The sequence below is a fragment of the Chitinophaga sp. RCC_12 genome (assembly GCF_041360695.1).
Classification (GTDB): Bacteria; Bacteroidota; Bacteroidia; order Chitinophagales; family Chitinophagaceae; genus Chitinophaga.
Window position 1 is genome coordinate 1 of the sequence record NZ_JBFUPS010000006.1, and the last position, 57671, is coordinate 57671.

At 46.0% G+C, this 57671-nt stretch carries 48 protein-coding genes and 1 tRNA gene (1 of these 49 running past the window's edge); 25 read left to right on the forward strand and 24 right to left on the reverse strand.

Annotated features, from left to right (window positions below):
- Positions 1–217: 217 nt before the first annotated feature.
- Positions 218–2356 (reverse strand): methionine--tRNA ligase, encoded by a 2139-nt coding sequence (gene metG, locus AB6805_RS18365; RefSeq protein ID WP_370910906.1) that lies wholly within the window; start codon positions 2354–2356, stop codon positions 218–220.
- A 156-nt stretch (positions 2357–2512) separates the two neighbouring features.
- Here metG and AB6805_RS18370 point away from each other — a divergent pair, with 156 nt between their 5' ends.
- The gene (locus AB6805_RS18370; RefSeq protein ID WP_370910907.1) at positions 2513–3397 is read left to right on the forward strand and encodes an LD-carboxypeptidase; all 885 of its coding nucleotides are present in this window, start codon (positions 2513–2515) and stop codon (positions 3395–3397) included.
- Positions 3398–3641: 244 nt separating this feature from the next.
- On the opposite strand, the gene AB6805_RS18375 is transcribed toward AB6805_RS18370, so the two are convergent.
- Positions 3642–4454, reverse strand: coding sequence for a ThiF family adenylyltransferase (locus tag AB6805_RS18375; protein WP_370910908.1), 813 nt, complete (start codon positions 4452–4454; stop codon positions 3642–3644).
- Between the two features lie 5 nt (positions 4455–4459).
- Positions 4460–5839: a sensor histidine kinase gene (locus tag AB6805_RS18380; RefSeq protein WP_370910909.1), complete on the reverse strand. Its 1380-nt coding sequence runs from the start codon at positions 5837–5839 to the stop codon at positions 4460–4462.
- Between the two features lie 441 nt (positions 5840–6280).
- On the opposite strand from AB6805_RS18380, the gene AB6805_RS18385 reads away from it, so the two are divergent.
- Positions 6281–6832, forward strand: coding sequence for a YqgE/AlgH family protein (locus AB6805_RS18385; RefSeq protein ID WP_370910910.1), 552 nt, complete (start codon positions 6281–6283; stop codon positions 6830–6832).
- A 491-nt stretch (positions 6833–7323) separates the two neighbouring features.
- Here AB6805_RS18385 and atpC read toward each other — a convergent pair whose 3' ends face one another.
- Both atpC and atpD read right to left on the reverse strand, forming a co-directional pair.
- The gene (gene atpC, locus AB6805_RS18390) at positions 7324–7581 is read right to left on the reverse strand and encodes an ATP synthase F1 subunit epsilon (protein WP_079469459.1); all 258 of its coding nucleotides are present in this window, start codon (positions 7579–7581) and stop codon (positions 7324–7326) included.
- A gap of 59 nt (positions 7582–7640) precedes the next feature.
- Positions 7641–9143, reverse strand: coding sequence for a F0F1 ATP synthase subunit beta (gene atpD / locus AB6805_RS18395; RefSeq protein ID WP_370910911.1), 1503 nt, complete (start codon positions 9141–9143; stop codon positions 7641–7643).
- A gap of 343 nt (positions 9144–9486) precedes the next feature.
- On the opposite strand from atpD, the gene AB6805_RS18400 reads away from it, so the two are divergent.
- Positions 9487–10713 carry a metallophosphoesterase gene (locus AB6805_RS18400; RefSeq protein WP_370910912.1) on the forward strand — a complete coding sequence of 409 codons (1227 nt, stop codon included), beginning with the start codon at positions 9487–9489 and terminating at the stop codon, positions 10711–10713.
- A gap of 37 nt (positions 10714–10750) precedes the next feature.
- Here AB6805_RS18400 and AB6805_RS18405 read toward each other — a convergent pair whose 3' ends face one another.
- Both AB6805_RS18405 and pnuC read right to left on the reverse strand, forming a co-directional pair.
- A complete protein-coding gene (locus AB6805_RS18405) occupies positions 10751–11626 on the reverse strand; it encodes a DUF4349 domain-containing protein (RefSeq protein WP_370910913.1) in 876 nt (291 codons plus the stop codon).
- Positions 11627–11630: 4 nt separating this feature from the next.
- Positions 11631–12278 (reverse strand): nicotinamide riboside transporter PnuC, encoded by a 648-nt coding sequence (pnuC, locus tag AB6805_RS18410; RefSeq protein WP_370910914.1) that lies wholly within the window; start codon positions 12276–12278, stop codon positions 11631–11633.
- 327 nt (positions 12279–12605) lie between these two features.
- On the opposite strand from pnuC, the gene AB6805_RS18415 reads away from it, so the two are divergent.
- Complete coding sequence (locus tag AB6805_RS18415) at positions 12606–14147, forward strand: DUF6600 domain-containing protein (protein WP_370910915.1); 1542 nt, start codon at positions 12606–12608, stop codon at positions 14145–14147.
- Positions 14148–14242: 95 nt separating this feature from the next.
- On the opposite strand, the gene AB6805_RS18420 is transcribed toward AB6805_RS18415, so the two are convergent.
- Both AB6805_RS18420 and AB6805_RS18425 read right to left on the reverse strand, forming a co-directional pair.
- Positions 14243–14755 carry a GNAT family N-acetyltransferase gene (locus AB6805_RS18420; RefSeq protein ID WP_370910916.1) on the reverse strand — a complete coding sequence of 171 codons (513 nt, stop codon included), beginning with the start codon at positions 14753–14755 and terminating at the stop codon, positions 14243–14245.
- A gap of 9 nt (positions 14756–14764) precedes the next feature.
- Positions 14765–15406: a hypothetical protein gene (locus tag AB6805_RS18425; protein ID WP_370910917.1), complete on the reverse strand. Its 642-nt coding sequence runs from the start codon at positions 15404–15406 to the stop codon at positions 14765–14767.
- A gap of 62 nt (positions 15407–15468) precedes the next feature.
- Here AB6805_RS18425 and AB6805_RS18430 point away from each other — a divergent pair, with 62 nt between their 5' ends.
- The 10 genes from AB6805_RS18430 (at position 15469) to AB6805_RS18475 (ending at position 26082) form a co-directional block, all read left to right on the forward strand.
- The gene (locus AB6805_RS18430; protein WP_370910918.1) at positions 15469–16635 is read left to right on the forward strand and encodes a hypothetical protein; all 1167 of its coding nucleotides are present in this window, start codon (positions 15469–15471) and stop codon (positions 16633–16635) included.
- 140 nt (positions 16636–16775) lie between these two features.
- On the forward strand, positions 16776–18902 hold the full coding sequence (locus AB6805_RS18435) for a M48 family metallopeptidase (protein WP_370910919.1): 2127 nt from the start codon (positions 16776–16778) through the stop codon (positions 18900–18902).
- Positions 18903–18979: 77 nt separating this feature from the next.
- Positions 18980–20914, forward strand: a complete 1935-nt coding sequence (locus tag AB6805_RS18440) for a DNA polymerase III subunit gamma/tau (protein WP_370910920.1) — start codon at positions 18980–18982, stop codon at positions 20912–20914.
- Positions 20915–21032: 118 nt separating this feature from the next.
- Complete coding sequence (locus AB6805_RS18445; protein WP_370910921.1) at positions 21033–22703, forward strand: pyruvate dehydrogenase complex dihydrolipoamide acetyltransferase; 1671 nt, start codon at positions 21033–21035, stop codon at positions 22701–22703.
- A gap of 178 nt (positions 22704–22881) precedes the next feature.
- Complete coding sequence (locus tag AB6805_RS18450; protein WP_079469472.1) at positions 22882–23388, forward strand: GbsR/MarR family transcriptional regulator; 507 nt, start codon at positions 22882–22884, stop codon at positions 23386–23388.
- Positions 23389–23447: 59 nt separating this feature from the next.
- On the forward strand, positions 23448–23873 hold the full coding sequence (locus AB6805_RS18455; RefSeq protein WP_370910922.1) for a hypothetical protein: 426 nt from the start codon (positions 23448–23450) through the stop codon (positions 23871–23873).
- A gap of 109 nt (positions 23874–23982) precedes the next feature.
- The gene (locus AB6805_RS18460; protein ID WP_370910923.1) at positions 23983–24360 is read left to right on the forward strand and encodes a CoA-binding protein; all 378 of its coding nucleotides are present in this window, start codon (positions 23983–23985) and stop codon (positions 24358–24360) included.
- A gap of 205 nt (positions 24361–24565) precedes the next feature.
- Positions 24566–25039, forward strand: coding sequence for a ribonuclease H-like YkuK family protein (locus AB6805_RS18465; protein ID WP_079470056.1), 474 nt, complete (start codon positions 24566–24568; stop codon positions 25037–25039).
- A gap of 153 nt (positions 25040–25192) precedes the next feature.
- On the forward strand, positions 25193–25666 hold the full coding sequence (locus tag AB6805_RS18470; RefSeq protein WP_370910924.1) for a hypothetical protein: 474 nt from the start codon (positions 25193–25195) through the stop codon (positions 25664–25666).
- A 41-nt stretch (positions 25667–25707) separates the two neighbouring features.
- The gene (locus tag AB6805_RS18475) at positions 25708–26082 is read left to right on the forward strand and encodes a hypothetical protein (RefSeq protein WP_370910925.1); all 375 of its coding nucleotides are present in this window, start codon (positions 25708–25710) and stop codon (positions 26080–26082) included.
- 63 nt (positions 26083–26145) lie between these two features.
- Here AB6805_RS18475 and AB6805_RS18480 read toward each other — a convergent pair whose 3' ends face one another.
- From AB6805_RS18480 to yihA, 5 genes are all read right to left on the reverse strand, one after another.
- On the reverse strand, positions 26146–27705 hold the full coding sequence (locus AB6805_RS18480; RefSeq protein WP_370910926.1) for a SusD/RagB family nutrient-binding outer membrane lipoprotein: 1560 nt from the start codon (positions 27703–27705) through the stop codon (positions 26146–26148).
- 26 nt (positions 27706–27731) lie between these two features.
- Complete coding sequence (locus AB6805_RS18485; RefSeq protein WP_370910927.1) at positions 27732–31082, reverse strand: SusC/RagA family TonB-linked outer membrane protein; 3351 nt, start codon at positions 31080–31082, stop codon at positions 27732–27734.
- 19 nt (positions 31083–31101) lie between these two features.
- Complete coding sequence (locus AB6805_RS18490; RefSeq protein WP_370910928.1) at positions 31102–32079, reverse strand: FecR family protein; 978 nt, start codon at positions 32077–32079, stop codon at positions 31102–31104.
- A 73-nt stretch (positions 32080–32152) separates the two neighbouring features.
- On the reverse strand, positions 32153–32740 hold the full coding sequence (locus AB6805_RS18495; RefSeq protein WP_370910929.1) for an RNA polymerase sigma-70 factor: 588 nt from the start codon (positions 32738–32740) through the stop codon (positions 32153–32155).
- Between the two features lie 117 nt (positions 32741–32857).
- The gene (gene yihA, locus AB6805_RS18500) at positions 32858–33466 is read right to left on the reverse strand and encodes a ribosome biogenesis GTP-binding protein YihA/YsxC (protein ID WP_370910930.1); all 609 of its coding nucleotides are present in this window, start codon (positions 33464–33466) and stop codon (positions 32858–32860) included.
- A gap of 86 nt (positions 33467–33552) precedes the next feature.
- On the opposite strand from yihA, the gene ubiE reads away from it, so the two are divergent.
- From ubiE to AB6805_RS18530, 6 genes are all read left to right on the forward strand, one after another.
- Positions 33553–34299, forward strand: coding sequence for a bifunctional demethylmenaquinone methyltransferase/2-methoxy-6-polyprenyl-1,4-benzoquinol methylase UbiE (gene ubiE, locus AB6805_RS18505; protein WP_370910931.1), 747 nt, complete (start codon positions 33553–33555; stop codon positions 34297–34299).
- Positions 34272–34970 carry a porin family protein gene (locus tag AB6805_RS18510; RefSeq protein ID WP_370910932.1) on the forward strand — a complete coding sequence of 233 codons (699 nt, stop codon included), beginning with the start codon at positions 34272–34274 and terminating at the stop codon, positions 34968–34970. The genes ubiE and AB6805_RS18510 overlap by 28 nt, the downstream gene beginning before the upstream one ends.
- A 163-nt stretch (positions 34971–35133) precedes the next feature.
- Complete coding sequence (locus tag AB6805_RS18515) at positions 35134–35595, forward strand: hypothetical protein (RefSeq protein ID WP_370910933.1); 462 nt, start codon at positions 35134–35136, stop codon at positions 35593–35595.
- A 64-nt stretch (positions 35596–35659) separates the two neighbouring features.
- Entirely contained in the window at positions 35660–37003 is a 1344-nt protein-coding gene (locus AB6805_RS18520; RefSeq protein WP_370910934.1) for a dihydroorotase, read from the forward strand.
- A 124-nt stretch (positions 37004–37127) separates the two neighbouring features.
- Positions 37128–38456 carry a DNA mismatch repair protein MutS gene (locus AB6805_RS18525; RefSeq protein ID WP_370910935.1) on the forward strand — a complete coding sequence of 443 codons (1329 nt, stop codon included), beginning with the start codon at positions 37128–37130 and terminating at the stop codon, positions 38454–38456.
- Between the two features lie 88 nt (positions 38457–38544).
- Entirely contained in the window at positions 38545–40083 is a 1539-nt protein-coding gene (locus AB6805_RS18530) for a YifB family Mg chelatase-like AAA ATPase (protein ID WP_370910936.1), read from the forward strand.
- A 55-nt stretch (positions 40084–40138) separates the two neighbouring features.
- Here AB6805_RS18530 and AB6805_RS18535 read toward each other — a convergent pair whose 3' ends face one another.
- Entirely contained in the window at positions 40139–42265 is a 2127-nt protein-coding gene (locus AB6805_RS18535) for an elongation factor G (protein ID WP_370910937.1), read from the reverse strand.
- Between the two features lie 150 nt (positions 42266–42415).
- Here AB6805_RS18535 and AB6805_RS18540 point away from each other — a divergent pair, with 150 nt between their 5' ends.
- From AB6805_RS18540 to AB6805_RS18550, 3 genes are all read left to right on the forward strand, one after another.
- Positions 42416–44191, forward strand: coding sequence for an ABC transporter ATP-binding protein (locus AB6805_RS18540; protein ID WP_370910938.1), 1776 nt, complete (start codon positions 42416–42418; stop codon positions 44189–44191).
- Positions 44192–44235: 44 nt separating this feature from the next.
- Positions 44236–44673, forward strand: coding sequence for a DUF983 domain-containing protein (locus tag AB6805_RS18545; RefSeq protein ID WP_370910939.1), 438 nt, complete (start codon positions 44236–44238; stop codon positions 44671–44673).
- Between the two features lie 435 nt (positions 44674–45108).
- On the forward strand, positions 45109–45588 hold the full coding sequence (locus AB6805_RS18550) for a hypothetical protein (protein WP_370910940.1): 480 nt from the start codon (positions 45109–45111) through the stop codon (positions 45586–45588).
- 14 nt (positions 45589–45602) lie between these two features.
- Here the strand turns inward: AB6805_RS18550 and AB6805_RS18555 are convergent, their stop codons facing one another.
- The 4 genes from AB6805_RS18555 to AB6805_RS18570 form a co-directional block, all read right to left on the reverse strand.
- Positions 45603–48059 (reverse strand): TonB-dependent receptor, encoded by a 2457-nt coding sequence (locus AB6805_RS18555; RefSeq protein ID WP_370910941.1) that lies wholly within the window; start codon positions 48057–48059, stop codon positions 45603–45605.
- Between the two features lie 72 nt (positions 48060–48131).
- A complete protein-coding gene (locus AB6805_RS18560; RefSeq protein ID WP_370910942.1) occupies positions 48132–48488 on the reverse strand; it encodes a hypothetical protein in 357 nt (118 codons plus the stop codon).
- A gap of 43 nt (positions 48489–48531) precedes the next feature.
- On the reverse strand, positions 48532–50115 hold the full coding sequence (locus tag AB6805_RS18565) for a DUF1501 domain-containing protein (RefSeq protein WP_370910943.1): 1584 nt from the start codon (positions 50113–50115) through the stop codon (positions 48532–48534).
- Between the two features lie 18 nt (positions 50116–50133).
- Positions 50134–51768 carry a DUF1800 family protein gene (locus AB6805_RS18570; protein ID WP_370910944.1) on the reverse strand — a complete coding sequence of 545 codons (1635 nt, stop codon included), beginning with the start codon at positions 51766–51768 and terminating at the stop codon, positions 50134–50136.
- A 708-nt stretch (positions 51769–52476) separates the two neighbouring features.
- Here AB6805_RS18570 and AB6805_RS18575 point away from each other — a divergent pair.
- Positions 52477–52695 carry a hypothetical protein gene (locus AB6805_RS18575; RefSeq protein ID WP_370910945.1) on the forward strand — a complete coding sequence of 73 codons (219 nt, stop codon included), beginning with the start codon at positions 52477–52479 and terminating at the stop codon, positions 52693–52695.
- 58 nt (positions 52696–52753) lie between these two features.
- Here the strand turns inward: AB6805_RS18575 and AB6805_RS18580 are convergent, their stop codons facing one another.
- The gene (locus AB6805_RS18580) at positions 52754–53932 is read right to left on the reverse strand and encodes an acetyl-CoA C-acyltransferase (protein WP_370910946.1); all 1179 of its coding nucleotides are present in this window, start codon (positions 53930–53932) and stop codon (positions 52754–52756) included.
- Between the two features lie 156 nt (positions 53933–54088).
- Between AB6805_RS18580 and AB6805_RS18585 the strand changes: the two genes are divergently transcribed.
- Positions 54089–54162 (forward strand) — tRNA-Lys (locus AB6805_RS18585).
- Positions 54163–54306: 144 nt separating this feature from the next.
- Here AB6805_RS18585 and AB6805_RS18590 read toward each other — a convergent pair.
- The 4 genes from AB6805_RS18590 to AB6805_RS18605 form a co-directional block, all read right to left on the reverse strand.
- The gene (locus AB6805_RS18590) at positions 54307–54519 is read right to left on the reverse strand and encodes a hypothetical protein (protein WP_370910947.1); all 213 of its coding nucleotides are present in this window, start codon (positions 54517–54519) and stop codon (positions 54307–54309) included.
- A 157-nt stretch (positions 54520–54676) separates the two neighbouring features.
- The gene (locus tag AB6805_RS18595) at positions 54677–55819 is read right to left on the reverse strand and encodes an aldo/keto reductase (protein WP_370910948.1); all 1143 of its coding nucleotides are present in this window, start codon (positions 55817–55819) and stop codon (positions 54677–54679) included.
- Between the two features lie 126 nt (positions 55820–55945).
- Positions 55946–56803 (reverse strand): helix-turn-helix domain-containing protein, encoded by an 858-nt coding sequence (locus tag AB6805_RS18600; RefSeq protein WP_370910949.1) that lies wholly within the window; start codon positions 56801–56803, stop codon positions 55946–55948.
- Between the two features lie 46 nt (positions 56804–56849).
- Positions 56850–57671 carry the 3' portion of an SDR family oxidoreductase gene (locus AB6805_RS18605; protein WP_370910950.1) on the reverse strand. It continues 18 nt past the right edge of the window, so the window shows 822 of its 840 coding nt (coding positions 19–840); its start codon lies off the right edge, out of view; its stop codon occupies positions 56850–56852.

Consider the following 57671-nt stretch of genomic DNA (forward strand, 5'->3'; position numbering starts at 1 on the left):
AAAAGTGATCAAATCAGCGTAATCAGTGTAATAAGTTTAATCCTGAGAAAGACAAACTACGCTCCAATCCGCAAATTATACCGGCTTTATGAAGGCTTCGCCATTACCTCGTATTCGCTTTGCACCTGCTTTGCACCCGGCGTATCCGTGCAGTGTACACGGAGGGGACGTGGAGGTGACGTGGACTTGATCTGGAAACAAGCTACCCTGCGGGGTTTCAGCTTACTCCGCTGCCCGGCTTTACACCTTCGGCGGGGTTTACGAAAATCAGCTTGCCATTGTCTTCCGCCATCAGGATCATGCCCTGGCTTTCAATTCCGCGCATTTTGCGGGGGGCCAGGTTGGCTACCAGGGTAACCTGTTTGCCTACAATGTCTTCCGGGTTGAAGTGCATAGCGATACCGGAAACGACGGTACGTTGTTCGGTACCTATGTCTACCAGCAATTTCAGTAATTTATCGGCTTTGGCTACTTTTTCCGCCTGCAAGATGGTTCCTACGCGCAAGTCCAGTTTAGCGAAATCGTCGTATTGAATTTCGGGCTTTGCCGGGGCGGGAGGCGCTTCTTCCACGGCGGGGGCAGCTGCTGCGGCGGCATCCATCGCCTGTTTTAAACCTGCATGGAGCTTTTCCACCTGAGCGGTTACCTGGTCGTTTTCCACCTGCTTGAATAACAGTTCCGGCGGACGCAGGGTATAGCCCACACTCAGCAGTTTGTCGCTGCCGGCGTTGTCCCATTCCAGCATACGGTCTACCACTTTCAGCATGTGGCAGATCTTTTTGGCGGTAAACGGCAGGAACGGATGCGAGAAGATCGCCAGGTTGGCCGTCATCTGCAATGCGATGTGCAGGCAAATGTCGATGCGACCCTGTAAAAATGCGATGTCCTTTTCCTCGTACTGCGGGTATTTGGCGTGTTGTTCTCCACTCTTCAGCTTTTCGAGTACGCTTGCCAGTATCCAGGGTTCATTTTTCTGGAGGTATTGATTGCCTTTCCGGGCAAATTCAATCACTTCAGACAGTGCTTCCCGGAAGCGGTATGTTTCGATGCTGGTTTCAATCTTCTCTTTTGCCAGGCCGAACTCTTTCAGCATTTCGGTATCTCCGTCGTTCATGAACTCAGGATGCAGTGAAGGTACTTTTCCACCGCACAACTTGTGCATCAGCACCATTGCGCGGTTGACGAAGTTGCCGAAAACGGCCACCAGTTCGCTGTTATTGCGATCCTGGAAATCCTTCCAGGTGAAGTCGTTGTCTTTTGTTTCCGGCGCGGTAGCGCAAAGTACATAACGGAGTACATCCTGCTGATCGGGGAAGTCCTCGATATAGTCGTTTACCCACACGGCCCAGTTACGGGAGGTGGATACTTTTTCCCCTTCAATATTCAGGAACTCGTTGGCGGGTACATTGTCCGGCAGTACAAATCCGCCGTGTGCCTTCAGCATGGCCGGGAAGATGATACAGTGGAAAACGATGTTATCCTTACCGATGAAGTGCACCAGTTTGGTATCGTCTTTACACCAGTAGTCCGCCCAGTTTTCGGTCAGCTCCTTTGTAGCGGAGATATAACCGATGGGTGCGTCGAACCATACGTACAATACTTTACCTTCCGCATCCGGCAGGGGTACTTTGATGCCCCAGTTGCTGTCGCGGGTCATGGCGCGGCTTTGCAGGCCACTATCCAGCCAGCTTTTACACTGACCGTATACGTTGTTCTTCCACTCTTTATGACCATCGATGATATATTCTTTCAGCCACGGTTCGTAGTTCTGTAGCGGCATGTACCAGTGTTTGGTTTTCTTTTTCACCAGTGGTGCATTGCTCAGGGCAGAATGTGGGTTGATCAGTTCATCCGGGCTCAGGGTTCTGCCACAGCGCTCGCATTGGTCGCCATAGGCTTTATCGTTACCACAATTAGGACAGGTTCCGATAATGTACCTGTCTGCCAGGAACATTTCTTTCTCCGGATCAAAAAACTGTTCGCTTTCTTTCTCTTCAAACAAGCCGTCGTTGTACATCTTCAGGAAAAAGTCCTGGGAAGTCTGGTGATGTATGGGAGCGCTGGTGCGGGCAAAAATATCGAAAGAGATACCCATAGCAGCAAAGCTGTCGCATATAATTTTATGGTATTTATCTACCACATCCTGCGGGCTCACGCCTTCCTTCATTGCTTTGATGGTGATGGGAACACCGTGTTCATCTGTGCCGCAAACAAATTTTACGTCTGCCTTTTTTGCACGTAAATAACGCACATAAATATCTGCAGGCAGGTAGCAACCGGCGAGGTGTCCGATGTGCACCGGGCCATTGGCATACGGTAATGCCGCAGTTATTAAATATCTATTAAATTTTGCCATATTCTCTTAAAGAATGCTTAAATAAACTTTAAATCAGTGATTGTTTTTGGAATCACCATAACAATTTATCACCTTAGTCAGCGAATAAAGAATGAATTTACGCTAACTAATCTGCAAAGGTAAACAAAAGGAACAATGGTAAAAATTCCGCCATATTTGAAAAAAGGTGATCTGATCGGAATTACCTGCCCCAGTAGCAAAATGGATCTGCAGGCAGCGGAGTATGCACGTGGCGTACTCATTTCCTGGGGTTACCGTGTACATCTCGGTATCACGGTAGGAACCAGCTTCCATAATTTCTCCGCGCCGGATGAACTGCGGCTGGAAGAGTTACAGGATATGCTGAACGATCCGGAAATAAAAGCGATTATATTTGGCCGTGGTGGCTACGGAATGGTGTGTATCATCGATAAACTGGATTTCACCCGTTTCCGGAAGCAGCCGAAATGGCTTTGCGGCTACAGCGATATTACCACGCTGCATGCGCATGTGCAGCGGCACTTTGGAATTGCCACGCTGCATTCCGTAATGTGCAGCGGTATTACCCCCGATACGTTTGATAATGAATATACAGAAAGCCTGGCAACAGCGCTGAGAGGGAAAGCTTACCGCTACTCTGCACCGGCGCATCCAATGAACAAGGAAGGCAAAACCACCGGGATACTGGTAGGCGGCAATTTATCTATCCTGGCCAACCTTTCCGGCACTTCGTCACAAATCAACACCAAAGGAAAAATCCTGCTGCTGGAAGATATCGGTGAATACCGGTATAACATCGACCGTATGATGTATAACCTTAAACGTGCCGGTTGGCTCGACAACCTCGCCGGACTGGTAGTGGGCGCCTTCACCGATGGCAAAGAAACGGATACGCCTTTCGGCCAGTCGGAGTATGAAATTATCAGCAATTTGGTTAAGGACTACGACTTCCCCGTTTGCTTTGGTTTCCCGAGCGGACACCAGACAGCCAACTACTCGCTCAAACTGGGTGTGAAGCACGAGTTGAAGATAGGCGCCAAAACCGTGCTTGCGGAGGTGTAGCGGATGGATCGGCGCGGATTTTGTCTTTCTCAGGATTACGCTGATTATACTGATTAGCTGGATTTTTACTTTTGGATTTTATAAAGGATTAAGGGAGATAAAAGCGAATATATCCGCTTCTATCTCCCTTAATTATTAATCTAAAAATCCAAAAAAATCCAAAAGTAAAAATCCAGCTAATCAGTATAATCAGCGTAATCCTGAGAAAGACAAAATCCGCGCCGAAGGCGGGGCAGCTTTCGCACTAGTCCTCCACGTCTGGAACGATCTCCAGGCCGTATTCTTCCGCGGAGAGCACGCCGGCGGCGCGGGTGCTTTCTATCAATGCCGTATCCGGTTGCAGGTCGTGAACCTGAGTTTGATTGTGGAGGTAGTCGATGCCATAGAATTTGCCGGCGATGCCCAGGGGAACACCAATCAGGTATTTCACTACTTCGCAAACGATTTGGGTGCCGAGGGCGCCGTGGGTAGCGCCAAGGGCGCCAGCATCGAAGTTGCGGTAGCCTTCCGTGAGCGGTAACGCACAACGGTAGGATGCTGAAGTGGTGCCATCCGGCATGGGCATATTAAACCCGGCGAACCAGGCCATCCAGTTATGTACTTCGCCGGTGATATAAGGTTTGTTGTGTACCAGGCAGGCATCGTTGATCACCAGGTGGGTGGGCAGATGCTGGGTACAATCTATCACGAGGTCGAATCCTACCAGCATCAGGTTGATGCTGTCGGGTTTTACCTGCATGAGGATGGGGTAATGTTTTGTATATGGGTTGACTGCCCAAAGGCGGCTGGCAGCCATTTTTGCTTTGTGTTTGCGGATGTCCTGCATCTGGTAGATGGGCTGGCGGTGCATGTCTTCATCATTGATCACGCCATAGTCGGCAATGCCGATTACGCCTACTCCGCTGGCGCTGAGGTATTGTACCACCGGGCTTCCGAGGCCGCCGGCGCCTACTACCAGTACGCGGGCTTCCTTGAGCTTTTCCTGCATGGTGATGCCCATGCCCGGCACGGCAATAGGATTTTTGAAATGTTGTATTTCTTTTTCGCTGAGTATCATATGCTTTATCCTTTATCCAGTTCCTGTGGAAATTCGAGGGTAAATTTGCTGCCTTTACCTACTACGCTTTCCACTTTAATTTTTCCTTTATGTGCGTCTACAATGGCCTTTACATACGTGAGTCCGAGTCCGAAGCCTTTTACGTTATGTACGTTGCCGGTATGTGCGCGGTAGAACTTTTCAAAGATACGTGAAATAGTATCGCGGCTCATACCGATACCGTTGTCTGCAATCACGATGAACAGGCTTTTGCGGGTATTGTAAGTTTGTATCCTTATCTCCAGCTGATCATTGGAATATTTGATGGCATTATCCATCAGGTTGAAGATGAGGTTGGAGAAGTGAACATCATCTGCCATAATGATGGGGTTGATGGCATCCAGCTGAAGATCTACCACGCCATTTTTGGTGGCCAGCTGCAACTGGAGGTTATCGGCGGTACTTTGAATAACGTTATGCACATCAGTCGGCTGGAGTTTCAGCGTTATTTCATCTTTCTCGAGGAGGGCGGATTGCAGGATGCTTTCCACCTGTTTGTTCATACGTTTATTTTCTTCTTTGATGATGCCGGAGAAATAGTGGATTTTTTCCGGTTTTGACATTACTTTCTCATTCCTGATCGCATCGATCGCCAGCGAAATAGTGGCCAGCGGTGTTTTCAGTTCATGGGTCATGTTATTGATGAAATCCGATTTTATTTCCGAGAGTTTTTTCTGATTGAGCAGGGTACGGATGGTGAGTGCAAATGCGGTGATGATGATCATGGTAAACAGGACACCTCCTGATATCATGATACCTAATTGTTTGGCCACCGAATCGTCGTTGGGCATGATGATATAAAGCTTTTCCGCCCGTGGATTAAAATCGTTGGATTCCGACAGGAGGATCACCTGTACGCGGTAGTCTTTCTTCTCTTTTATGCTGTCGGCTTCATTTTGCTGGAACATTTTTTCAAACCCGGCAGATTGCATCCGGATGGTACCGAATTCGGAGCCGGGAACAGTGCCGATGATGGCAAATTCGAAGCTGGAACTATCGAGGTGATTTTTCCTCATATTGTTCTGGATGCAACGTTTCACTTCCTGCACAGTAAAGAAGTCGCTCACGGAGGGAACGCTGTATTGGGGTACCCGGTTAATGTCGAGATTAAATCCCTTGGTAGCGGCTCCTTCTTTATTATCGAGCTTAAACATAATGGCAGCCTGGCGGCGGTACATCATATCATTATATACGTCCCTGGACATACTGACAGCGCGCTGAAAGAGCTGGTCCTGTTTGATATGCACGGCACTGATGATCCAGCTGACCTGGATATAAATGATTCCAAGCAGGGACAAAGTGATCAGGATAACGATGACGGGGAAAATCTTCTTCAGTGGTATCATGTAAGTTTTTGTCAGGCTTTAATTATCTCAAAGATAAGTGCGAAGAAATACTAAAATATGTTAAAAAAGATGTTTGCTATAGCAACTATGATACAAAATTCCAGACGGGATATTGCCTCTGTACTTATTCTCCGCAATACAACATCACTTTAACGTAATTTTAACTGGGTACTGCTGTTTTTATTAATGCTTCTTTCCTTACCTTTGCTTCAGAATCTTGGTACTAAATTTGATTAGTTCAGGATCATAACAAAGTAATTAAACTTTCTACATACATCGATGTGGATTCGTTCCATAAGCGATTTAGATTTTGGTTGATAAAATGGTAAGGAGGTTTTCTAGCCTCCTTTTTTTATTTTTCCTACTTTCCTCTCATTTTTCTTTTTACTTTACTATTCAATGATTTAGTTAAATTTGAACAGGCTATAAAATTGTTTGTCTATGGTAACTTTGTCGCCCGGCATTTTGCTGATAGCTGATCCATTTTTAAAAGATCCAAATTTTGCGCGCACGGTAGTACTCCTTTGTGAATACCAGGAAAAAGGCAGTTTTGGCTTTGTAATCAATAAGTTGTTTGATCAAACGCTTAGTGATCTTGTGCCCGAGGTATTGATAGGCAATGTCCCGGTGTACTATGGTGGTCCTGTACAGATGGATACCATTCACTTTGTGCACAGGCATCCGGAGCTGATCAGCGGGGGGCAGGAGATATTGCCTGGTGTGTTCTGGGGTGGCAGGTTTGACCAGGTAGTGGCTGCCATCAATAAGGGTTTACTGGAGCCCGACAAGGTTAAATTCTTTATTGGCTATTCCGGCTGGACAGAGGGGCAACTGGACGAAGAGGTAAAGGAGAAATCCTGGATCTTATCTGACACCGACACTTCACTGATATTTGAGCGCAGGGAGCAGCAAATATGGCAGCAATCCCTTAAAAATCTTGGCAGCACCTTTGCCATGATGGCAAATTATCCAATTGATCCTTCCTTAAATTAATGGTAATATTCTGAGACAGAAGGAGATGGGCTGTGCCCGGTATTTAAAGTGAAAAATGAACAGGATGAATGCTGTTTATTTAAAACAAATTAAATATCTTGCTAAAGTAATTGGGGAATCAAACCAGCTACATAGCCCGTTTTCAGGTAATTTAATAACCGATAAGATACACCTATGAAGGCAAAACCTATGAACATTTTGCTCCTTCTATAGACCGATACCAGCATTTACCTGATCACTAACCGATTATTATCAAAGGCATTCATTAGGTAATATAAACAGCCTTGATGAGGCTGTCTATTGATGTACATGTAGTTACTGCGGATATCTCGTATAGCCGTGCAGGTAATGTATTGTACATAATGAATAGGAGGAAATCCCGGTGGACAGTCCTGTCCTTAACCGGGTCATCTAAGATTGGAATAGTTAGGACAAAACGAAGGCCGGGTATTCTTACCCGGCCTGGTTATTTATATTTTAGCTGGTATGCTTTATTTTTCCACTGCTACAGCGCCTTCTACGAGTACGGTAGCCTTATTGCGCAACACTTCCACAAATCCGCCGCTGATGGTATAGAACTCGGCATGAGCTTTATCTTTCAGCACTTTCATTTTACCATTTCCGAGGGCTGCAATTAATGGCGCATGTTTATCCAGTATTTCAAAAGAACCGTCAATGCCCGGCAGTTGTACTCCGTACACTTCTCCGGCATATATTTTTCTTTCAGGTGTTAATACTTCTAATAGCATGTTATGATCGTAAATGGTGAAGGGTAATGATCCCGGCAAAACCGGGATCATTGACTTAATTAGTTATTCGCTGCTTCCAGTAATTTCTTACCTTTTTCAATAGCTGCTTCGATGTTACCTACCAGGTTGAAGGCTGCTTCAGGATACTCATCTACTTCACCGTCCATGATCATGTTAAAACCACGGATAGTTTCTTCGATTGGTACCAATACGCCTTTCAGACCGGTGAACTGTTCTGCTACGTGGAAAGGCTGGGACAGGAAACGTTGTACACGGCGTGCACGGGATACTGTCAGCTTATCTTCGTCGCTCAATTCATCCAGACCGAGGATGGCGATGATATCCTGGAGTTCTTTATAGCGTTGCAGGATCATTTTCACGCGCTGTGCACAGTTATAGTGAGCTTCACCCACGATAGACGGAGACAGGATACGGGAAGTAGAGTCCAGCGGGCTCACAGCCGGGTAGATACCGAGATCGGAGATCTTACGATCCAATACGGTGGTAGCATCCAGGTGGGAGAAGGTTGTTGCCGGAGCCGGATCCGTTAAGTCATCCGCAGGTACGTAAACGGCCTGTACGGAAGTGATGGAACCATTTTTAGTGGAGGTGATACGTTCCTGCATCAGACCCATTTCAGTAGCCAGTGTTGGCTGGTAACCCACCGCGGAAGGCATACGGCCCAACAGCGCGGATACTTCAGAACCTGCCTGGGTGAAACGGAAGATGTTATCTACGAAGAACAGGATGTCTTTACCACCACCTGCAGTGCCATCTCCATCACGGAAATATTCTGCCAGTGTTAAACCGGACAAGGCTACACGCGCACGTGCTCCGGGAGGTTCGTTCATCTGACCAAACACAAACGTAGCCTGTGATTGTTTCAGTAATTCTTTATCTACAGCGGTAACATCCCAGTCACCGTGTTCCATTGATTCTTTAAACTTGTCACCGTATTTAACGATGTTTGCTTCGATCATTTCACGCATCAGATCGTTCCCTTCACGGGTACGTTCACCAACACCGGCGAATACGGATAAACCTTCGTAACCTTTTGCGATGTTATTGATCAGTTCCTGGATCAATACAGTTTTACCCACACCGGCACCACCGAACAAACCGATTTTACCACCTTTTGCATAGGGTTCGATCAGGTCAATTACTTTAATACCAGTGAACAGTACTTCTGTTTCGGTAGCCAGATCTTCAAATTTAGGCGGCTCACGGTGAATAGGATAACCGTTTGAAGCATCGATATCACCTAAACCGTCAATCGCCTCACCTACCACATTGAACAAACGTCCTTTCACCTGGTCGCCAACCGGCATTTTAATAGGCGCGCCTTTATCAACTACAGCCATGCCACGAACCATACCGTCGGTGGAGTCCATTGCCACTGTACGAACACTGTCTTCACCCAGGTGCTGCTGTACTTCCAATACTACCTTCTGACCATTTTCGCGGGTAATTTCCAATGCGCTGTAGATTTCGGGCAATTTGTCATCAAAGTGCACGTCCACCACGGGACCGATAATTTGTTTGATCTTACCTGTGTTAGGCATATTTTTAAAGAGGTTTATAAAAATACTAAAATGTTACTGTTCCAAAAACCGCACACAATTGCATGCATACAGTTTCCAAAATTTGCCGCAAAGGTAAGAGTTAATGGGTGAAAATCAAAACGCTAACGATGAAAAAAAACCTTTTCCCACCGCATTTTTCGCCGATTTTATCATTAATAAAGTTTTATACCCCGGCAATGCAAAGCGGAGCCTATCAAATTATATATTTTCATTATTCATAAATAACGTGAAGCTACAGGCGCCATTCATATAAAAATAGCTTCCTTTTCTTAATTCCTTTACTATTTTTAAATCGCTATCCTGATATATACAATATATAAATATGATAAAGTCAAACAGTGAACAATCCCGCAGGTCATTCCTCGGCAACCTTTCCAAAGCAGGATTACTGGGCATCACCGGCATCGTACCGGCCGCCGCCAAAGCTGGCATCCTGTCAGCAACATCCACCACCACAAACGCTGAACACGCTTTTCTCTGCAAACCGTACCTCCAGTATCCCGGTCCGCATACCATTTCAGTGATGTGGCTCACCAGCCGCCCCTGCTACAGCTGGGTGGAATACGGAACAGACGGGCAGCTGGATAAAAAAGCCCACCGCGTTACAAACGGACTGGTAGACGCCAACAACCGCCTCCACCGCATAGAACTGGACCAACTGGAGCCGGGAAAAAAGTATAGCTATAAGGTATGCTCAAAAGACATTGTTTCCTTTGAACCGTATAAGCTGACCTATGGCGAAACCATAGAAAGCGCCACCTACACCTTCACCGCTCCTGATCCGAAGGCGAAAGAAGTGTCCTGGGTGATCATTAACGATATCCACGACCGGCCGGCTTCCATCCCACACCTGATGAAACTGAACGGCGATGATCCTTATGATTTCGTGTTTTTTAACGGGGATGTATTTGACTACCAGGCCGATGAGCAACAGATCATTGATCATATGCTCACTCCCTGCGGTGATACCTTTTCCACACAAACCCCGTTTATGTATGTAAGGGGAAACCACGAAACCCGTGGCAAATATGCCCGGGAATGGCACCAGTATTTTGACAACCCGGGCCACAACAACTATTTCACCTTTAATATAGGGCCGGTGTCAGCTATTGTGCTGGATACGGGAGAAGATAAAGAAGATGAGCATCCGGTATACGCAGGCATCGTTGACTTCGACGCCTACCGGGAACAGCAGGCCCGCTGGCTGGAGCAGCAACTGCAAAGCCCCGCCTTCCGGAAAGCGAAACATAAAGTAGTGATGATGCACATTCCGCACTACCATTCCGGCGAGTGGCATGGCGTAAAACATTGCCGCGAAATGTTTGGCGGCCTCTTTAACAAACACAAAATTGATATCCTCATTTGCGGCCATACCCACAAATACGGCGTGTATGCCCCGGCAAAAGGAGAGCATGAATACCCGCTTATCATTGGCGGCGGGCCAAAAGAAGGTAATCGTACCCTGATAAAGATAAAAGCCGATCAGCAGCAACTGGTATTAACCATGCTGAGAGACGACGGCACCAAAGTGGGTGAGTACACCGTGTAAGTACAAAATGGCGGAGTGGGGACTCCGCCATTTTATTTTAATTCTTTTTAGCAGACAGGATCCAGCCATTCACCAGCTCCCACAGCTTCAATAAAAACCAGGCGCTTCCTGCGGCAAAGAAAATGGCCACTACCAGCACTGCATAGTACTTGATAGTCCATTCCAGCGCCACTTTCACACGGGTAATAAAAGCAATGCCTTTAACCGCGGCGCCTTCATACATGGAAAACTGCACGGTACAAAATTCATTTTCTTCTGCGAAGTTGCCGAGTTCCACGCCCAGGCCCTGCAGTTCCTTTTCTACTTCATAGATCTGGTTATGCAGCTGGATAAAGTCTTCTATTTTGCCGTCTTTCTTTTTCAGTTCATTAAAATAAGCCAGTGAATTTTCCAGGGAAGCCTTTTGGGCATTGAGTTTACGGTATTCGCTTGTTTTATCTGTTTTGGTTATTTCGGTAGATTTTATTTCTCCGATCCCTTGTGTTGCCTGGTAAAATGAATCGAACTTTTGAGGCGAAACGCCTATCAGTAGCTGTATCTGGCGGTTCCCGCTGTTGCCGGATTGCTGCTCGTACTGTACAATGGCATCAAATTTTTTAATGGTGCCATGCAGCAGTTTTTCATCTTCCGAAAACTGTGATGATTTCGCCCGTACATTGGCTACTTTTTCATACTTCTGATTGCCGGACACCATATCCGGTGCATTGTTCTGCGGGTTAAAGGCTTTTATTTTTTCAGACGCATAATTTTTCTGTTGCCTCATTACGCCGGATAAAAAATCATTTTCACCGGATGCTTCCTGCTGGCGGCCTTTATAGAGGTAACCATACCCGATCCTGCAGAGGAACATCAATACAAAAATGGCTATAAATGTAAGGGCTATACGACGGAATTTCTGTTTAAAAGTAAGCATAGGGTTATTTATTGGTAAGTTGTTGTTTATATGTTTTCAACCATTTTGCCAGTCCCATGGCGGCAATGATGAGCAAAATAAAGTATTCTATTCCAAGAAACTTTACATCTTTCTGAAAATAAATATAGGTCGCTATTGCATCTACGGTTACCCATAGCAGCCAGTTTTCCCAGATCCTTTTAGCCAGCAGGATATTGGCGATCACACTTAAAACCGCCACCAGTGAGTCGGTGTAAGGCCATGCTGCAGGGTGTTCAAATACGCGCGGCCACCACAGGTGCAGCTGGCTGATAACATAGCCGGTAGCTGCCGACAACAGCAAGGCGGCGATTCCCAGCCACCAGCGATGACGGGGCTGCAATGCATACACGGGTTCATTTTCCGGTTGCTTCCTGTACCAGAAGAGCCATCCATAAACCCCGGTGGCAAAGAAGTATACCTGCAGGAACATATCTGCATACAATTGCAATTGCCAGAACAATACAAAGAAGCAACTCACGTTGACCAACCCCACCGGCCAGGTAAGGATATGATCCCTTGCGGCCAGCCATACGCATAACAAGCCGGTGACCGTGCCTATAAACTCCACATAACTGACCGGATATCCCAGTGTGGTAAAGAAAATATGATGAATACTGAAAAAGGAAGCCATCTTTGATTAAGTGAGCTGTTGCAATATTACAGGAATGTTTTATTATTCCGCATATGCTTCTGTTACCGGCTGTAATGCAAGCTCTTACAGCGGTTGCGAAATTGGAACCATTTTTGTCTAATGATATATATGACGCTGTAACTGCAGCAAAGCGTTATAAAAATTTTAACATAATCCTTTAACAATTTAAAATGATTCCGCCTTCTATACTTTATTCACAGACCATTAAAAAATGCTTGTCGATATAAACACAATTTTACGCAGCATTCATTACATCTCCAGAGTCTTACAAACAACAATACCTATCAGGACTAAAAAACAGGAGTTATGAACAGTTTATTAAAACACACAGGAATATTACTTTTATTTATAGGTTCATTCATCAGCAGTTGTGCATCAACGTATGCACCCCGATATGATGATCAATATGGCTCATCCTACTCCGGCGGACCGCAGGTGCAGGTGAGCGGATCGATTTCTTTTTATGATGAATTGAGCCCTTACGGCCGCTGGGTAAGTTACCCCGGATACGACAGGGTGTGGATCCCTAATGCGGGCCGTGATTTCAGACCTTACTATACAAACGGGCACTGGGTATACACCGACTACGGCTGGACCTGGGTATCTGATTACGCGTGGGGTTGGGCAGCCTTCCACTATGGTCGCTGGTTATACGACGATTTCCAGGGCTGGATGTGGGTACCGGGTTACGATTGGGGTCCGGCGTGGGTTAGCTGGAGAACCGGTGGCGACTATTATGGATGGGCGCCAATGAGTCCGCAGTATTCTTATAATGCACCGGCTGATTACTGGGCATTTGTACCAAGACAGTACATTAACAGTCCGCGGATCAACAACTACTACGTTAATAACAGCAGGAACGTTACTATCATTAACAATACTACTGTTATCAACAACACTAATAATTACGGAGGAAGAAGAGTATATACCGGTCCTAGTGCCAACGAAGTACAACGTTATTCCGGCCAGGCAGTACGACCAGTGAGAGTGGAAAATACCAACAGACCGGGAACCGGGGGAAGACTAGAGAATAACCAGTTGCGTATATACCGCCCGGATGCCGCAGCCATCCAGAGAGGACGTGAAGTAGACCGTACAAGACCGGTGCAGGCAGTAGATAATAATAACAACAACAATCGTCCGGGACGTGTTACACCGGGCAATACTACTCAACCGGGTAATAATAATAACAATGGTGGTAACCGGGTACGTCCCGGAGAAGCGAATCAGCCTGGAAATAACAATACCGGAAATATACCTCCATATAACAACGGAGGAAGAGTAAGGCAGGGAACTACTACCCAGCCGGCAAATCCGGCTAATAATGCGAATCCGGGTAATAACAATACCCCGGGTAACTTTAACAGGCCATCGAGAGTAACACCAGACAGAACTGCTGAACAACAGCAACAGCAAAGGATCCAGCAACAACAACAGCAACAGCAGTTACAGCAACAGCAGAGAGTTCAACAGCAGCAACAACAACAACAGCAACAGAGAGTACAGCGGGACCAACAGCAACAACAACAGAGGATTCAGCAACAACAACAACAGCAGCAACAGCAACAACAGCAAAGGGTACAAAGGGAGCAACAGCAACAACAGCAGAGGGCTCAGCAGCAACAACAACAGCAACAGCAGCAACAGCAACAAAGGGTTCAAAGGGAGCAACAGCAACAACAGCAGAGGGCACAGCAACAACAACAACAGCAACAGAGACAACAGCAACAACAGCAGCAGCAACAACAGCAAAGGATACAAAGGGAACAGCAACAGCAGCAACAACAACAGCAACGGCAACAGGAGCAACCCAGACAACAGGGGGAACGTCCTTCACGTGTAGGATAAACCTCTTTTGACATAACGAAAGTACGAATGATAACAGCGGCAAAGATGTTTGTGAGATTACATCATTAATGCCTTGTATATCATTCGTACTTTTTTTATTTGTTATAAACGTATTTATACAACTGTTCCTTTATATTTGGAAACATGGCAGCAGCGGGCGCTAGTCCTTTCTGCATCAGGCGCAGTTCCAGCGGCGGATAGTGCGGATGATACGGAGGCTGGTGATAGGATTCAGCAAACGCCTGGTAGCCCAGTCGCCCATAAAATTTAATTCTACGTATAGCCTGTTCCGTTACAGGCGGTTCCACTTCCAGTACAATTCTGTTCAGTTGCGCTTCCATCAGCTGCATTACCTGCGTACCGGCGCCTCCTCCCCTTGTGCGGGGATGAATAGCAAAATGTTCTATAAAGCTAAATTCAGGAAGGTTCCAGTAGAAAATAAATCCGGCAAAGGCGTCTTCGCGGTGAATATGCAATAGCTGCAGTTTCCGGGATGCGACCAGCTGCACCTGCTGGTTCCAGGGTCTTCTTTCCTCTTCGGGAAATGCTTCTTCATATAAATCCCTGGTCGCTTCATTGGCGATGGTGGTGGGTATTAGCCGGATCATGCGACGAAGTTACTGATTATCCTGTGCCGGTGGCGCCGGTGTATTTTTAACGGATGGTACGCATTCGAACGGATCGGGATTGCCGGCGGGGGCAGGTTTATCGGCAGCCCAGCAGAAGTTCATTGGCTGGCTGGTAATGCTGATCAGTTTTACGGCTACTTTGCTGCCTTTGCGGCTGTTGGAGGCTGCAATGCTGCGGGTACCTTTCTCCGGAATATTACTGATGGTATACCGTTCTGTTTTAAAAACTTCGTTATTGTTGCGCATGTAGGAAACGCTGACCACTACATTGTCCAGCGGGTATTCTGTTTGATTTCTTACAATAATATCCAGGTCTTTGATTCCTCCCAGCAGCCCGGTGCGGTAATCGCCGGCGGTAACGGCAATGAACTGTTGCCAGTTTCGCCGGTAATAGGCCCTGCGTTCAATAAACTGGCCGGCTACCCTTTGGCGGAGTTCCTGGTGGTCGGTGATTTGGCGGGAAACGGCCCCGGATTGATCCAGACTTTTACGCAGATCACGGTTTTCGTTCCACAGGCGTTGATTTTCGGACAGCACTTTGCGCACTTGCCGTTGTTGCTGACAATAGCCCAGGGTAAATACCACGATGAGCAACAGGAGTATGGCGGGATAAACATAAGTTCTTTTCATATCAGAGGAAAGAGAAAAAATAATGCCAATGCATTTTTATTACATTTGTACAAATGGTTTCAATGCAGCTGATTATTGTAAATAATGAACAAACCGTCCGGCAATTTATCGACGTGCATGTGAATTTAAATAAAAATGTACCTGGTTGGATAAGGCCGCTGGATAAAGATATTAATACTGTTTTCGATCCTGAAAAGAACAAGGCATTCCGTCATGGGGAGTGTATCAGATGGATTTTAAAAGATGACCAAGGCCGGTTAGCCGGCAGGATTGCGGCTTTTACTAACAAGAAATATAAGACAAAAGGAGATGAGTGCCTGGTAGGCGGTGTGGGTTTCTTTGATTGTATAGATCAGCAGGAAGCTGCCAACCTGCTTTTTGATACGGCCAAACAATGGCTGCAGGAAAAAGGTATGGGAGCGATGGATGGTCCTATCAATTTCGGGGAGCGCAATAACTGGTGGGGGTTGCTTACAGAAGGGTTTCATGAGCCATTATATTGCATGAACTTCAACCCTCCCTACTACATTCGTTTATTTGAGCAGTATGGTTTTCAACTTTTCTTCCACCAACTTTGTTATGGAATGAGGGTTAGTGACCAGCTGCTGCCGAAATTCTTTATCCGGCATGCAGCTATTGAAGCTGATCCGGCTTTCAGGGCAGTGCATATCCGGAAGAATGATCTGCCGCGGTTTGCCGAGGCATTCAGCATTGTGTACAACAAGGCATGGGCGCAGCACATGGGTGGAAAGGAAATGGGGAAAGCGCAGGTGCTGGCGCTGTTTAAGCAGATGAAGCCGTTGATGGACGAAAAGATAGCGTGGTTCGTTTATCACAACGACGATCCTATTGCCATCTGGCTGAATTTACCGGATCTGAACCAGTATATAAAACATATGAACGGGAAATTTGGCTTGTTACAAAAGCTGAAGTTCCTGTGGTTAAAGCAAACCGGTTACTGCAAAAAGATGGTGGGAATTATATTTGGTATAGTTCCTGAATTCCAGGGGAAGGGCGTGGATGCTTATATGATTGTAGAGGGGGCGAAATTAATTCAGAGCGGCATGTCTCATTATGAAGATTATGAAATGCAGTGGATTGGTGATTTTAATCCGAGAATGCAGAATGTGGCCGAGGGGCTTGGCGCTACGCCAACCCGCAAGCTAGCCACCTATCGCTATTTATTTGACCGCTCGGCTCCTTATAAGAGGCATCCGATCCTGTCATAAAAAATAATCCGCCGCAGCGGGGTATATACATCTCCCATATGAATATATGGGAGCATTGGGGGAGTATATAAGTTTATGAATATTATGTAACATTTAAATCTCTTTTGCTGTTACAATCGTATCTAACCTGATGTTTTGTTATGACCAACTTATACCCTGAGTGCCCTGATAACGCGGATCTGGCACTTATTCAGCCCACGTTACTATTCAGGCAACAGATAACGAAAGCCATCAGCTGCGTTGTGTTGTTCTTTATTCTCTACGTGGTACTGCTATTGGCAACCGTTGCGCTGGCTGTGGCCTGTGTGTCGGGAGGGATTATGTTATTCCGCGCTTATCCGGCCTGGAGCACCGGCATCATCGGACTCAGTTTCATTTTACTGGGTGGGATGGTATTGTTTTTTCTCATTAAATTTCTTTTCAACAAACGTTCTGCGGGTAACCCTTACCGTATGCAGATCTTCCGGGATCATCATCCCCGTTTATTTGATTTTATTACGCAGCTGGTGAAGGACACGCGCATCAGTTTTCCGAAGAAAGTATTTATTGTGCCGGACATGCATACTACGGTATTCTATCATTCCAGTTTTCTGAGTTTATTCTGGCCGGTGGGGAAAAACCTCGAAATAGGTTTAGGGTTAATTAACAGTGTAAACGTGAGTGAATTTAAGATGTTGCTGGCGTATGAGTTTGCACATTTCTCGCAGCGTAGTATGAAACTGGGCAGCTACATCTATGCGTTGAATAAGATGTTGTATAATATGCTGTATGAAAATGAACGGTGGGATGAAATAGAGGCCCGCTGGAGCAGTGGCAGTAGCCTGTTAAGTTTCTTTGCGCATATTACCACGAGGATACTGAACGGAATGCAGTATGTATTGCGGAAGATATATGCGATCATTAACCGGCAATACCTGGAATTAAGCAGGGAGATGGAATATCATGCAGACACGGTAGCTGTGAGTCTTACCAGTACAGAAACGGCTATCAGCGGTTTACGGCGGCTGGAAATGGGCGGATACTGCCTGGATCATTGTTTTCATAAAGTACCGGATCTTGCAGAAAGAACGCTGCGGTTTGCCAATATTTTTACGGCGCAGCGGGCCATGATCCGTTACTATGCTTCACAGAACCATCTCGCAGTGGATGCTGCCGGGTTACCGGTTATCACCGACAATTATTTTCATACCTTTCTGAAGAGCCGGGTGCAGCTGCGCGAGCAGTGGACTTCGCATCTTTCCAGGGAAGCGCGGGAGGCGCATTATTTAGCGGCGAATGTTTCCTGTAAGCCGGTCAGCCTGAGTGCCTGGAACCTGTTTAATGAGCCGGAAAATGTGCAGCAGCACATGACTTCGCGGATATATAATTTCACGGTACATAACAGTGACGAAACATTTACGGAGATCACTCCTGCCGCCTACATTGAAGAGCTTTCGCAACGGCACCGGTTATACGAATATCCGAAAGCATTTAATGATTACTATGATAACCGGCCGTTCTGCGGTATTAGCGAGGAGTTTACCCGGCTGTTGCCACCGGAGGAAATAACAGCCGGCAGTTTGCAGGCGCTTTATCATCCTGATATTATTATGAGGATGCGGGCTTTTTACCGTGACCGTCAGGATGCGGAAACGTTGCAGGCTATCAGCAGCGGGCAGTTTCAGACCAGTTATTTTGAATTTGACGGACAAAAATACAGTGCGGCGCGGGCAAAGCAGCTGGCCCGGATGTTATCTGCCCAGGTTACCTCCGAAGAGGCGTGGCTGCAGTGGCATGATCAGCAGGCCTTCCGGTATCATTATACCGTTGCCATGCAGCAAAGTCCGGCTAAGGCGGCCCTGCTTAAAGAAAAATACACCCAGATCCTGCAGTATCAGCAAACCGGCCAACAGTTGAATGAGCAGGTGATCCGGATCATTCATTGTATCAGCCTGTTGTTTAATTCCGGCGAACAGGATATGGAATCGCTGCCGGCGCTTTTTGATGAGCTGTCGGCCGAGTGCTGGGGTTTCCGGATGATGACGGAAAATATTCAGCAGGGTGCGTTGTTCGGGAGTTTTCCGGAAAGCATGGAGGAAAAGCTGAAAAGATTCAGGGAGCATGATTGCACTTTTATGCAGGATATGATCCCCGACTATGTGGCTATCCAGGAGTTACATGAAATCAGTTCAGCGATGATGGAACATTTCAACAACGGAATCATATTATTAAAAAAATCATATCTGGAATTTATTTTAACCTTAGAACCGGGAGCGTACCCCGTTTGAAGCGCTGTTCCTGTTGTGCATTTTTCTCTTACTGAATTTGTGCGTATTTTCGGCGCTCGCGAAAGCGTAGCAGTCATATGGAGAATTTTATCGTATCAGCCCGTAAATACCGTCCACAGAACTTTTCAACTGTAGTAGGACAGGCACATATTACCACCACTCTCAAAAATGCCATCCGCAATAACCAGCTGGCGCATGCCTTCCTGTTTTGCGGGCCTCGCGGAGTAGGGAAAACCACGTGTGCGCGTATCCTGGCCAAAACCATTAACTGCGAAAATCTGCAGCCGGATGGGGAAGCCTGTAATGAGTGTCATTCCTGCAAGTCGTTTAATGAGGGCAGTTCCTTCAACATTCATGAGCTGGATGCTGCTTCCAACAACTCGGTAGATGATATCCGTACCCTGGTGGAGCAGGTGCGTTTTGCGCCACAGGCGGGAAAATACAAGATCTACATAATAGATGAGGTACACATGCTTAGTTCCTCAGCTTTCAATGCTTTCCTGAAAACCCTGGAGGAGCCGCCATCCTATGCGATTTTTATCCTGGCCACTACGGAGAAGCATAAAATATTACCAACGATCCTGAGCCGTTGCCAGATCTTCGACTTCAAACGTATTACCATACAGGACACGGTAGACCATTTGCAGGAGATATGTAACAAGGAGCATATCCAGGCTGAAACAGATGCCCTGCACCTGGTAGCGCAGAAAACAGATGGCTGTATGCGTGATTCCCTGAGTACGCTGGATAAGATTGTGAGCTTTACGAGCGGGCATCTTACTTACCAGAATACGCTGGAGCACCTGAACATTCTTGATTACGATTATTTTTTCCGGGTAATGGCGTCTGTGCTTCAACAGGACGTAGCCAATGCCCTGCTGATATTTGACGAAATTTTACAGAAAGGTTTTGAAGGGGATAATTTCCTGAACGGATGGGCGGAATTTTTGCGTAACCTGCTGTTATGTAAAGAAGACAAGGCCCTTCACCTGGTGGAGGTTTCCGGTAACCTGAAAGAACGATATAAACAGTTGTCGGGCCAGGTGAGTCCTGCTTACCTGATCACTGCCCTTCACCTGTTGAATGAAACGGAGATCAACTACCGCATGGCGCGTAACAAGCGGTTGCATGTGGAGATGGCGCTGATCAAGCTATGTTTTCTGCAACAGGCAGTAACCCTGGTCAGTGATGACAGTAACGGGGAAGTGTCAAAAAAAAAGCTGGTAGCTGATGGTTCTCCCCCGCAGAAGTTGCGGGCCCCTGTGGCCCAGCCGGTAACTGCTAAAACCATTACCGGGAATCCGGCTACTACGGAGAGTATCGGCATGGTGCCGGGACCACGTTTAACGGTAGATACGCCGGTTCAGCCTGCTCCGCAGCAAACGGCTCCTGTGACAGCAGCGGCCCCTGCTGCACCTGCACCGGCTTTCGTTGCTCCTGCACAGTCGATACCTTCCAATGGACATACCGCCGCTACCCGCGAACCGGCAACGGCGCCTGTGGCCAGTCAGCCGGTAACCAGCCCTGCATCTGCAACAACCGCCGCTGCCCCGGCCAGCAAACTAACAGGGCTGGCTGCCATGAAAGAAGCGATGGCTGCCAAACAGCAGGGAACTACCCATGTGCAGTCGACCCCGCTTACGATGGGAGCGATCCATGTGTACTGGGACGAATTTATTGATCTGTACCGGCAGGCCAACAAAATGACGGTGGTAAGCAATTTGCAGCTGGCACAACTGAAACTGCTGGGCACTACGGAGGTGGGGATTGTGAGCCGGAACATCGTACAATTCCGGTTTATGGAAGAAGAAAAGCTGGTGATTGCTGAGTTTCTGAAGAAGAAATTTAACAATCCGGCCATTGTGCTCACCCTGCAGCTGGATGAGAGTCAGCAGACCCAGGACATAGGTCCGGCGCCGCTTTCCAGCCGGGAGCAATTCCAGCAGATGGCGGAAAAATACCCGCTGGTGAAAGAGTTGAAAGACCGGCTGAACATGGAGTTAGACTTCTAGCGTGATTGCGCTGATTAAATATTAACGATAGACAGACATTTTTAAACAGTTTACAATTCCTTCTTTGCGTTTTTGCGCAAAAACATGTAGGTTTGAACAAAATTTTGAATAAAGCACTATGGCAGAAGTTATCAGAATGCCCCTTTTGAGTGATACGATGACGGAAGGGGTGATTGCGGAATGGCATAAAAAGGTGGGCGATACAGTAAAGGCAGACGATGTAATTGCTGAAGTGGAAACGGATAAAGCCACTATGGAAGTGATGGGTTACGTAGAAGGAACCCTCCTTTATATAGGTGTTGAAAAAGGCAAGGCAGCAAAGGTAAACGGAATCATTGCCATTGTAGGTAAACCCGGAGAAGATTACACTTCCCTGCTGGAAGGTGAAGGCAAAACAGCTGCTGCTGCCCCGGCGCCCGCCGCTAATGCTGCACCTGTTGCTAATGCTGCTGCTCCTGCACCACAGGCTGCTCCCGCTGCTGCTGCACCGGCTGATGACGCTGCATTAAAAGAAGCGCTGAAAAATGCTACTGTTATCCGTATGCCGCTCCTGAGCGATACCATGACAGAAGGTAAAATAGTTGCCTGGAATAAAAAGGTAGGCGACGTTGTGAAGAATGACGATGTACTGGCTGAAGTGGAAACGGATAAAGCGACCATGGAAGTAATGGGTTATGCCGACGGTACCTTATTATATATAGGTGTAAAGGAAGGCGAAGCGGCCAAAATAAACGGCATTATCGCCATTGTGGGCAAACAGGGTACTAATGTAGATGCGATCCTGGCTGCTGAAGGCGCTGCCCCGGCAGCATCAGCTCCATCCGTACCTGCTGCTGCCCCATCACAGAATGGCACTACTGCTGCTCCTGCGGCAACTCCGGCGCCTGCTGCTACAACCACCGGCACCGATGGCCGTGTGAAAGCATCTCCGCTGGCTAAGAAGCTGGCAGAGGAAAAGGGCATCGATATCAGCCAGGTTCCTGGTTCAGGTGACGGTGGCCGTATTATCAAAAAAGACGTAGATAGCTATGTTCCGGCAGCCAAGGCGGCTCCGGCAGCACAAAGCGGCGCAGCACCTGCTGCCCCGGCGTTTGTACCTGCCGGCCAGGAAGGCTTCACAGATATTCCGCTGACCAAAATGCGCCAGGTAATTGCCAGACGCCTCAGCGAAAGCAAATTTAGCGCTCCTCACTTCTACCTGAAAATAGATGTGAATATGGATAAGGCGATAGAAGCGCGCAAATCCATCAACGAAATTTCCCCGGTTAAGATTTCCTTCAACGATATGGTGATCAAGGCTTCTGCCATGGCACTGCGTCAGCATCCGGCAGTGAATAGCAGCTGGATGGGCGAGTTTATCCGTCAGAACCAGCATATACACATCGGTTCTGCGGTGGCTATTGAAGAAGGTTTGATTGTACCGGTGATCCGCTTTGCAGATCAGAAAACACTGAGCCAGATTGCTACTGATGCGAAAGGGCTGTACGACAAAGCCAAAAACAAAAAGCTGCAACCACAGGAATTCAGCGGCAATACCTTCAGTATCTCTAACCTGGGTATGCTGGGTATCGACGAATTCACAGCGATCATCAATCCACCGGATTCAGCGATCCTGGCGGTAGGTAATATCACTGAAACTGCAGTGGTGGAGAAAGGCCAGATAAAAACAGCCAATATCATGAAACTGACCCTGAGCTGCGATCACAGAAGTGTGGACGGAGCGGTAGGCGCGCGTTTCCTGGCTACCCTGAAAGGGTTCCTGGAAAACCCGGTAACCATGCTGGTATAAACTAATTGTAATAGCTATACGAAAAGGCGAAGTATATACTTCGCCTTTTTTTGTGCCCATAAGACGGCTGTATGCCCCGTCATTCACCGGTAAAATGTTTCATTAGCTTTTGAAAGTTCAAAAACTTGATATACATTTGACCTTGTAAATTGTCAAACGCTATAAAATAATAACCTACATGAATTTAGTGGAAGCAAAGGCGCAGTTTATTCAAACCTGGGGCTCATTAGGTGCCCAGTGGGGTATTAACCGTACAATGGCCCAGATTCACGCTTTACTGCTGGTAATGCCCGACCCGTTGAGTGCCGATGATATCATGGAGGAACTGAACATTTCCCGTGGAAATACCAATATGAATGTGCGGGAACTCATTAACTGGGGGTTGGTGGAACGTATCCTCATCCCGGGAGAAAGAAAAGAATTTTTTGTAGCAGAGAAAGATATCTGGAAGGTGGCTACGTATATCGCACGCGAAAGAAAGAAGCGCGAACTGGACCCTATCATGAAAGTGCTGTTACAGCTGCAACAGGCGGAAGGTGATCCCAAGGATAAGGAAATGAAAGCTTTTAAGGATTCTATCTCCAATATCACCAAGTTTGCCCAACAAACGGATAAGACGATCAGTGCATTTATTAAATCGGAAGAAAACTGGTTCTACAGCAGCCTGATAAAACTCATTAAGTAATTTTTTTTGGGCCATACTTTCATTTATTTCTGAAAGTTCCAAACAAATGAAAAAGAAAGATGAAGCTATATTATATAGTAGATGGCATTGTTCAGGGGCTCCTGACCGTTATTTGTGCAATTAATATTACGCATCTTTTTGTTTTCTCCCGCTTTTCCCTGCCGCCGTACCTTATTTTTATTCTCCTCGCCTGGCAATTCTCTGCAGGTGTTATCAATTTTACACTAAGGAAAACAGCTCCTGATGACAGGATGCTACGAAGACTCCAGTGCGTACTGTTCTCTATTATAGGAACCTTATTTCTCCTGGTACACGGAAACAACTTAGGGGTATTCAGATCTATCGATTTTTTCAATATTTACGGATGGCTGGTTTACGCCAGTTTTTATATTGTGCTGCCGGCGCTGATATTGTCTGTAACGGCGTTAACTATACGGAGATGTATTGTTACTCTCCGTAGCAGGGCTACTTCCACCCCGGTTTAACTTCATTTTATGCAAAATAAACGTATTGTTATTGCTGCGGGCACTGGCTGTACTCGGGCATCTGCCCCGGAGCGCTTATCACTTGTGGTGAATTCCGTAAATTAGCTATATGGAAACCAATAACGATAAAAAGCTTACCGTGGTACTGGGCGCATCGCCTAACCCGGAAAGATACAGCAACCTGGCCGTGAACCGGCTCAAAGCCAAAGGGCATCCGGTAGTGGCGATCGGCAAGCGGGCGGCCGCCATTGGTGATACGCCGGTGATTACCGCGCATCCACCGCTCGAAAAAGTAGATACGGTTACCATGTACCTGAATCCGGCGGCACAGAAAGAATATTATGATTATATTTTGCAGTTGCAACCCCGCCGCATCATCTTTAACCCGGGAGCAGAAAATCCCGAACTGGAAGATATTGCCAGGGAGCATAATATTCAGCCGGTGGAAGCATGTACCCTTGTAATGCTTAGTACGGGGCAGTTCTAGCCGTTTTATTTTCTGAATCTTCTTATTTTTTTAATGTACAGCTGTTGGCTATTGCTAACAGCTTTTTCGTATATTCGTAAATATTGCTGTTATTCCCCAATGAACGCATCCCATATTGTTGACCCAATTAGCGCATGGAATTACTTCAGCAGGCAGGCATTATAGCATAACCCAAATACGCATGTTCACCCTTAATTATACATGTATGCAATGGAGAAGATTTAATGGAGAGGTTATCCACCTTCCGGTAAAGGAAGAAGTAAGACAAGCCATCGTTCGTGAAACCGCAAAGGGGTTTCGCCTGAAAGTGTGCATTGGTACTGATTCCCAGGTAAAAGGAGTAGATACGGAATTCGCTACGGTGATAGTATTCCTGCGGGAAGGTCACGGCGGATTTATGTTTATTCACAATGAAAAAACAAAAGACCGCTATTCTATCAAAGAGCGCATGCTGGTAGAAGTAGCGAAGAGTATTGAAATTGCGTATGAATTGTGCGACCTGTTTACAGAATATGATGTGGACATGGAAGTGCATGCAGACATCAATACAAACCCTCAGTTCAAAAGCAACCTGGCCTTGCGGGAAGCAATGGGCTATATCCTGGGTATGGGCTTTGCCTTTAAAGCCAAACCGGAAGCCTTTGCCAGCAGCAGCTGCGCCAATAAAATAGTGAACTAAGGCGCCTCATTTTTTTGTACCTCTCTCAGATTTTTTATGACGTGTTACCACGTCAGGTGGCATTTTCTCCCCTTATCGAGCTATACAATCCCTCTCCCTGTTGTAACTTTTTCCCGGTTTCTACGCTATATATTCAATAAACACACTTTTGTTATGACACTACCAAAATCATTGGCAGCCATATTGCTGCTGGCGTCTTTCTGCGTTCTCTCCTGTAAAAAAGATAAGGTAGAAGCGCCCGATACTACGTCGTTGTTTGTATATGATGCTGGTGGCAGCATGCCTATGACTGAAACCCAAGAGCTTCAGATCACCGCAGATGCCAGTTATGTAATAACCTATAAGGGTAATGAGAAAAGCACCGTAAAATTATCCAACAAGATCCAGGATAGCCTGAAACCTTATCTCACCAGCTTTCCCCTGGCAGCTGTAAAAGCAGATCCTAATACTTACTCAGCACGTGGGGCAGCAGATGGCGTTTTCCGGGCATTCGTATATGTACAAAAAAATCCAACAGACACTACCGCTATTTATTTAGACATACCTCTCGGACCTGTTCCTGCCTACTTCGTGGAATTCGAGAATAAGATCAATCAAACAATTATCAACAATAAAATATTTCACTGATCATAATGCTTTGGTCACAAAACGCCATAATAATCTCCACCATGAAAATTTATTACTCTATCATCATTGTTTTTTTAACGGTTGCTTTTTCTGCCTGTAAAAAGAAAGATGCACCACTTCTCACTTCTGTGGAAGGACGATGGAGACTGGTGAAAGTAGAAGGATGTTTCAGTGGGCAAGGCGCATCTGTTACCAATAAGCAGGAAATAATTTTCAAGGGTAAACAATACGAATTATTTGTTGATGGTGTAAGAGAAACCGCCGATACGTTTCACCTTAAACAGGTTAACAATCAAAATGTACTGACAATAGGGAAAAGCAATGAATTCTTTGTCAATTTTACGAGCGATGCAATAATTCTGACCGGTAACATTTCTGATGCCTGCACCATGACTTACGGCAAGGTAGCCTATTAATGCAGCAATTATTATTAAGCAGGAGGATGAAAACGAATATCGCTTTCATCCCCGCTTTATACTTTAATCCTTCAACAACCACATCACGCTATTCACATTATCACTCCCGCTAAACTGCCGCTGTATAGCCTCGTTGAGGTTCGCATTGTTATAACTCAGTTCATTATCAGGATAAAGCCATCTTACCGGAAACTGCGTAGCAGGTGTATTCAGGTTGGTGGTAGCATTCAATTTGAATACGGGATAACCTGTTCTTCGTTGCTCATACCACGCGTTATAATTGGAGCCCTGCAGGAAGCCGGCGAGGTATTTCTGTGTAATGATCTGCGATAACTGTTGCTGCATGCTGCCAGTGAGTACTACCGATGCTACATACGACTGAATATAACTATCATCCATTTTCATGTTGTGGTGATAATCTTCTATGTCCGGTGTATAAGTGGCGGTGAATTTCATGGAATTGGTAATACCTGCCGCATAATAACTTTGCGCCGGCGTGCCGGTGATCCATCCCCGCAGGGCTGCTTCTGCCAATACAAACTGTAATTCGGAGTAGCTGAAAACACTTACCGGTTCTGCATTCACCATGTTTACGTAACGGCTGTTCAGGTCGGAATAATCCTTTGACAGACGTATAGATTGCAGTGCAGGGAATGCATCAGAAGGTTCCGCACCTACATAAGCATCATACTCATCCGCTGTTTTACCGGCTGCAATTTTTACCGGTGAGGGCTTTGCATAATAAAACAAACGACGGTCGTGCAACGCTTTCAGCGGATCTATCAGTGTGGCTGACAACATGGTGTAATTTGACTTTACAAAAGAGTTGCCGGAGCCTGCCGGTACATCGGACCAGGGATAATTCTGGCCTGCTGCAGCCGTATAGGTAAGGGCAAAATTATCAGCATAAGAACGCATTAAAGGCCTGTTGGCAACTATCTCTTTAAACCGCTCCACTACTTTCAGATCCGCATCACCTGTTTTCCTGTATAGGTTCATCAGTACATGCAGTTCAAAACTGTTGGTCAGCCGGCGCCAGTTATCCACTTTGCCGTTATATACCGGATCGCCGCTAAAATCTTTCCCTGTTGCAAAAAGAAGATTGGCGCTATCCAGTTCATTGAGTATGCCGAGGAATACTGCTTTCTGCGTATCGTAGCCAGGTTGGATAACGTTTTCTGATTCTCCTTTCACCGCCTGTGAGTAGGGAATATCGCCTACCTGTATAGTGCTTTGAAAAAATTGCCAGGCTCTTATAAAATGTCCCAGTGCATTGTATGATTTCCGGAGTTCCTCATCAGGAGCATAACCTATCATGGGCGGCACATTACGCAATAACGCGATCCTGTTAAAACTGGCTCTTCCGAATTTATTATACTGGAAACTTTCCTGTCCTTCTCCCCAGGTAAGATATTTACCCAGCAGGTAAGGTTGCATAAAACTTTTTGCGGTACTGATGTCCGACCTGGTAATACTCAGGATCATATTGGTGGCCAGCATGGCGGAACTTACCTGTGTAGTTTTATTTGGGTTGGTATTGATCTTATCAAATTTGGAGCAGCCTGTTACCATTGCGGCGGTAAGAGATACGGATAATATATATTTCAGTGATTTGTGTTTCATGAGATTTTCTTTGATGGTGAAAGATATCAGAACCCTACTTTGAAATTAACTCCCACCATCCGTTGAGATGGTGAATTCAGGTTTTCATCATCCACATCGGGATCTGAAAATTTGAAGTTTGTAAACAGGAAGAGGTTCTGGGCAGTTAAAGAAACAGATGCATTTTTTATACCGCTCTTTGCCAGCATGGTGGCAGGAAACCGGTATCCGACGGATATTTCACGCACCTTTACAAATGTTTTCTTTTGTATGCCGTAATCTCCTCCCCTGAAATTCTGCGCATAGTTTTGATAAGATACTTTTGTATCATTCACCGCATACTTGCGGGTATCGCTGGTGATGTTACCGAAGTTGTCGTAGGAAACACTTCCGGAGAGTACTTTTACGCCTTGTCCTACATAATTGGTGAGGCCGTTCACTACTTCATCGTAGCGGTATTGGTTATCAGATTCGGGATTGGTACCGGAATCCCACATCTTGTCGTAGATATAGTTATACATCAGCCCACCAACGCGGCCATCGATATTAAGTGATGCCGTAAAATTTTTATAGGAGAAGGTATTGATAAAACCAAAACTGAAACTTGGATCACTGTAACCATACTTTTGTTGGTAATCGCTTTCCACAGGGTAGCCGTTGTTGTGGATTACATTACCATCGGGGTCTCTCAGCCAATAGTAATCTGTATAGGTATCGAGTCTTTCTTTTTTCTTCACCCAGGGATTTTGCGCAGAGTACACCGGATCGAGGTTTACATAGTAGCGGTGCTGGTTAGACCAGTTGATGGTGGATCCCCATTGGAAATTCTTTTTCTTTAGTACCGTTCCGCTGAGGGTGATTTCCAGTCCTTTTCTTACATAGGTTTCGGCAGTATTTACCAGGGTGTTCAGGAATCCGGAGGAGCCGGGAATAGACACAGAAGTTTGCTGGTTGTAATAGTATTTATTGAAGTAAGCGACGTCGATGTTCAAACGTTTTTTGAACAGGTAGGCGGCAGTACCAATTTCCCAGGTACGCTGTGAACTTGGCAGCAGGTTAACGCCCAGCAGGTTACTGGGGTAGCTCGCGGAGTTTGCGCCATTCCAGGCGCCGGTAGTGGTAGTATAGAGACGATTGATATCATATACGCCTGCGGGTGTTTTAAAGGTAGCCCAGGAGCCGCGTATTTTCCACATATCTGTAAATGCAGGCATTTTGAATAATTCGGACAATACTACACTGGAACCGATGGAAGGATAAAAATACGCCCTGTTTTCTTCCGGTTGTGCGGAGTTCCAGTCGTTACGGCCGGTAGCGTCAATAAACACGGTGTTTCTCCAGCTTACAGCGGCCCTTCCATACAAACTGTTTACCTGTCTGCTGCTATAGGCAGGTGTGAATGTAGGCGGTTCTACGGAGCCATTAAGCGAAAAGAAAGTCGGGCTTGTTAACCCGTTTTTGGTGGAAGCTTTCAGTCCTTCGTCTACCCAATAATAAATTGTTCCGCCCACCATTGCTTCGAAGTTCCAATCGCCTGCTTTTTTATTGTAGCTCAGCATAGCGTCGTCGTTGGTACTCCAGCCCCAGGTGTTGTTGATGCTGTACAATCCCCTGGCATTCCATCCGCCGCGGGTGGAGTAGATATTAGCCGTTGGATTGGTAAAGGTTTCTTTATTGTGATACACATCATAGCCAATACGCACCAACAGGCTAAGGTCAGGGGAAAATTTATAGTTGGCAGTGAGACTTGCGTTGGTAGTATTTTGCTGGATCGCATTTAATTTCTCGTAGGCAATCAGGTAGGGATTATCATACCAGTTGGTGTACATCCAGTTTTGTGTTTGGTTGGGTGTTTTCCAGTAGTCGCGGTACTGGCGGATATCATATTCGGGGCCGGTCCACATGGTTAGCTGGTAAATGTATCCCTGGTTACCATAGCCGGTGCCCCATACCTGTGGCGCCATTCTTTTGCTTACGCCCATGTGTCCTTCGAGGCTGAATTTCTCTGTCGCCTTGAGTTCTCCGCCGAGGGTGAAGTTATACATATTCAGTTTCGCATTGGGAAACTGTCCTTTGTTGTAAATATGGTTCAGGGAAGCGCGGAAGCTGCCGTATTTCCCACTTTGTGATACGTTGATATTATTATTGGTGATTACGCCCAGTTCCATAAAATTCTTCAGGTTATTTTTACCTACCGAATTCAGTGGCCGGTTGTCCTCAAACTGTTTGGTGACCGGGTTCCAGTCCCTCGCGGTGTTGCCTGCATCCAGCCTGGGGCCCCATACATAGTCGTTGTCAATTTTTCCGTTTTGTCCACGGCCGTACGAAGTTTGTGTTTTAGGAATGGCCAGGAAGCCACTCTGGATCATGGTGTTGCTGTTCACGTTTACAGACAGTGCTTCGCCGGTTCCTTTTTTAGTGGTAATGAGGATCACGCCGCCGGCAGCCCTGGAGCCGTACAATGCGGATGCAGTGGGACCTTTCAGGATATCCAGGCTTTCGATATCATCGGTAGGGATATCGCGTAGCGACATGTTGCCATACGGCACTCCATCTACCACCAGCAAGGTACCTTCCCCTCTTAATTCAATTGCGGGTTTAGCAAAAAACTCGGTGGAGTTTTTAATAACCAGGCCGGATACCTGGCCGGTGAGGGAAGTGGCCAGGTCCACTCCTTTTACCGTTTGCACGGCCTCCCCTTTTACTCTTTGTACTGCGTATCCCAGGGCTTTTTCCTGGCGTTTGATACCGAGGGCAGTTACTACCACCTGGTCGATGCTGATCGCCTGATCGAGGAGAACGATGTTAATGGTTTGTTCTCCTTTAATGGTGTATTCTTTTGGTGTGTAGCCGATGAAGCTGAATAACAGGACATCGCCATCTTTTACGTTATCGAGGGTGAAGTTCCCGTCTTTGTCCGTCGTCGTAGCCTTGGAGGAGCCTTTCACCTGGATAATCACGCCTGGCAAGGCATTACCGGTGGAGTCCTTTACAGATCCCCTGATGTTTTGCTGTGGTGCAATGTTGCCGGCGGCAGCCATCACAGACCGGGTATTAGCAGCATCTTCTGCTTTTACCACGTAAAGCTTTCCATTGATTTTGCGGCATACCAATCCTAATGGTGCGATACATTTATTGAGGTTGTTCTCAATATTATCTGCCTGAAAAATGTCTGTATTCTGCAGGAGAATATTTTTTCCTTTCAGCAGATTGGTGTTATAACTGAAGCGGACATCGAACTTTGCTTCCAGTTCATTGATCACCGAAATAAGCGGCACAGTGGTTACCTTGTTTTCGCGGGTTGCTGCTTTTAGTATCTGTGCTTTTGACCATTGCAAACAGCATAGCAAAGCGGTAACCATTACCAGTTGGAAACTGATTGATTTAAATTTTTTCATAACTGAATTTTGGTTGTCTCTAAAGGATTTTTTTGTTGTTCACCCGAATAGTCTTGTGTTGTAAAGTGAATTGTAAATTAAAGGATTCTTCTATCGTAATAATGGCCTGCTGCAGGTTATCGGACGGGAGATAGCCTGTAAACAGCAGTTCCCCGGTTCCTTCCTGGTCAAATACTATTTCATAATCATATTGTTCCCCAAGTTTTTGCATCACTATTTTCAGTGGTTCACTTTTAAATGCGAGCAGGTTGTATTTCCAGGATGTCTGGAACAAGGTATCTACCTTTTGCCTGGTGAGCATTTTGGTGGCCGCATTATAGCTGGCCATTTCGCCGGGACTGAGCAACAGGGCGCCGGCGCCGGTGTTGACTTTCACGCGACCTTCGTTCAGCACTACCACTGCGTTTCCATTTGCCGTATTTACATTAAAGGCGGTGCCCAGTACGTTTACATCTACGCCGTTTTCCGTGTGCACAACAAAGGGCGTTGCTGCCTGGTGGATCACGGTGAAAAAAGCTTCTCCTTTCAGCCATGCTTCCCTGGGTTGATTTTTACGGGGAGAGGTGTTTACGGTAAGGCTGCTGCGTTGATTGAGACTGATCACCGTACCATCTTCCAGCCGGAAGGTTTGCACCTGGCGGGTGTTGTTTACAAAATGGCGTTTATCATTTTTATCTCTGTAAAAAAATAACAGCAGGGTAGCCAGGCCAATGAGTGGTACCAGGGCGGCCGCCACTCTGAAGCCGGTTCTTTTCCATAACGGGATCACCGGTTTGGACGGTGTATGTTGCAGGATGGCGTTAAAAACCTGACCAGCCTTATCTGCCGGCATTGCGGGCCAGTTTTGCTGCAGCAACAACTCTTCCACCGCAGGCAAATATTCCGGCGATGGGTGGTCCTGTAACCAGGCGAGGAGCTCCAAACGCTCTTCCTGTGTACATTTCCTTTCCGTTAATTTAATAAAGAGAGCAGTGATCCGTTCCTTATTTTCTTCCATTGTTCCTGGTTGACATAACAATAGTACGATCGGGCGGATTTAAAAGACGACCGGACTTAAAAATATTTTTTCCTCAGCGAAGGATATGGCAAAAGACGGCAATAATAACAGAGATATCGGCATGTTGATAAAGGTAGTGCCTTACGAAGCGGGAAGCCTTTACGAGCTGGTCTCTCACGGTGTTGACAGAGATGCCCAGCTGATCGGCTATTTCCTGGTTGGAACAGCCCTGTACTTTGCTCATTCTGAAAATCAGCTGCCGTTGTGCAGGTAATTGTGCGATGGCATTCATTTTAATGGTTTCCAGCTGCCGGGTGTAGAGCATGTCGTCCATAGCGCCGGTATCTTCTGTATACATCTGCAGAAAATATTCGCGGAATTTCTGATCATGCACCGCCTTTCTCAGGTAGTCGAATACATAGTTGCGGGTGGTGGTGTACAGGTAGGCTTTGATAGATAATCCGGGATTCAGGGTATCTCTTTTTACCCATATCTTCATAAATACTTCCTGAACGGCGTCGGATGCTACTTCCGGCAGGCCGCAGAGTTTCAGGGTATAGCCATAAATATGATCCCGGTATTTTTCATATAATACCCTGAACGCTTCCTCATCCTGCGCTATGATCTTTTTACACAGTATTTCATCTGTTGCATCCAGCATTCCAACAAGTATTTGGGTAAAAAAATGCCATCACTGATTAAGATAAACAAATAAAAATAAAAAATTACCCCAGATTACTGAGGTAATAATAGTGTGTAGACAAGAAGATGCAGCGGATCAGGCGATGGCCCGGAATTGTGCGTTGAGTTCATCGATATAGTTGAGGATGGCATCCCGGCCGGATTTCTTTACGGTAGAAGTAACGAAGTTGGGGGGCAGGAACTGCCAGGTTTCCCTCATTTTATTGAGAAAAGCTTTTACGTTTTTGCTGACCTCTGCCTGGGAACTTTTATCTGCTTTGGTGAATACCAGGCTGAAAGGGATATTCCATTCTCCCAGTTTGGTAATAAAATCGATGTCGATTTTCTGCGGCTGATGGCGGCTGTCGATGAGTACAAATACGCTGACGAGGTTGGGCCGTTTGCGCAGGTAGTTTTCGATCATCTGTTCCCATTGGCGGCGCTGCGAGAGGCTTCTTTTAGCGAATCCGTAGCCGGGCAGATCCACCAGGTACCAGGCGTTATTGATGGCAAAATGATTAATCAGCTGTGTTTTACCGGGGGTTCCGGACGTTTTGGCTAATTTTTCATTATTAGCCAGAATATTGATCAAAGAAGACTTACCTACGTTCGACCGGCCGATGAATGCGTATTCCGGCCATATGGGATTGGGGCATTTTTCCCAATCGGGACTACTGATAAGATATTCTGCTGACTTAATAACCATAATGATATTGCTTTGTTCCATTAAAAATCCCGTATCCCTGTTTTTGCATACTGTCACATGACTACATTTCTTTAACTTTGCGCACTATGTCAGAAAATGCAAATGTTCAGAAGATCGTTCCCTTTGAAGGGTCAAAATTAAGCAAGAAGGAGCAGATAGCGACCATGTTTGATGATATTGCTTACCGCTACGACTTTCTTAATCACTTTATGTCGCTGGGGATCGACATTATATGGCGTAAAAAAGCCCTGGGGTATTTGAAATCGCTTCAGCCCAAACTCATGTTGGACGTGGCTACCGGCACGGGCGACTTTGCTATAATGGCGGAAAAGCGTCTTCATCCCGACAAAATTGTGGGCATTGATATTTCTGAAGGGATGTTGAGTCATGGCCGTGAAAAGATCCTGAAAGCGGGGTTAGGCGACAAAATTACCCTGCAAACGGGCGATAGTGAGACAATAAGTTTTCCCGACCAAACGTTTGATGCCATAACGGTGGCATTCGGTGTGCGTAATTTTGAGCACCTGGAAAAGGGGCTGTCTGAGATGTATCGTGTGTTGAAGCCAGGAGGCAAGTTGGTGATACTGGAGTTTTCGAATCCCACAGTTTTTCCTATTAAACAATTATATAATTCGTATTTTCGTTATATCACACCGCTGATCGGGAAATGGATAGCTAAAAGCCAGGCGGCCTATAGTTATCTGCCGGAATCTGTGAAAGCGTTTCCGCAGGGTGAAGCAATGCGAACTATTTTAACCAATACCCGTTTCCAGGCCGTTACATGCAAAACGCTAACATTCGGCATATGTTCCATTTACTGCGCTACGCGCTGATATTCATTGTATGCGGGGTGCTTCCTGCAAGGGCGCAAACCCAGATGAATATGTTGGAACACGATGCAAAACCCTATTATTTTGGTATTACGCTGGCGGCAAACCAGTCGTATTTCAAACTGGAGCACTCTCCTGCCTTCCTGGCCGACGATTCTATTATGGTAGCGGAACCGCTGAAAACCATGGGATTCAACCTGGGACTGCTGGCCAATGCCAGGCTCAGTGAGCATTTTGACCTTCGCTTTAACCCGCAGCTCATTTTTGCATCCAAAAACCTTTACTACCGCGAAACTTATCCCAAGCCACAGGATACTGACAAGAAGATTGAGTCGATATTACTGAGCTTCCCGCTGCAGATTAAATTTAAATCGGACCGCATCGGCAACATGCGTGTTTATACCATCGCGGGCCTTAAATATGACTATGACCTTGCCTCCAACGCCCGCCTGCGCAGAGCAGAGGACCTGGTAAAAATTAAAAAGAGCGACTACGGTTACGAAGCCGGCGCCGGCTTTGAGTTCTATTTCGAGAGCTTCATCTTTGCCCCGGAGTTTAAGATCAGCAATGGCTTTGGCAATGTGCATGTGAAAGACCCCAACCTGCGGTATTCCAATGTAGTGGAGAAATTACAGTCGAGGATGATTGTGTTTTCGATTCACCTGGAAGGGTAATACCTGTTTAATCTAAAGTCAATATTAGTTCCCCTACATTTCACAGAAATAAATCAGCAACAACTGGTACTTTTTTCTGCTACCTGTGTATTTGATTACGAAAGCTGGTACCCGCCGGCTTGTTTAGTATTTAGCATTTCACTGGAGATTTGATAATTACTATATGGACACAGGAGTAAGAATTGTTGACTTAAACATATTGGATTATCATGCCGCTGATCCGGAAAATCTAAAGAAGGCGGCCACCTATCACGGCAAAATAACCCTGGAAGCCGGAGTTAATATCAGCGCCAGGGAAAAACAGGTTACAATAGCATTAAAAGCAACCTTGTTTATCCAAAATGAATCCAAAGACTTAATTAACGCAGGCTATATTATAAGCCAAACCGTATTTGATTTGTTGATGTGGGATAAATTCGTGAAAAAGGATGGCAGTAAATACGCAATAGATAAGCGATTGGATTCCTTTTTAATCGGAGTGTCATATGATTCATTAAGAGGACTTCTCCGGGAAAGAGGTAAAAATCATATAGTGGGTAAAATCATTCTGCCAGTTGTTGATCCGGCGGATATTACCAGGGTTAACGTCGCCAGGAAGGCGGGAAAGACGAAAAATAAAGCGTGATTACCGGCACCTGCCGCCGTACATTGATTAACCATCATTACGCTGATTTTTTTACCTTTGCGCCATGCAAAATTACCTCATCAGGAATATAGCCGTGGTAAACGAAGGGCGTACCACGGTACAGGATGTATGGATCAAAGACCACCGCATTGAAAAAATAGCGCCCAATATCACTATCAGCGGTAATTATACGGAAATTAACGGGGAAGGCAAGCACCTGCTGCCAGGCGTTATAGACGACCAGGTACACTTCCGGGAGCCCGGCTTAACCCACAAAGCCACCATTTATTCTGAAGCACGCGCAGCAGTAGCCGGTGGTACCACCAGTTTTATGGAAATGCCCAATACCAAACCGGCCGCACTCACCCAGGAACTACTCGAAGACAAATACACCATTGCACAACATCATTCGCTGGCCAATTATTCCTTCTTTATGGGGGCTGCCAATGATAATGTGAAAGAAATACTGAAAACAAACGCCAAAAAAGAAAGCGTTTGCGGCGTGAAAATATTCATGGGATCTTCTACCGGGAATATGCTGGTAGATAATTATCTCACCCTGGAAACGGTGTTTTCCAACAGCGAACTGCTGATTGCCACCCATTGCGAAGATGAAAAGATTATCCGCGCCAATATGGAGGCGTTTCAACGGGAAAAAGGAGATCGCCTCACCGCTGCGGATCATCCGCTGATACGTGATGTGGAAGCCTGTTTTGAATCATCTCTGGTAGCCATACAGTTTGCGCAGAAACATAATGCCCGCCTGCATATCCTGCACATCTCCACAGCGAGGGAGCTTCAGCTGTTCAGCAATATGCTGCCGCTGGCAGAAAAAAGGATTACGGCGGAAGTCTGTGTACACCATCTTCATTTCACTGCCGATGACTACGCACAATACGGCAACCTGATCAAATGCAACCCGGCCATTAAAGCACCGGAAAACAAAACCGCGCTCTGGCAGGGACTCCTGGACGACCGGCTGGATATCATTGCCACCGACCATGCACCGCATACCTGGGAAGAAAAACAACTGCCTTACCTGCAGGCGCCGTCCGGTGTTCCACTGGTGCAACACAGCCTCCTGCTGATGCTGGAATATGTAAAGAAGGGAAACATCACCCTGGAAAAAGTAGTGGAAAAGATGAGTCATGCTCCCGCTATCTGTTTCCAGATAAAAGAAAGAGGATTTTTGAGAGAAGGATATTATGCCGACTGTGTAATCGTAGACCTGCAGCACCAGACGAACGTAAATAAAGAAAACATCTATTATAAATGCGCCTGGAGCCCGTTTGAAGGCCATACCTTCCCGGCGGCCGTTACGCATACCTTTGTAAGCGGACACCTCGCTTATGCGGATGGCGTTTTTAACGAGAACGTATTGGGTCAGCGACTGGCTTTCAGCCGGTAGTTTTTGCCTCCGTAAATGCAGCGGGCGCCGCTGCATTTACGGAAATGCCGGCACAGCCTTTCAATTCTTATGGAATTTTTCTATCCTTGCATCTTCCACCGTATATTCACCAAAAAGATGCTGCATGCAACTGGACAAAACATCCTACTACGACCTGTCTATCTTTAACCGCGACGAAGAATTTTCCCTGTTCCACCGCCTCGATTTTACTACCACTGCGGGCGGCCGTGAATACCTGCGGCAGCTATACAGCAATCCTTTATCCGATATCAACACTATTAAGAACCGGCAGCGTGCATTGCAATATATACTGGAACAGGAAAGCAACTGGCCTTCCATTATTTCTAACGGTACCATTGTAGTGGTGGAGAATTACATGGATGCCCAGATTGAACCTATTTCCAGCACAGAAGGACTTGCCTTATATCTTCATGCAGCACTCAACAAAACGTTGTATGCACCTGATTATGGTTATATCAAATTTTCGTTTACACAACTGGTAATATTACTGAAAGGATTTCGTTCGTTTATCAATGTCTTCAATTCTGAAGAGACCCCAACAGTGCTGAAAGTATTGCTGGACAGGGCGCAACAGTTGCTTGCCAAAAAAGAATTCTATGAAATTTTAAAAGCAGATGAAGAGGGGAAACTGAATTTTGTGGAGATCCTGCGTTATGATAATTATATCCGGAAACGACACAGAAAAGTGATCCAGGAGCTGGTAACCCTTTACCAGCAGCTGGATGCGTATTATGCAATGGCCAAAGCCATGAAGCACTATAACCTGCAGTTCCCGGTTTTCTCCGGCGGCACCACACCTATTATTAAAGCCACACAACTCTATCATATCATTCTTCCTGAGCCGGTGGCTTATGATGTAAAACTGGATGAAGCAGCTCATTTCATGTTCCTTACCGGCGCTAATATGGCCGGAAAAACCACCTTTATCAAAGCCGTGGGCGTAGCCGTATTCCTGGCACATATAGGCATGGGCGTGCCCGCTGAACATATGGAGCTGAGCTTCTTTCACGGCATCTTCAGTAATATCCAGGTACAGGATAATATTTTTAAGGGAGAAAGTTATTTCTATAGCGAAGTACAGCGTATTAAAAACACTATCCTGCAAATCAGTAATGGAAAAAACTGGCTGGTGCTGATCGACGAAATGTTTAAAGGTACCAATGTGGAAGATGCCAGGAACTGTTCGCTGGCGGTGATCCGGGGATTTTTGAAAAGTACCAACTGCCTGTTTATCCTTTCTACTCACCTTTATGAAGTGGCGGATGAACTGAGCACAGAAAAACGTATCCAGTTTAAATATTTTGAATCTACCGTTATTGATGACGACCTGCATTTCACCTACCTGCTCAAAGATGGAATTGCCAAAGAAAAAATAGGTTACCTGATCCTGAAAAGGGAGAAGGTACTGGATCTGCTTACGCAGATAAAATAAAAAAGGGAAAGCATTTAACTGCGGGCGATGTAACGATGTTTCCAGCAGTTAAATGCTTATATTCGTATCTGTTAACCCAGATATCGATATGATTGTTAAAACCTACGGCAGCGCCATCCTCGGCGTAAATGCCATCACCATTACCATAGAGGTAAATGTATCTTCCAAAGGCAACAAATTATTTATAGTAGGACTACCGGATAATGCGGTAAAGGAAAGCGAACGGCGTATTGAATCCACCATTCAGTGCATGGGCTTGCGTATGCCGAGAACACGCACGGTGGTAAATATGGCGCCCGCCGCTATCCGCAAGGCCGGAGCGGCGTATGACCTGCCCATTGCCGCTGGTATTATTGCTGCCTCCGGACAGGCCTCTCCTGTTCATCTTGAGCATTACCTGATGATGGGCGAGTTGTCGCTGGATGGTACCATTCAACCGATCAAAGGTGCGCTGCCAATGGCCATGCAGGCATTGAAAGATGGTTTCAAAGGCTTTATACTGCCTAAACAGAATGCGCTGGAAGCTGCTATGGTTAGCGGTTTGAAAGTATATGGCATTGCTCACATTTCAGAGGCCATCAATTTTTTAAATGACCCGGATTGCCTCATACCTGTAACGGCTGTCCGTGACGAATTTTACGCCACGCAGGACCATTGGGGTATTGATTTCAGCGAAGTAAAAGGGCAACAGCATATTAAACGCGCGCTTGAAATAGCCGCCGCTGGTGGGCATAATGCAATATTGATTGGTCCGCCGGGAGCAGGAAAAACCATGCTGGCAAAACGTTTGCCCACCATCCTTCCACCGCTCACATTGCAGGAGGCATTGGAAACCACCAAAATCCATTCTGTAGCGGGGAAGCTCCCCGAGCACACTTCGCTGATCACGCACCGCCCGTTCCGCTCTCCGCATCATACCATCAGTGATGCCGCATTGGTAGGCGGTGGCAGCATTCCCCAGCCGGGAGAAATTTCACTGGCGCATCACGGCGTATTATTCCTGGATGAGCTACCGGAGTTTAAACGCAAAGTGCTGGAGGTGATGCGGCAGCCGGTAGAAGAAAGAAGAGTGACCATTTCCCGCGCCAGAACAGCCATCGACTTTCCAGCGAGCTTTATGTTGCTGGCGTCTATGAATCCCTGTCCGTGCGGGTATTTCAACCACCCGGAAAAGGAATGTTCCTGTGCACCGGGGCAGGTACAGGAATACCTGAATAAGGTATCCGGGCCGCTGCTGGACCGTATAGACCTGCACGTAGAAGTAACGCCGGTAAAATTTGCGGACCTGTCGTCCACCAGCGCGGCGGAGAAAAGTACGTATATACGTAACCGTGTGATTGCTGCGAGGGCGATCCAGGCAAAGCGGTTTGCCGGTCATGACGGCGTGTATTGCAATGCACAAATGCATAGCCGGTTGCTGGCCACGGTATGCGTTATCAGTGATAAATGCCGGGAGCAGCTGGGGCAGGCGATGCAAAAACTAAAGCTCTCTGCACGTGCATACGACCGGATACTGAAAGTAAGCAGAACGATAGCCGACCTGGAAGGCAGTCACAGTGTAGAACCCGCGCATATGGCGGAGGCCATACAGTTCAGAAGCCTCGACAGGGAAAACTGGGGGAACTGAACATGGAACAATGGCCGCTGCCGGCGGTAACGATGGTGGCGCGCACATTATCCTGTTAAACGCCCAGGTCTTCCTTATAACTTTCGCTCAGCTTACGCTGCATCTCAGCAGGAACGGGGGCATACTCCGCAAACTGGGATTTCAGCTTGGCTTTGCCCTGGGTAACATTACGCAGTGCAGCAAACAGTTTATCTATTTCTGCCTGCGGGGTGCGTGCTTTGATCACCTGGTAGCCATTCAGTGTATCCATTCCCGTTATAATGCTGCGATGTGTTTGCAGTTCGCTCATAATATCGCCCATCATAACATCGGGGGCTACGGCTTCCAGGTCGTACACCGGTTCCAGCAACTGCGGGGCGGCCTGGTGGAACGCCTCGCGGAAAGCCATCATACCGGCTATTTTAAAGGAGATGTCGTTACTGTCTACCGGATGCATTTTACCATCGTATACGCTTACACGTATATCGCGTACATACGATCCGGTTAGCGGGCCTTCCTGCATTTTTTCCATCACTCCTTTGAGGATAGATGGCAGGAAACGGTTGTCGATAGCGCCGCCTACGATACAATTGTTGAATACCAGCTTGCCGCCCCAGTTCAGCGCTATTTCTTCCGAATCGCGCACGGTATGTTCCTTATAGGGCGGCATACCCTCATACCAGGGTTCTATTTTCATGTATACCTCTCCAAACTGGCCGGCGCCACCGGACTGTTTTTTATGGCGATAGGAAGCCTGGGCGGGCTTTTGGATGGTTTCGCGGTAAGGTATTTTGGCGGCATGAAAAGCCACCTGCATTTTATAAATATTTTCGAGGCGCCATTTGGTCACCAGCAAGTGCAGTTCTCCCTGTCCGTGGAGGATCACCTGTTTCAGTTCGCGGTTGAATTCCACGAGGAGGGTTGGATCTTCCATATGGATTTCCGCGAGCACTTCGCTGAGTTTTTCATCGTCGGCTTTATTTTTTGCTTCAATGGCCACCCTTACTTTAGGAGCGGGAAAATCGATGGGAACAATTTGGCCGGGGAAATTCTTTTCGGCCAGTGTATGATTGGTGAGGGTACTTTTCATTTTAAGCGTGCAACCGATATCCCCGGCCTGCAGGCGTTCTATATTATTGCGGTTCTTTCCGTCTGCGATAAACAGCTGGCTGATACGCTCGGTAGTATTGCCCTGTTCGTTGATCAGCTCCATACCGCCTTTCACTTCTCCCGACATTACCTTAAAATAAGTGAGCCTGCCGATATGCGGCTCCTGTAAGGTTTTAAAAACAAATAATCCTGCCGGACCAGCAGGATTACAGGGAACAGGTTTACCTCCGGTAGTAACTTCAGCAGGCATTTCCGCTGCGCCGGGAGCTACATTATCGATAAATCCCATGAGGCGGCCGCTGCCCATATTATTTTTGGCGGATAAGCAGAACAGGGGAAATACATGGTGATTGAGCATGCCTATTTTGAGGCCTTGCCGGAGTTCATCTTCATCCAGGCTTCCTTTTTCAAAATACAGCTCCATGAGGGTATCGTCGTTTTCTGCTGCTTTTTCCACGAGTTCGTTGTGCAGCTGGTCGGCTCTTTCCTTTTCGCTGTCGGGGATGGGGAGTTTTTCGGGTTTGCCGCCTTTTTCGGGAAAGCGGTACATGGTCATTTTCAGGAGATCGATGATCGCATTGAATCCGGGGCCGGCATTTACCGGGTACTGCATAATAGTGACAGGCTGACCGAATACCCGGGAGGCGTCTTCCACGGTTTTATTAAAATTAGCCAGTTCAGCGTCCAGCTGGTTAACGGCCAATATGGTGGGTTTCCGGTATTTGTCCACATAATCCCATACCAGTTCTGTACCTACTTCCACTCCGTACTGGGCATTGAGCAGGAGAACAGCGGTGTCGGATACACGGATGGCTGCAATTACTTCCCCGATAAAATCTTCCAGTCCGGGTGTGTCTATAATGTTGATCTTATAATCTTTCCATTCGGTGTGCAACAGGGTGGCATATACGGAGTTTCCCCGTTCGTGCTCAATATCGTGGTAGTCGGACACGGTATTTTTCTCTTCAATTGAGCCTCGTTTACTGATGATGCCGGCTTCAAATAACATGGTTTCGGAGAGGGTAGTTTTGCCGCTTTTGGGTGCACCTAACAGTACGATGTTTTTGATGTGTTTTTCATCATACGTCTTCATATGTGGAGATTTATTTAGATAATAGATACTCACCTGTGTCTTTACAAAGAACTTACTATTAAGTTAACGTTTTTTGACTAAAATAGCCAGTACTTTTCCCCGGAATATGTGACAACATACAGTAACTTTGCACCTCAGGAAAACGGACATATGAAACTATTACTGCATTATTTAAAGAGATATAAATGGTTGGTCGTATTAGCAATGGCTCTGGCCAGTATTAACCAGCTTTTCTCACTGATGGACCCTATGATCTTCGGATGGATCATTGACAGGTTCGCTTCTCATCCAAAAACTTTTAAGGGTGGCACTATATTCCGGCCGGAGAACGAGTACCTCACAGGGGTACTGCTGCTGGTTGGCGCTGCGATAGGCGTGGCAATGGTATCCAGGATCGCCAAGGCTTTCCAGGACTATTTTGTGAACGTAATTGTTCAGAAATTTGGCGCCCAGGTATATACGGATGGTCTTAAACACTCACTCCGGCTGCCATACCAGCAGTTTGAAGACCAGCGCAGCGGTGAAACGCTGGCTATTCTCCAGAAAGTGCGGGTAGACTGTGAAAAATTCATCACCGCCTTTGTGAACGTGCTTTTTGTATCGCTGATAGGTGTATTGTTTGTGATGGTATACGCCACCACCGTACATTGGAGCCTTCCCTTCGTGTATCTTACCGGCTGTATTTTACTGACTATCCTGATGAGTTTACTGAGCAGGAAAATTAAGGTGATACAGAAGACGATTGTAAAAGAAACCACCGCACTGGCAGGATCAACGACAGAATCGCTCCGGAATATTGAGCTGGTAAAGAGTTTGGGCCTCTCCAACCAGGAGATCAGGCGTTTAAACTCCACTACCATGAAGATCCTGTTGCTGGAACTGAAAAAAGTGCGGAGCATCCGCAGTATCAGTTTTGTACAGGGTACTTTTGTGAACCTGATGCGCTCTGCTATCCTGTTCCTGCTGCTGTTCTACATTTACCGCGATGTAGTGAGCATCGGGCAGCTGATGACCTTACAGCTGTATTCCTTCTTCATTTTCGGACCATTACAGGAACTTGGTAACATTATCCTGAATTACCGCGAAGCGCAGGTATCGCTGCTGAATTTCCAGAGCATCCTGAATACGCCGGTAGAGGAAATGCCTGCCAATCCTATCAGGGTAACGCATATTGATGAACTGCAATTCAAGCAGGTAGGATTCAAGCACCTGACTGCAGCCACCAAAGCACTTGATAAGGTGAACTTCTCCGTAAATGTGGGGGAAACCATTGCGTTTGTAGGACCATCTGGCTCCGGTAAAACCACGCTGGTAAAGTTGCTGGTAGGATTATACAAGCCCAATGAAGGGCATATCTACTACAATGGTATTGATGCCAATGAAGTAGATATGGAAGATCTGCGTCACCAGGTAGGTTTCGTGACACAGGATACCCAGCTGTTTTCAGGTACCATCCGTGAAAACCTGCTGTTTGTAAATCCGGGCGCCACTGATGCTGACGTAATGGAAGCACTGGATAAAGCTTCGTGTTATTCTTTACTGGCCAGGGCAGACAAGGGCCTTGAGACGGTAATCGGCGAGGGCGGTATTAAAATTTCCGGTGGGGAAAAACAACGTTTATCCATAGCCAGGGCGTTGTTACGCAGACCGCGTTTACTTGTATTTGACGAGGCTACCTCTGCGCTGGACTCTATTACAGAAGAAGAAATTACTAAAACCGTACGTGAAGTAACGGCCAGCAAACAGCATATTACCGTGATGATTGCGCACCGTTTAAGCACTATTATGCATGCCGACCGTATTTACGTACTGGAAAAAGGACAGATCGTGGAAATGGGTAAGCATGCGGACCTGGTAGCTGAAAAAGGACTTTACTATGCGATGTGGAGACAACAAATCGGCGAGCGCAAAACAGAAGCGGTATAAGCTGCCACCTTCAGTTGCTGAAAGTAATTGATTAATTTTGCAGCATGAGTACACAACAGCCCAGGCGCCCTAACTATTTTGTCAGCATGCTGACTATGAAATGCCCGAGATGCAGGAAAGGAGATATGTTCAGAGATCAGAATCCGTTTCACGTGAGGTTTTCGAAGATCTTTAATATGTATGACCACTGCCCTGTATGCGGTCAAAAATATGAGTTGGAAACTGGCTTCTGGTTTGGAACGGGCTATGTTAGTTATGCTTTATCGGTGGCATTCAGTGTGTTTAACCTGATATGGTTCTGGTTATTTTTTGGATTAACCTGGAGAGATAACAGCATTTTTATCTGGCTTGCCGTGAATGGGGTACTGCTGGTACTTATACAACCATGGCTGATGCGGCTATCCAGGGCTATTTATCTTTATTTCTTTGTGTATTATGATGAGGATACGGAGAAGCTGGAAAAGCCGACACATCAACATTAAAAAAATAACTGAAAAAAATATGGGGCTGTAAAAACAGCCCCTTTCTTTTTCAACCAAAATCTGAACCAATGGTGGTCAGAAAAGTCTTAATAACAAAAACCAATTTTTGAAAACTGAGGGGACTGTTCCTCCTGGCAGGACATTCAATCTGACACTTACATAATTAACGATCCTCTAAACTACAAAATCTATCAATATTTCAATTAAATATTTACATCAATGGTAAAACCAGCGTGTATTTATACTGAAAAAACGATTTTACTTATCAAGCCCGTCAGGACCGGGTTTACATCCCCCACGGCAAATTAATATAAATTAGAAAATATCATAACGTTATTATTAAAAATAATGTATAAGTAACCTTTATATATTAACCGGGGTCATGATGAGTTCCGTAAAAATTTAATAGCTTTATCTTTCAAACAGTTACTTATCGTGCAAAGAACCTTATTACTGCTCCCTGTTTTACTACTTGGCTGCAAACAGCCGGCTACCAAAACCCCGCAGGAAGCAACTCCGGCCAATGTTACCGGAACCCAAACAATACCAGTCCCATTTAGCCTCATAAGTGGAAATATAAACAGCGACAGCGCTGTGTTTGAGGCAGCAGGCATTACGGCTTCCATCGCCAATTCGGGAACGGGCATGCAAACCATCCATATTACGCGGGAAGGCAAACGGCTGATCAACTACATGCGGGCAATTGATTCTGCTGCTGCAACCATACCGGTGCCTCAGCTGATGATAACGGGAACGGATACTGCGGTTGGATTTAATACAGAACCCGCGGCGAACCGGAAGATCTTCTTCAAAATAAAAAATAACAGGGCTACCTACACTAAAATGGGAAACGCTCCGGCAGGACCGGCGCCTGACACCATAAAAAAAGCCCCTGCTGACGCAGGAGCTCTTTAAAAGAAACCTTAACACTATTTGAAATCAATCGGAATTGCAAGCTTCACGCTGAAATTCCGGCCAACGTTATATACGCCTGATCTGCCCGTTACTTCATTGATGGGTGCATACTTCAACCTGCTCAGGTGATTCTGGTAAGCCACATCTGTTAAGTTATTGACAGCGAAATGCAGGGAGAACAAAGTTTTATTCTTCTTATTTACAAAATCACTACCGAACCCCGCGTTAAACAGAGTATAACCGGAAGTAGGTGTTTCTGTTTCATAAGCAGAAAACACATCGTTCTGCGCAAAGTTCAGGTCCATCTGCACACCGATATAAGCATTATGCAACGGACTTTTTCCCACTTTCTTAAATCTTCCTTTTAATTCAGACAGCCAGTGTGCCGCCGGAATATTAGGCAGGTATTTCGTAGAGTCGCTGCTGTTAGCAGTAGTAGCCCTTACGTACGAGAAAGTATTCTCAAAATGGAGCCAGTCGATCGGATGCGGGTGAATATCCACCATCAGTTCTCCGCCATACAGATTAGCATCTGTTTGCTGGTATTTAAATGCGGCATATCCTTCGTCATTATCCGTTGCCGGAATAGAGTCTGTACCGGCTGCATTAAACAGTTTACGGGAGAAAATGAAGTTATTGATATGATTGTAAAACAGGCTGGCCGACAGGGAAACGTGCTGGGTGTTGAAATCCACTCCTGCATCTACCTGTGTGCTTACTTCCGGTTTCAGGTCCTGGTTACCATATTCGTATTTGATGGTTCCTTCATGCACGCCGTTAGCAGACAACTCCGCCACATTAGGCGCACGGAAGCCTCTTGCTGCATTGAGTTTCAGTACTACCTGTTCGCTTGCTTCATAGCTAAGTCCCACGCTACCGGATACGTTATTGAAGTTGCGTTTGAATGCATCAAATTTTGAATCCCCGGTATTGGATGGTTTGCCATCTGCATCCAGGAACAGTGATTTGGCGTTCATGGAACGGTTATCAAAACGCAGTCCGCCGCTCAGTGTGAGTTTATTAAAAGTTTTGCTTGTTACCGCGAAAGCGCCAAAGTCGAACAGATCGTATGCAGGGATCAGGAATTCTTCTCCCTTGTTCTGATTGGTTTGTTGCATACCATTCACGCCTACAGTTGTTTGCCAGCCGTTCATTTCAGGCAGGTAATATTTCAGGGCGTAGTTGAAAGTTTGCAGGTGCAGGTACAGTTCCGGTGTGGAAGGTTCCAGCACATTACCAAATTCGCGGCGTTGGTTCAGCTGATAACCCAGTGTAAGACCAATACGGCCACCATTATGCAGATAGAGATTGTTGTCCCATACTATTTTCTGGTGGTTGATCTGTTGCTTGGGTACCGTCATGCTGTACGATTTATTATCGCTGCTGGTAGCGGGTACTTCTTCTTCTGTGCCGTTGTTGTTGATGAGTTTCAGGAAATCGCCGTTGCTGTCGCGGTCACCCTCCACCAGCCCGAGGTGCTGGTTAAAGGATGTGAAGCTCAGGTGGGAGTAGCCCCATTGTTTATTGATCCCGATATTAGCGCCGAAGTTGGTGTTATTAAAGCGGGAATTAAATACGTAGTCGTCGTATTTATTCTTGTAGTCGTGCGCTTGTTTTTGTGTTACGAAAGCGCCCCAGCTAAAGCCGTTGTTATTACCGGCAATATCAGCATGATAGGCCATCAGTCCGTTGTTGGTCTGATAGTTGGCTTCCACGTTGCCTTTAATTTTCCCCAGGGGCAATGGTGCAGGCGGCACAATGTTCACCACACCGGCCAGTGCATCTGAGCCGTAGATGAGGGAGGCAGGGCCTTTCAGCACTTCTATCCTGCTTACATTGTAGTCGTCGATTTCAATTCCGTGTTCATCGCCCCATTGCTGGCCTTCCTGGCGTACGCCGTCGCCTACCACCACTACGCGGTTGTATCCAAGGCCGCGGATAAAGGGTTTGGAAATGGCCGGGCCGGTAGAAAGTTGTGTAACACCGGGCACTTTGGCAATAGCGTCTATAATGTTGGTAGAAATATTATCGTCGAGATAGTCGCGGCGGATTACGCTGATGGGCGTTGGTGTTTTCCTCGCAGATGTTGCCAGGTTGGCGCCGGTGATTACGATTTCATTTTTCTCTATCAGTGTTTCCCCAAGTTCAAAATCCTGGGTGGTAGCGCCGGAAATGGCTACAGGAGCACTGAATGCGGCGTAACCGATGTAGTGTACATCTACCACATATTTTCCTTTTGGAAGATTTTTGATGATATAGTTGCCCTGTGCATCAGCGGCAGCGCCAACGCGGAGATCCGGCAGGTAAACAGTGGCGCCGGGTAACGGTGTATGGGTTAATTTATCCACCACTTTACCGGTTAATGAGTTTGAGTATTCCCCTTCTTCGGGGTTAGTGCCGGCATAGGCAGCAGGTAACGCCAGTAACATTACACTCCAAAGCCCGAGTATAAATACACGCAAATAATGCATATCTGAAAAATATAGAATCAGTAATAAAGAATAAACAACATGTACCGATGGTTCATGTTGCAAAAAAAGAAGTTATGCCAGCTGTGCGGGCGGCGCTCTGGGAGTAAGATTAAAATAAGGGACGTGCGTGGTTTCCGGTAACGTAAGCGGAGAAAATACCCAGATTACTTTTTGAACCGGTGCTATATATAAAGTAACAAATGACTCGTAAGGTTCTACTCCTATCTGCAGAAAATCGCAGTGCCGGTGATGTTCAGATATCGTGAGCCCGTCGTGCTGATGGAGGGGATCTGTTGTATCGTGGTGACCTGCAAATTCGTGTATAAATTCCCGTGGGATGGTATTTACAGAAAATACACCCAGGAGAATAATCGCTAATATTTTATGCAGATAGCTCTTGTACACGGAGGCAAAGGTAGCAAAATCCATCTATTTGCAACGGCGTTGCACGAATATTAATGAAATTATAAGGTCAGTTTACTTTCAGCATAGGTCTTACCTGTTGTACCGGGCCGTTCTGGAAGCGGGCGTAGTAAATACCATTGGGCAGGCTATGCGCATCGAAGGTGAACGTATAGGTGCCGGGAGTATGTACTTTATTGACTGGTACGCTGATGAGGCGGCCGGTGGTATCAAAGATCTGGACCAATGTATTACCGCTGCCGGTGATATAGGTAATAGTGGTATAGTTTGAAAATGGATTTGGGGAGTTGGTAATCAGCTTCTTATCATCTGTATTCAGGTCGGGCAGGCCGGTGATGGTACCACAGGCCACGCCGCTGATGAGGGGCAGACGCTGGTAGTCTTCCCGGAGAATAGTTTTCAGCACGGTTTGATCCACGCAGAACCATTGTTCGAGGATAGATGCGTAGATAGAGCGGAAGTCGTACTGCATGGGGATGTTATCAATTACAGAAGAAGCGTCTGGGAGTGCGGGTGAATTTCCCAGCACGCCCTGGTTCACGTAATCTCCAAAAATGATAATGGGAGCGGCAGCGCCGTGATCCGTACCCATGCTGTAGTTCGATTTGATGCGGCGGCCGAATTCGGAGAAGGTCATGCCCACCACCCTGCGGGAAGCGTGCAATCCTTTCAGGTCGTCCATAAAGGCTTTGATGGCATCGGAAACGCCACCGAGCAGGTTAGCGTGACCGCCTTTGGTGGTATCACCACCTTCTGTTTGGTTGGCATGCGTGTCAAAGCCGCCGGTGCTTACCATGTAGAGCTTTGTTTTCAGTCCGCCGGCTACCAGGCGGGCAACAATTTTCAGTTGTTCCGCGAGGCTGTTATTGGCCGGGTAAGCGCCCTGTGAGGTCACTTTTTTCGCGGCCGCGGTGATGGCCTTTTCGTAGCTATTGGTTTGTTTGGCGATGAGGCGGATATATTCCAGTTCTTTTCCCCATTTGGTATTGGGAACAGGATCTGTTACCCCATCGATCAGGTTATAGAAATCGGAAGCGCTGGTGATAGCGATGCCCATGCTGGCGTTGGGTCCCTGGAAGGCGGGCGATACGATAGAACCTATCTGTACTGCCAGCGGATCGGGGGCTTTATCGTTGGGATATCCATCCGGGAAACCTTCGTATTGCGTATCCAGGTAGCGTCCTGCCCAACCGGTGGTGAGCACTTCGTTGGAATTAGAGCCTGTGAGCCAGATATCGGTAGCACGGAAGTGTGAAAAGTTGGGAGAAGGGTATCCGACACTTTGAACGATACTTACTTTTCCGTCGTTATACAATTTTTGTATGCCTGTCATGGCAGGATGCAGACCCGATTTAATATAATTATCGAGGCGGAGTACTTTTCCTTCCTGGATAGCGATATTGGAACGTGCGGCCTGGTATTTACCGTATACATCCAGTGGGATGACCATGTTGAGGCCATCATTACCGCCGGTCATCTGGATCATGACCAATACGTGATCATTATCTGCTGAGGCGGTGCTCAGTGCGTCCAGCATCGGGGATGAACCGAAAGCTTTGATAGAAAAGCCATTGATTAAAGTTGGCAGGATAGCAGCTGGCGCTGTATATTTCAGGAAGTCTCTTCTTTTCATAAAAAGGTTTTTCTGCTATCAGGATAATTGATATTCAGACAGGTCCATAATGTATTTATACAGGGCCTGGAGGCGGCTTTCCACGTTGTCTTTCAGGGTGGCATCCGAAGGCGAGGCTTTCCATGCGTTCCATGCCTGCGTCCAGTAGTAGTTGCTATCGGGGCTTTGGTCGCTCAGGAGGATTTTATTTTTCAGAAATCCTTTAAGGTTATCGGAAACGCCTACACGATAAAGTATATCCAGGGAATCGTTGACCAGTGCTTCCGGGTCTTCCGGGTGAGGAAGGCGGCTGGCAAAAGCGAGTGTATCTATACGGACGCCGTTGTAACCGTTGCTGCTGACGAGGCCATCGCTGAAGCGGTTACGTTTGGGCAGCGTATCTGTATTGATCCACAGTTCATGAAACGAAGGGGCCTGGTAGTAGGCGTCCCATCCGGCTACCAATGGGGGATCTCCGAAGTTTTGCAACATCGAAGCGGCCCTGTCGTGGACCACAGCCCATGCTTTATATTGATTGGTATAATCCGAAGGGAAGGTGATGCCATACTCGCGGCAGATACCGATGCAGAAGTCGGCGGGACTTTTAATCAGGCAGGCCATGTTCAGCGGATCAAAGAAATGTTCACTGGTGAACAGTGCATTGAGCGTGACTTTAATATTATAGCCGCTACTGCGGAAAATATCTGCCAGTGGTGTAATTACATTCTGTTCCGTGGCTGCATCAATATCATAATACACAAAGAAGCGATATAGTTTACGGCAGATAAATTTTGCGACTTCCGGTTGCAGGAAGATGATCGTGAGGAGTTCATCCAGTTCTTTAGCGCCATCCTGGCCTGTTTTGCCGGAGATAACTTTATTGAGATAGAAACCTGAAAATTCTTTGTTGGTAAGATCGTGTTGTGTGGTATCGAATAAGCTGACGATGTTGGTTCTATCTACCCGGAAGCCGGTGAGTACGCGGGCGGTGGCCCTTACATCATCTTCTGTATAATGGGAATCGGGGCCTTTTCCTACGGTAAAAAGTTCGTGCAGTTCGCGTGCATAGTTTTCATCCGCGGCTCCTTTGGAATTGAGGTATCCGTTGAGATACACCAGCATGGCAGGATCCAACGTTATAGCTTTCGTTAGATCTTTAAAATTACCGAGGGCATGTTTACGCAGGGTAAGGTTATATTGGTAGATAAACCGGCTATCGCCTACCATGCCTGTTTCTGTAACGAAATGATTGTGCCAGAAGAGCACCATCTTTTCGTGTATGCTTGCCTGTTGGTTAATCATCTGGCCTGTCCACCATGCTTTATAGGAGTCAATTCTTTTTCTTTCCAGCATTTCATCACCGAGGGGAGCTTTTACCCATGTGGCGCCGGGCGTAACGCCGGTGTCATCGATGCCGTAGTTGTTAACGGGAGGAGCGGGATCAGGCTGAGTGGTGAGCAATGTATCTACTGCCTGCTGCATACTGAGGCTGTTGAAGGCATTGACGTTTGCGGGTGTAACCCCGAACAGGGTGCGTTTCAGCAGGTGAATGCGTTGTAAAGTATCCCAGGCGCCGGTATACGGAGTAATGCCGGTGGCGGTACGGGCGACAGTAGTGGCAGTCCGCTGTTGCTGGCGGTCAGGTGATAAGGTTAGGAATTGTCTGCGATCCATAAGGCGATATGGTTGATGGCTTAGGGGCCGATTATAGCGCCAAATTAACAAAAAGTTTAATCTAATTAAAAAGAAAGTGAGATTATATTAATAAGAAGTTTCACAATGATATTTTTTATATCATACTGATATCTAAATTATCGTTTTAATAACTGTATAATCAGATTGTTATCAATCAGTTACAGAATATTTTATTTGCCTGATGCACTAAAATCTACTACATTTGAAAATGTATGTTTAATACATTAATAGCCAAAAGAGAGCTGCCCGTTCCTGGAAAGAAAGACAGCTCCTTTGGTTTTTGTCTTACAAACAAAAAAATTTACGATGGATTTTTTTAGAAATCCGGCGATTGGCCGGTTGTTACATCAATCAGTTTTCCCTTCACCTCTTCTTCCTTCCTCTTCATCTCACTATTTTAACAGCTGTTAGTAACCCGCTATTAATGATTGCATCTCCAGCACTATTTTACCGGTACGCCGGTAACGGGTGTTTTATGTTCAAAATGAAATTCTATTTATCAAAAATTCGCCACTCATGTCAATTCAACACTTTTAAGATCAGCGATTTACACATTACGATACAAATATAGTTAATAATTGTTACAGTGGCACATTTTTGTAACATTTTTAATCCTAATCCATGCAATTATATAATAAACGGGTAATCAGAATAATCCGTAAATCGCTAAAACTAACGCAACAGGAAATGAGCAATCTGCTGGGTGTATCGCGCGCCTGCTTTGTGACCTATGAGAATGGAAGAGCAAAGGGAAAGCGTTCTTTTTTTTATGAGAGAATGATGTCGGAATTTGGCATTGACCTGCGACAGCCGGCCGATTCGCGTCGCATTGTATTTGTAGACGCCGGTAAGATTCCACAACCGGTATACCAGTATTTAAGTGAACTGGAAATAACAGGAGAATAAAAAAAGAAAGGAGCCAATGGCTCCTTTTTTAGTATAAAGGTGAGTTGACCGGTATTTATCAGTTGATATTTTCAATGATACCTGCAATGCCTTGTCCCCCGCCAACGCAGGCGGTAACAATGCCATATTTTTTATTCAGCCGTTTTAAATCGCCCAACAGCTGCACGGTTAATTTTGCGCCGGTACATCCCAGCGGATGCCCTAACGCAATAGCGCCGCCATTGATATTTACAATATCGGGGTTGATGCCCAGCTCGCGGATAACCGCAATAGACTGCGACGCAAACGCCTCATTCAATTCAACCAGGTCGATGTCCTGCAACGATTTCCCGGCACGCTGCAACACCTTTGGTATGGCGGCCACAGGCCCTACTCCCATGATACGCGGGTGCACTCCTGCAGAAACACAACCCACCAAACGCCCGATAGGCTTCAGTCCCAACTCATTCACCATCCGCTCGCTCATTACCACCACGAAAGCGGCGCCGTCGGATGTTTGTGAGGAGTTACCTGCTGTAACGGAACCTCCCGCGGCGAAAACAGGTTTCAGCTTTGCCAGCGCTTCCAGGGAAGTATCGGCACGCGGACCTTCATCCGTATCCACGATGTAGGAACGTTTTTGTTTCTTTCCTTTCTCATCCACATATACTTCCTCCACTGACACAGGAAGTATGCCCGGCTTGAAATAGCCGTTCTGAATAGCGTTCAGCGCTTTCTGATGTGATTTATAAGAGAACTCATCCTGGTCCTGGCGGCTTACCTTAAATTCATTAGCCACTGCTTCAGCGGTGAGTCCCATTCCAATATAATAATCGGGATTAGTGCTGGCCACGGTGTAGTTGGGGACTGTTTTCCAGCCGGCTACCGGCACCAGGCTCATACTTTCGGTACCACCTGCAATGATACAATCGGCCATACCGGTTTGTATTTTGGCGGTGGCAATCGCAATTGTTTCCAGGCCAGAGGCACAGTAGCGGTTCACCGTCATTCCCGGCACATCAATGCCCAGGGCTCTGACAGAAATCATACGGCCAATCTGTAAACCCTGTTCTGCCTCCGGTACCGCATTTCCCACAATGAGATCATCAACCCGCTTAGGATCCAGCTGTGGCAAGGATTTCAGCAACCCCGTGATTACGTCTACAGCCAGATCATCAGGTCTGTAAAAGCGAAATCCGCCTCTTTTGGATTTTCCCACCGCGGTGCGGTATCCGGCTACTATGTACGCTTCTTGCATGAAAAAAAATTTATAATGAGCTAACGGTTAGATTATCAACATAATGGATATTTATCCACATTTCGTCCTTCTTATCAAATTTAATTAAATAAAGTACACAAATATTCAGAAGATCCGTTAAATTTGCGCTCACGTTTTTTAACAAAGACGGTGGAAGACTCCCTAGCTCAGTTGGTTAGAGCTACTGACTCTTAATCAGTAGGTCCTGGGTTCGAGCCCCAGGGGGGTCACATAAAACTGAAACCTGTACTATCACAGGTTTCAGTTTTTTTTTACTTTTCAATTTTACAGCATATTCGCTAAATGTCCCGGATAGTTTTCAAGGTCTTTTGCTATTTCGCCACCTCTATAAATATCAAAACAATTATAACTATCTATAATTCGTAGCCGCAAAAACGATAGTTGCTTGTAATAGGTAAGAAAATATCTGACAAACCCTTCCCTTCAAATAATTTATTTCCGGGGTTGTCAAATGCCTCGGCTGGTGCATTCCAGGTTGCACGCACCATAAACTTTTTCCCTGCCAGGTTTCCACCTTTACTAAGCAGTCCGTCTGGTTGATATCCATCTTCAACCGTTGTTTCCAAAACCTCGTACGATTTGGATTCAAAAAAGTCCTTCGCAATTTTAAAGAATGATTTGCTCAATGTTCCTTCTGTTCAATCAGGATAGGATAAATGTGCATTTATCGGCAATACCTTTTTTGGCTCTCCATATTTTATGTTCTAAACTGCGCTAAATTTTTTATTCGCAAAAAGTCATTTGCATAGCATTCATTCTACCACCATACACTTCTAATTTTGCATATTCTGTTTCCAACTCCTGCAAATCAGCCGTGGTGAGCTGAACGTTTAATGCTCCTGAATTCTCCTTAAAATGTGTAATATTTCTTGTGCCTGGAATTGGGACAATGAACGGTTTTTGTGCCATTAACCAGGCCAGGGCAATCTGTGAAGCTGTTGCATTTTTGCCGGAGGCAAAACGGTTTAACAAATTTACAATAGGCATATTTGCTGCTAAGTTCTCAGAACTGAAACGCTCAAATGTAGCACGCAAATCTAACTTGTCATCAAATGGCGTTTGAGCATTTAATTTCCCTGTTAAATATCCCATGCCAAGTGGCCCCCACGGAACAAATCCGATTCCCAATTCTTCACATACGGCTAAAACTCCATTTTTCTCCACGCTTCTTTCCATAAAGGAGTATTCGCTTTGAATGGCAGTAACAGGTTGCACCAAATGTGCTTCACGTATAGTCTTTGCACTGGCTTCTGAAAGACCAAAGTGCAGTACCTTTCCTTCATTAATCAAGTCTTTTACCGCTCCGGCAACATCTTCTATTGGTACATTTGGGTCAACCCTATGTTGGTATAAAAGATCAATACGATCAGTTCTCAATCGTTTCAATGATTCTTCAACTACTTTCCTGATGTGCTCAGGTTTGCTATTCAAAGCAATTTGCTTCCCACCGATATCAAAACCAAATTTTGTGGCGATAGTTACTTTGTCTCTAAACGGCGCCAATGCCTCTCCTACCAGTTGCTCGTTGGTATACGGTCCGTAGACTTCGGCTGTATCAAAAAAGGTAACGCCATTTCCATAAGCTGCCCGGATAGTTTTTATACCTTCATTCCTGGCTGCCGGAGCACCATAATTTGCGCTAATGCTCATACAGCCTGCACCTATTTCTGAGACTTCCAGCTTTCCTAATTTTCTCGTATTCATATTTTTTTCCATTTTTTCCTTATTGTGTGTTATCGTTGATCGATTGTCAACCGCTGAAAGGACAGATGGACCAAACAGCAATCCCATTCCCGCAAGCGTAGATTCCTGGATAAAGGCTCGTCTTGAACGCTCTCCGCTTTTTTGAGTTTTATTATTTTTCATTTTCCATGATTTTTAATTACCCAGCGAAGTTAGAACGATGGAAAATGACTGATGGAAACAGAATACCGAAAAAAAAGAATCAAACTACTGGTAACAAAAAAGCGCCTTTTAAAGGCGCTTTTGAAATTAGTTTTTAGTTGCCTGCAACCGGTATTCTTTTGGTGTGAGGTTGACCTGCTTTTTGAAGAATTTGGAGAAGTAATTGGGATATTCGAAACCTAATTCGTAAGCGACTTCTGCGCTATTCATTTCAGTATTCTTTTCCAATAATTCCTTTGCTTTTTTAATCACAAATTCATGGATGTTTTCGATAGCTGATTTCTGGGTAAAGTGTTTAATGATGTCGCCAAAATAGTTTGGCGTCAATCCTAATTTGTCTGCGAAATATTGAACATTGGGAATTTTGGTTGCAGGCTGGTTGTAGTAATCCTTCAAACTTTGTTGAAAATCGGTTACAATACGATTGTATTGTTTTGGGTTGGTAGAAAATTGTCTCTTATAAAATGTTTCCACCAATGAAATCAACACATTTACATATGAAAGCAGCACCACAAAGTTTTGTTTCTCCCTGTTGTAATATTTTATCATTAAATCAAAGAGCGTGCTGACTTCTACGATTTCGCTGTCCGTTAACAATAAGGGTTCATGAAGTCCGTAATCAAGGTAATTTTTGAACAGAAACCGGTTTTCTTCAATAATTTTCTTTGATAATTGAACATACATCCCCTTATAAGTAGGCTCTATATCCCATCCGCCGGACATTTCAGGACTGTTGAAAAATACGGCAGTAACAGGTTTTGCATTGGATTTCGTTTTATCAACAAAATTTATTTTAAAAGAAATTCTGTAAAAATCAATCCCAACAGGCTCCGACTTCATAAGCATATTGGGTGCATCATAGTATCCAATGTCGATATCATTGTCTAAAGGTTTTGGCAAACCTATATACTCATTGAATGCTTTGAAGTCCTTGAATAATTTCATCTTACAAAATTACACATTTTATTAATGGAACCTTTTGGCAATGCAGTTATTCGTAGGACAGAGATGAAGACAACTCACGGTAAGCATTTGCTTGTTCCAGTAATTCCTTCGCCTTTCTTTCTGCTTCTGCAATGCTATCTGCTCCTGCCATCCAACGTTTTGGAGGTGTGCTTTCCTTCGTAATTTTAAGCAATGCTGCTGCTAACTTTGCGGGGTCACCACCTTGTGTTCCATTCATACTTTCCCAAAAAGGCCTTAGCGTGGCAAGCCGGTCAGTATAGTCGTCCAGCTGAAGTTCCGACCAAATTGTAGAAGAGGGTTCCAATAAGTTGGTTCTGAAAAAGCCAGGTTCTACAATGGTAGTATGTATGCCAAATGGTGCAACTTCTATTTGTAAAGATTCCATCCAACCTTCCAGTCCGAACTTGGATGCAGCATAGGCTGAGCAGAGTTCATAACCAACCAATGCTGCAGTAGATGAAATAGATATGATATGTCCTGACCTGTTTTTTCTCATAAAGGGTAAAACCGCCCTCGTTACATTCATGGGGCCGAATAAATTGGTAGCAATTTGACGCTCCACCTGGTTTTGGCTTAACTCCTCAAAAAAGCCTGCGTAGAAGTTGCCTGCATTATTAACCAGTACATCAATTGCTCCGAATTTTGCAATCGCTGAATTTACGCCTGTATTAATTTCATCCAGGTTAGTCACATCCATTTGTATCACCAGTAAGTTACTGGAAGTATCATCAATTGCTTTTGATACTTTATTGGCATCTCTGCCTGTTGCAATAACTTTATTGCCCTCAGCAAGAGCTGCTTTGGCAATTTGCAACCCTATTCCGCTACCGGCACCCGTTATTAACCA

What these genes read in the sequence shown, in the direction of transcription:
- metG (WP_370910906.1), bottom strand. Translation starts at nt 2,356, where the DNA reads ATGGCAAAATTTAATAGATATTTAATAACTGCGGCATTACCGTATGCC.
- AB6805_RS18375 (WP_370910908.1), bottom strand. Translation starts at nt 4,454, where the DNA reads ATGATACTCAGCGAAAAAGAAATACAACATTTCAAAAATCCTATTGCC.
- AB6805_RS18380 (WP_370910909.1), bottom strand. Translation starts at nt 5,839, where the DNA reads ATGATACCACTGAAGAAGATTTTCCCCGTCATCGTTATCCTGATCACT.
- AB6805_RS18385 (WP_370910910.1), top strand. Translation starts at nt 6,281, where the DNA reads ATGGTAACTTTGTCGCCCGGCATTTTGCTGATAGCTGATCCATTTTTA.
- atpC (WP_079469459.1), bottom strand. Translation starts at nt 7,581, where the DNA reads ATGCTATTAGAAGTATTAACACCTGAAAGAAAAATATATGCCGGAGAA.
- atpD (WP_370910911.1), bottom strand. Translation starts at nt 9,143, where the DNA reads ATGCCTAACACAGGTAAGATCAAACAAATTATCGGTCCCGTGGTGGAC.
- AB6805_RS18400 (WP_370910912.1), top strand. Translation starts at nt 9,487, where the DNA reads ATGATAAAGTCAAACAGTGAACAATCCCGCAGGTCATTCCTCGGCAAC.
- AB6805_RS18405 (WP_370910913.1), bottom strand. Translation starts at nt 11,626, where the DNA reads ATGCTTACTTTTAAACAGAAATTCCGTCGTATAGCCCTTACATTTATA.
- pnuC (WP_370910914.1), bottom strand. Translation starts at nt 12,278, where the DNA reads ATGGCTTCCTTTTTCAGTATTCATCATATTTTCTTTACCACACTGGGA.
- AB6805_RS18415 (WP_370910915.1), top strand. Translation starts at nt 12,606, where the DNA reads ATGAACAGTTTATTAAAACACACAGGAATATTACTTTTATTTATAGGT.
- AB6805_RS18420 (WP_370910916.1), bottom strand. Translation starts at nt 14,755, where the DNA reads ATGATCCGGCTAATACCCACCACCATCGCCAATGAAGCGACCAGGGAT.
- AB6805_RS18425 (WP_370910917.1), bottom strand. Translation starts at nt 15,406, where the DNA reads ATGAAAAGAACTTATGTTTATCCCGCCATACTCCTGTTGCTCATCGTG.
- AB6805_RS18430 (WP_370910918.1), top strand. Translation starts at nt 15,469, where the DNA reads ATGCAGCTGATTATTGTAAATAATGAACAAACCGTCCGGCAATTTATC.
- AB6805_RS18435 (WP_370910919.1), top strand. Translation starts at nt 16,776, where the DNA reads ATGACCAACTTATACCCTGAGTGCCCTGATAACGCGGATCTGGCACTT.
- AB6805_RS18440 (WP_370910920.1), top strand. Translation starts at nt 18,980, where the DNA reads ATGGAGAATTTTATCGTATCAGCCCGTAAATACCGTCCACAGAACTTT.
- AB6805_RS18445 (WP_370910921.1), top strand. Translation starts at nt 21,033, where the DNA reads ATGGCAGAAGTTATCAGAATGCCCCTTTTGAGTGATACGATGACGGAA.
- AB6805_RS18450 (WP_079469472.1), top strand. Translation starts at nt 22,882, where the DNA reads ATGAATTTAGTGGAAGCAAAGGCGCAGTTTATTCAAACCTGGGGCTCA.
- AB6805_RS18455 (WP_370910922.1), top strand. Translation starts at nt 23,448, where the DNA reads ATGAAGCTATATTATATAGTAGATGGCATTGTTCAGGGGCTCCTGACC.
- AB6805_RS18460 (WP_370910923.1), top strand. Translation starts at nt 23,983, where the DNA reads ATGGAAACCAATAACGATAAAAAGCTTACCGTGGTACTGGGCGCATCG.
- AB6805_RS18465 (WP_079470056.1), top strand. Translation starts at nt 24,566, where the DNA reads ATGCAATGGAGAAGATTTAATGGAGAGGTTATCCACCTTCCGGTAAAG.
- AB6805_RS18470 (WP_370910924.1), top strand. Translation starts at nt 25,193, where the DNA reads ATGACACTACCAAAATCATTGGCAGCCATATTGCTGCTGGCGTCTTTC.
- AB6805_RS18475 (WP_370910925.1), top strand. Translation starts at nt 25,708, where the DNA reads ATGAAAATTTATTACTCTATCATCATTGTTTTTTTAACGGTTGCTTTT.
- AB6805_RS18480 (WP_370910926.1), bottom strand. Translation starts at nt 27,705, where the DNA reads ATGAAACACAAATCACTGAAATATATATTATCCGTATCTCTTACCGCC.
- AB6805_RS18485 (WP_370910927.1), bottom strand. Translation starts at nt 31,082, where the DNA reads ATGAAAAAATTTAAATCAATCAGTTTCCAACTGGTAATGGTTACCGCT.
- AB6805_RS18490 (WP_370910928.1), bottom strand. Translation starts at nt 32,079, where the DNA reads ATGGAAGAAAATAAGGAACGGATCACTGCTCTCTTTATTAAATTAACG.
- AB6805_RS18495 (WP_370910929.1), bottom strand. Translation starts at nt 32,740, where the DNA reads ATGCTGGATGCAACAGATGAAATACTGTGTAAAAAGATCATAGCGCAG.
- yihA (WP_370910930.1), bottom strand. Translation starts at nt 33,466, where the DNA reads ATGGTTATTAAGTCAGCAGAATATCTTATCAGTAGTCCCGATTGGGAA.
- ubiE (WP_370910931.1), top strand. Translation starts at nt 33,553, where the DNA reads ATGTCAGAAAATGCAAATGTTCAGAAGATCGTTCCCTTTGAAGGGTCA.
- AB6805_RS18510 (WP_370910932.1), top strand. Translation starts at nt 34,272, where the DNA reads ATGTTCCATTTACTGCGCTACGCGCTGATATTCATTGTATGCGGGGTG.
- AB6805_RS18515 (WP_370910933.1), top strand. Translation starts at nt 35,134, where the DNA reads ATGGACACAGGAGTAAGAATTGTTGACTTAAACATATTGGATTATCAT.
- AB6805_RS18520 (WP_370910934.1), top strand. Translation starts at nt 35,660, where the DNA reads ATGCAAAATTACCTCATCAGGAATATAGCCGTGGTAAACGAAGGGCGT.
- AB6805_RS18525 (WP_370910935.1), top strand. Translation starts at nt 37,128, where the DNA reads ATGCAACTGGACAAAACATCCTACTACGACCTGTCTATCTTTAACCGC.
- AB6805_RS18530 (WP_370910936.1), top strand. Translation starts at nt 38,545, where the DNA reads ATGATTGTTAAAACCTACGGCAGCGCCATCCTCGGCGTAAATGCCATC.
- AB6805_RS18535 (WP_370910937.1), bottom strand. Translation starts at nt 42,265, where the DNA reads ATGAAGACGTATGATGAAAAACACATCAAAAACATCGTACTGTTAGGT.
- AB6805_RS18540 (WP_370910938.1), top strand. Translation starts at nt 42,416, where the DNA reads ATGAAACTATTACTGCATTATTTAAAGAGATATAAATGGTTGGTCGTA.
- AB6805_RS18545 (WP_370910939.1), top strand. Translation starts at nt 44,236, where the DNA reads ATGAGTACACAACAGCCCAGGCGCCCTAACTATTTTGTCAGCATGCTG.
- AB6805_RS18555 (WP_370910941.1), bottom strand. Translation starts at nt 48,059, where the DNA reads ATGCATTATTTGCGTGTATTTATACTCGGGCTTTGGAGTGTAATGTTA.
- AB6805_RS18560 (WP_370910942.1), bottom strand. Translation starts at nt 48,488, where the DNA reads ATGGATTTTGCTACCTTTGCCTCCGTGTACAAGAGCTATCTGCATAAA.
- AB6805_RS18565 (WP_370910943.1), bottom strand. Translation starts at nt 50,115, where the DNA reads ATGAAAAGAAGAGACTTCCTGAAATATACAGCGCCAGCTGCTATCCTG.
- AB6805_RS18570 (WP_370910944.1), bottom strand. Translation starts at nt 51,768, where the DNA reads ATGGATCGCAGACAATTCCTAACCTTATCACCTGACCGCCAGCAACAG.
- AB6805_RS18575 (WP_370910945.1), top strand. Translation starts at nt 52,477, where the DNA reads ATGAGCAATCTGCTGGGTGTATCGCGCGCCTGCTTTGTGACCTATGAG.
- AB6805_RS18580 (WP_370910946.1), bottom strand. Translation starts at nt 53,932, where the DNA reads ATGCAAGAAGCGTACATAGTAGCCGGATACCGCACCGCGGTGGGAAAA.
- AB6805_RS18595 (WP_370910948.1), bottom strand. Translation starts at nt 55,819, where the DNA reads ATGAAAAATAATAAAACTCAAAAAAGCGGAGAGCGTTCAAGACGAGCC.
- AB6805_RS18600 (WP_370910949.1), bottom strand. Translation starts at nt 56,803, where the DNA reads ATGAAATTATTCAAGGACTTCAAAGCATTCAATGAGTATATAGGTTTG.